Below are 57671 nucleotides of genomic sequence, written 5' to 3'. Positions count from 1 at the left end.
CTGCCGTGCAGACGCTGAGGGGTGAAGGAGGATTTGATCCCATTGCGGCTACCCGTGATGTGCTTGGCGTGGATACATTGACCATCGATTCCCAGGAAACTGAGAACGGCAACGGTGTTGCGGTAGGGATTGGGAAATATGTGACGGAAAAGGTCTATGTCGAACTGGAAAGGACGCCTGAACCCAGTCAACCGTGGAAAGGCTCTATCGAGATAGAGCTGACACCTAAACTCAATCTGGAGACCACGACCGGCGGCAAGTCCGGATTTAGCGGGGTCGAGCTGTTATGGAAGCACGATTACTGAGCTGTCCGACATACCGGCCAACTGACCATACAGCCGGCGACTGCATAGTCAGAATGCCGAATTAGCCAGGCGCTGCGATTTATCAGCGCTTCGGTTGATCAGTCATTTGGGGTGATGTTTGTGTTTTTCGTTCTCTTTTTTCAATACCACGTACACACCGCCGAAGAATGCGATGGTCATACCAACTACGAGTAATCCTGCAATAATGGTTTCGTCAACGTACATAATCGCCTCACTGTTTTATCCGTTGGAGTCGTCATCCAGAAAATTAGTGAGATGATTATTGATTAGCATGCAAAGTGAGTTGTTGACCTGTATCAAGAGAGCAATCTGTTGTCAGGTTGATTAAAAATCATCCTGCTCACGGCGCTTTTGGGCAGCCGTCTGAGCTTCTGCGGAGGCGGTTTCGATACCGAGAATTCCTGCTTTAAACTCCTGGCTGACGGGGTATTCGCCAATCCAGATGGAAAGTATCGCATCAAAAAGGGCCTTGCTTGGGATAAGCCCTCGATCGTTACCTGCGAGCACGACGTGTGTTCCGCGTCCCGGAATATATTCCACCACTGCAACATCGCCTTTGCTGAGCCGCTGGTCGAACATATCTACCATTTGCTCAATGGCAGACTCCATGGATAGAGCTTCTTCAGGCGTTACATTTAATTGCATGCCCTCATAAAAGGCATCGGCAATTTTGCGGCCTCTGACATTGCGCAGCATCTGAAATTCCATCCGGCGATAGCCATCGTTACTCAGTAATTGGTGGGGATTCTCTGATGTGGATTCGACGTAAAGTGAGCCAACGTAAACATCCACGAACAGAAGGAACTTTCTTTTGGCTGCACCATTGAGGAATAACGCGGGACGGCTTCCGTCGGCGGGAAGTAATTCCGGAACATCCACCCCGTCGACAACGATAGAAAAAGCGGGTGGTGAGAAATAGATGAGACAAAAAGCCAGTAAGGCCGGGATGGAGTGTTTCATAGCTTTACCCTGGTGAAAGGTTTCCACCGCGACTCCATCGTTTGTTTGTCCTCGTTTACACTTCTGTGCTCACCCCATCCTGGAAGGTGATCTCCCTTTTGTAGCACAGACTGTAAGCAATTGTTGATTATTGTTGTGGAATCGCAATTTATTGTTATTCGAGTAGATGGGCGGATTTTTGCACAATAGATGTTCAATTTGAGAGATCTTTATCACAAATTGCGTTGGAGTATGAGAAATGGCATAGGATAAATGGGTTATTGGTGGGGAAGGTGTAGTGTCGCGAGTGATTGAAGAGTCCGGTTTAATGTAAATAAATATTTCACCAGGAACCGTGAAAGGCGGCGGGGAAATCTTTAAAATGGCACTCCCCAACGATGGCTGATTTTCCTCATATCTGCCCAACCTGCCGATACCAGGATAAACCAGTGCACTGTTGACCATTCATCGATGACCCGGATTTTCAATGAATATAGACTTAGCTCAGCTTCAAGCTTCAGAAATTTATCATCTGATGACACAAACCGTGATACCTCGTCCCATTGCCTGGATATTGAGCGAAAACAGTCATGTGAAAGGTACCGCCGAAGGTCAATACAACCTGGCACCGTTTTCATTTTTCAATGCACTGACCAGCGCGCCACCGACCTTGGTCGTTTCAATCGGAAAAAAGCCGGACGGAGAACTGAAGGACACCCGTTCCAACCTGGTAACAGGAAAACCATGTGTTGTGCATATTGCTGACGCGACACAGGTACAGATGGTGTCGGATTCTTCACGTACCCTGGAGTACGGTAAGTCGGAGCTGGACTCGCTGGCCTTGAATCTGGTTGAGTTCGAGCAGTTTGAGCTGCCCAGAATCAAAGAGTGTCACATTGCCTTTGGCTGCAGGGTGTCTGAAGTGGTTGAGTTGGGGCCGGTGCCACAGGCATTAATCCTTTTGCAAATCGAGAAGCTTTACCTGGGAGATGAAGTTACTCTGACTGATGCCAAGGGGCGTTTGAAAGTGGATGCAAAGAAGGTCAATCCACTGGCCCGGCTTGGTGCAAATGAATATGCCTCCATCGGCGAAGTGATCACATTGGACAGGCCCAAATGAGCGGATTGGAAAATACCAGTCAGGTATTGTTAAGACAGATTGAACGGTTACTGGGTTCGGTATTGCTGGTTTGCCCCCCGATAGATCATTGTCATGCGGAAATCGAGCGCACTGGGCGGGAAACGACCAGTATTTGCTGGGATTTTCAAGCCTTCGAAGCGCAGCATTCGGCGTTATCCGGTGCTGCCCGGGATCGTTGCCAGTTCGGCGTATTGCAAGCGGAAACAGATTCGGCAGAGTTTCAGCACGCGGTCCTGTTTATGCCCAAAAGCAAAGAGGTGATCGAGCTGTATTTGTCATTGCTGGGCAACGTCCTGGCCCGGGCTGAAAAAGTCTGGTTGGTGGGGGAAAAACGGGAAGGCATTGAAAGCGCAGCCAAGAAGCTGAAAAAGGAGGGCTTTGGTTGCATCAAGCTCGACTCTGCCCGGCATTGCCAGTTATGGGAAATTTCGCTTTCTGACAATTTTCTCGGAAAGTCTGACAATAGTCTCGGAAAGTCTGACAATAATCTCGGAAAGATGATAGAGCGGTCTCTGGATAGCTACTGGCAGCCATTTACTCTGGATATTCCAGGTTGGGAGCCGCTGGAATTGCATAGTCTGCCAGGGGTGTTCAGCGCAGGACGGCTCGATGACGGTACCCGATTGTTATTGGAATGCCTGCAAAAACCTGAGTTTCAAAATGATGTTGTCATAGGCCGTACAATTGCAAAGGTTAAAGGTAATCGTATTCTCGATTTCGGATGCGGTTGTGGTGTTGTTGGATTGAGCATGAAGAGAAAATGGCCGGAAGCCCAGGTGGAAATGGTCGATGTGAATGCCCTGGCACTGGAAAGCACGAGGCGCTCAGCGGCCAATATGGGGCTGGACGTATCTGTCTATGCTTCGGATGGACTCTCTCAGGTGGCATCGGGATTGGCTGCAATTGTCACTAATCCGCCATTTCACCAGGGAGTTAAACAGGATACCCGAACGACCCGGCAATTCCTGCAGGATTGCCGGACCAGGTTGATACCTGGAGGCACCCTGACCCTGGTGGCGAATCGGTTTTTGCCCTATGCAGACTGGATTGAAGACTCCTTGGGCAATGTCTCCGTTATCGCGGAGGACACTCGTTATAAGGTTTACCATGCCAAACGCCAATAAGCCTTCTCAGGTCAGTCCTGAATCCAATGTTTCTGTCTCAAGTGGTGAGCGTCAGCTTAAGCGCTTTGAACGAAACCTGAAAGTGCTTGAGCCTGGTTCAGCGGTTGATCTGATCGCCGCTGAAACCGGCCTGTCAAAGCAGAAAGTCAAAGATACCATGCAGAAAGGTGCGGTCTGGCTGAAAAGGGGAAGTAAACCGCGCAAGAGGTTGCGTCGGGCCAAAACGGATCTCCAGATCAACGACCAACTGGATATCTATTATGATCCCCACCTGTTGGCCATCAGTCCCGGAAAGGCTTCCCTGGTGGAAGACTTCGGTGACTATTCAGTCTGGTATAAACCTCCCGGCATGTTAAGCCAGGGTACCCAATGGGGTGATCACTGCGCGTTGCTCAGGGTGGTGGAACAGGCCTTTGCCGGAAGGAAAGTGTTTCTGCTGCACCGCCTTGATAAGGAAGCATGTGGATTGATCATCGTCGGGCATTCACCCAAAGCTGCGGCCCGCATGGGAGAGCTGTTACAAAGCCGGGCGATCAGCAAGCACTACCGGGCATTATTGTCCCATGCTCCAGAAAGCGCTGAGGGGACTCTGACGGCTCGCATCGATGGCCAGGACGCGGAAACCCGATATCGGGTTCTGGGTTCGGGTGCAGAATCTGCTTCGGTGAAAGTCGATATCGATTTGATCACAGGACGCAAGCATCAGATCCGAAGGCATTTCAGCGGTATAGGTTGTGCGCTTGTGGGTGACCGGGAATACGGCGGCCCGTCGTCTCCAGACGGTCTGTGTCTGGCCGCTGTCAGGTTGGCGTTTCAATGCCCTTTGAAAAACCGGCAACGGGATATAACGCTCCCTGAGTCATTGATGCCTGACTGGTTACGAGGTTGGAAGTAGACCAGTGGTGAATACTTCTTCTAAATCTGAGGCGAAATCTACTTCTGAATCTAAGGTCGATGCTTCTTCTGTCTCTGCTGGGAGTGCTTCTTCTGTACCCGCGGTAATCGTACTTGGCGCGACAGCGACCGGCAAAACCCGACTAGGGGTAGAGTTGGCCAGACATTTTGGCGGCGAAGTGATTTCTGTCGATTCTCGACAGGTGTACCGAAAGCTGGACATTGGCAGTGGAAAGGATCTTGCCGAATACGGCGATATTCCCTATCACCTGATTGACGTGGCGGACCCAACTACTGAGTTCAGTCTGTTTGATTTCCTGAGTATGGTTCAGGGAACGTTGGCAGACTTGGCGTCCCGTCAAGTGTTGCCGATATTTGCCGGTGGCACCGGGCTTTTCCTTGATGCCCTGATCAGAGGGTACGAGCTGCAAGTGGCTCCCAGAAATGATGTTTTACGGGCTTCTCTGGCGTCGTTGTCGCAAGAGGCATTGAATGAAAAACTTGGAACCCTGAAGCCTCTGCACAATACGACGGATACCCTTGAGCGGGAGCGTACCATCCGGGCAATAGAGATCGCTGAAGCTGAGCTCGCAGGCGGTACGGAATCCCTCCAGATTCATCTTGATCCGGTTATTGTCGGTCTCCGGTGTGAGCCGGACGTGCTTCGACAACGGATAGAGCAACGGCTCAATGCGCGTCTTGAAGAAGGGATGCTTGAGGAAGTCAAAGGGTTGATCGCTGAGGGAGTGTCACACCGACAGTTATATAATTTCGGACTGGAATATCGCTACTTATCCAGCTTTCTGCTTGGGGAACTGAATTATAACGATATGAAGCAGAAGCTCGCTTCAGCGATTTATCAATTTGCCAGGCAACAGAACAAATGGTTTCGTCGTATGGAGCGTCGAGGTAGCAGGATTCACTGGTTCGAAGCCGGCAACGTCAACAGTGAAGCGGTGGCAGAGCTGGTAGCCCGGCAGTTGAAACTGTCGGGCGCACCTGAGGGGCAGGACCAGTGATAACGCTGGTCAGCCCGGCCATTTCCCGGCAGCCAATATGACGATCAGGCCGCCCAGTATCAGGTTGGTGGCCACTGCGATCCTGATCTGGTTCAGCCCTACAGCCGCTTCTTTCCATAGTTGTTCCAAAGAACGGGTCTTCAGAATTCGGAACGGGAAGAAGAATACCAGAGCAAATATCACGGTCATGATGAGACCCAGCCCCATCATCATATGGACATAGAGGGGCGGCGTCTGTCCCAGCATTTGCATCATACTAAGGCCTGTGATCCAGAGTATAATGACAGCGATCCAGACCCAGCGAAAGAAGTGGGTCAGGACGTCGGCCCACAGAGGTAGACGTTGTGGCGGTTGTAACAGTTGACCGGCGCTGGGGCGTAGCGAAAAATAGGCGAAGAACATACCGCCCAGCCATACCATGGCAGCGGTGATATGCAGAATGATGAGTAGTCTATACACAATATATCCTTTTGTTTTACCGGGATAAGCACCTGCGGCCTGAGCGTTTGTTATTTCTAGGGGCTGAGAATTGTAATTAGGATGTCGAAAAACATTGTGAAAAGCCAGAAACTAACTTCACATGGACAAAATTTCAATGAGTTGAAATCGCGGTTTCAATCAAACATCTACGGTACACCGAAAGGTAAACTGAGGCTTGATTTGATCCAGGAAGATTTCGACACCTATTTTTATCCTGTCATTCCCCAAGGGACCCTGGAAGTCCTTGATGTGGGATGCGGAGACGCCATATTCAGTATGCGGCTGGCGGCAAAGGGACACCGGCTGACAATGGCGGACATTTCCAGCGATATGCTGGAGGCAGCACGTCAACGTGCTGAGTCAAACGGCGTGCTCACCGACAGCTTGACCTTCATTCAGGGGCCGTTGCAGGAAGTGGTGCCAGATCTGGCTTCTTCCTATGATCTGGTGATTGCTCATGCGGTGCTGGAATGGGTGGATGAGCCTTCCAAAGCGCTTGAGCTGATCGCATCCAAAGTCGCTCCGGGCGGATGGCTGTCATTGGCTTTTTATAATGAAAACGGCCTTACTTATCGAAATCTCTTGCAGGGAAATTTCAAAAAACTGAAGAAAGGGGATTGGGATCAGCGCAAAGGCGGCCTGACTCCCCAGAATCCCATTCCGCCTGAAATGGTTTACGAGACGCTGTCAGATGCGGGAATGAACCAGATATGCAGGCGCGGCATTCGGACCTTTTATGATTTCATGCAGCGGCATGTCAGGGAAGGGCGTAGCTACGAAGATGTGTTGGAGATGGAACGTCAGTTCTCCACCAAAGAGCCTTTCTTATCGATTGCCCGTTACATCCATGTTCTCTATCAGCGCCCACTGTAGTCTTGGCACACAATCTAACCGGTTTGAGGCACAACCTGGCAGGCTGGACACGCAGCCTGCCAAATCGATATAGGGTCAGGATGGCTTGTTGGCGATAATAATCGCCCGGCAAGGCGCAGGATAGCCTTCTACTGTCCTGGTGATGTCACTGGGAGCGAGAAAATCTTTCAGGGATTGAAACGTCATCCAGTCCGTCTGCCGTTGCTCTTCCAGCGAAGTGACTGTTTCGTCCACGATCCGCACATTGACGAAGCCGCAGCGTTCGATCCAGCGTTTGGTAGCTTCGGCGCTGCCAATGCTCCAGACATTGCGCATTTGAGCATAGCGATCGCTTGGCGTGAGGACAGTGTTCTCGTCACCGGGAATGACCAGGGTCTCCAGTATCAGCTCTCCGCCGGGCTTCAGTGTGGCTTTGAGTTCGTCGATATGATCGAAGGTTGAACGCCGGTGGTAGAGAACGCCCATGGAAAAGACCGTATCAAAGGCCTGCATATTCTGAGGCAGGTCTTCAGAGCGCAATGGAAGGTAAAACACCGGGGCGGTGGGTTGATACTTCTTCACTGCATGGAACTGGAACAGGAATTTGGGGGATGGGTCTATACCCAGGACAAACGAGGCGTCGTCGCCCAGCATTCGCCAGCAGTGATAACCGCTACCACATCCTACATCGAGTACAAATCGGCCCTTGAGGGGGCTGATGTGGGGAGCCAGTCGCTGCCATTTCCAGTCTGAGCGCCATTCGGTATCAATAAATTCACCAAAAAAGTTGAACGGGCCTTTTCTCCATGGGTGCAATCCGCGCAGACCAGCCACCATGGTTTCCCTTTGCTCTGGTGTCAGGTCAGAGTCAGAGCCGATCATCAGTGTATCCGATGTATTGTCGAGCCTGGAGGGCGTCACATCCGGAAGTTGGCTGAAGGCTTTTTCCCAGGCGGGCATATCACCGTGATCACGTTGATGAAACCTGATGTCCAGGGATTGGCGAAAAGCATCCTCGTACTTATCCAGGCGGTTGTGGGAAATATGGTCAAAGAAAGGGTCGAAAAAATTCATTGGTTGAAGCTTCTGATATCGCTGAATATTGAGGGTTTACCTGATCGCCAGAAAGGATACAAAGTTAAAGCATTGGTACCACACCAGAGCCCGGCTGTATCCGGCCTCTTTTAACCGGCTGAGATGAGCATCAATGGTTTCCGGGACCAGTACGTTCTCGATGGCTGCGCGTTTTTGGGCAATCTCCAGGTCGCTATAGCCACGGGAACGCTTGAAGTCATGGTGAAGATCCGTCATCAGATCCTGGTCTTCCTGATTGTCGAAAACAATTTTCTCCGACAGAACCAAAGCTCCTCCGGAACGGGTGCCTTTGGCGATGCGTTTGAGCAACGGGAGTCGGTCTGCGATGGGGATAAACTGTAAGGTGAAATTCAGGACGACCATCGATGCATTGTCGATTGGCGTCTCCTCTAATCCCTGGCAGATCAGTTCTGTTGGTACCGGACTCGGTACCCTGGCAAGATTGACCCGGCACCGTTCGATCATCGCTTCGGAATTGTCTATGCCGATCATTTTGTAATCGGCTGCAGCACCGGCAACCACCTCATCCAGTTTGCATCGCATGGCCAGAGTGGAAGCACCGAGGGAGCAACCCAGATCGTAGAGTGCTGAGCCCGGTTGGGCAAAACGCTGGGTAATGACCCCTAACATTTCCAGGGTCATAGCGTAGCCCGGCACGGACCGGTTGATCATGTCCGTAAAAACATGGGCCACCCGCTCGTCAAACACGAAGCTCTTCACCTGTTCCAGGGGATTGGCATATATCTGGTCTTGATGATCGGTCATCAGTCTGTTGCTCCTCGTCCAGCCGCGCATTGTACCCTTATGTCCTTTCAATAAGTAGCCACTTTCATCGGTTTATAGGTCGTGTTTTTCCGCATAATTTCCACGGCGGCTGGCGATTAACAGCTACGGCAGTTGGCGATTGATAACCACGACTGTAGTCGATTAATAGTCACGACTATTTTCGATTATTTAGTCATGACTGTCGTCGATTAAAAGCCATCACTTTGTTGACTAAGCGCCGCAATGCCGGCCGATGAACAAGTCATGGATTTAATAGGTAGGTGCCACTGCGGACTTTTGCTAGACTTGGTGTCCTTACAGAATAATAGCCCATTCAAGTGACCGCCGGTGACGGTGCCGAGGACTGGCATGCGCCGGGTTGCCCCACAAGGGCAGTGGCACTTGAAATGGGATATCCAATCAAAATTTTGGCAAAAGAGAATATCAGATGTCATACCATCGCATAGCGGACCTTCTGTCCAACAAAGTGGCCACCGGAACCAAGGTGGTGGTGAAAGGCTGGGTAAGATCCCGGCGTGATTCCAAGGCGGGCATGTCTTTCCTGCACGTACATGACGGGTCTTGTTTTGATCCGATTCAGGCGGTCATTGAAAATGACGTCCCCGGCTACAATGACAACGTCTTGCACCTGACAACAGGGTGTTCGGTGGTGCTCGAAGGCGAATTGGTGGAATCGCCGGCAGAAGGGCAGGCTTGTGAAATTAAAGCGACTTCCGTGGAAGTCGTGGGGTGGGTCGATGACCCTGAAACCTATCCTATCGCGAAAAAACGGCATACGCTGGAATTTCTAAGAGGCGTTGCTCACCTGCGTCCACGTACCAACGCCATCGGTGCGGTTACCCGGGTGAGAACCACTTTGTCCCATGCGGTACACGACTATTTTTACAAGCAGGGATTCCAGTGGATCAACACGCCGATTCTGACCGCCAGTGACTGTGAAGGGGCGGGTGAGCTGTTCCGCGTCAGTACGCTGGATTTTGCCAATCTGCCCAAGGGACCTGGGGGAGAAGTGGATTTCCAGGAGGATTTCTTCGGCAAGGAAACCTTTCTGACCGTATCCGGCCAGTTGAACGTTGAGTCCTACTGTCTCGCCATGTCCAAGGTATACACTTTTGGTCCGACATTCAGGGCGGAAAACTCCAACACCAGCCGCCACCTGGCTGAATTCTGGATGATCGAGCCGGAAATCGCCTTTGCGGACCTGAACGATGATGCGGATTTAGCGGAAGATTTTCTGAAATACCTGTTCAAAGTGGTATTGGATGAGCGGGCAGATGATATGGCTTTCTTTGCTCAGCGTATTAACCCTGAAGTGGTCAGTCGCCTGGAGCATATCGTCAACAAAGACTTCGTACGCATGGACTACGGTGAAGCGATCAAGATTCTGCAGGCATCAGGCCAGACTTTCGAATACCCGGTTACCTGGGGACTGGATCTGCAGTCGGAACACGAGCGCTACCTGGCAGAGAAACATGTGGGTTCGCCGGTGATCATCATGAACTATCCGAAGGATATCAAGGCGTTTTATATGCGTCTGAATCCGGATGAGACCACCGTGGCAGCAATGGATGTGCTGGCGCCGGGTATCGGCGAAATCATTGGAGGAAGCCAGCGCGAAGAGCGCCTGGACGTTCTTGATTACCGCCTGGAACAAATGGGTCATAAGGAAGAGCTGTGGTGGTACCGTGATCTGCGTCGCTACGGCACCGTTCCTCACGCAGGCTTTGGCTTGGGATTTGAGCGTCTTATTGCCTATGTCACGGGTATGGAAAACGTACGCGATGTGATTCCGTTCCCAAGAACGCCTAAGAGCGCACCTTTCTAAGCGCTATTGTCCTCAGGTTGAATTGGTCATGAGACTCTATTGGTCCCGGACTGAATTCATCCTGACACCGAGCGAACAGTGGTCGCACTGTTCGCTCTCCCTCCCTTGCTGGCCGATTCGGCTTCAAATCTGTCGGCAATCAAGTTCCCGTCATTTGTCTTGTTTGCTTGTCCATCGACCTGATGGTGCGGTCGGTAAGCTATCGTTGACCCTGCTGATATTCTGATACATCCTGTTCATTCCATCGTTAGACATACCGGCTGCGTGAATGAACATAAGATTTGAACGTGCAACGCCTGAAGATGCAGAGATTATCGCCACTATGGTGGTCCAACTGACTCGGGAAATCTGTGAGCGCACGGGCGAAAGACACTTTGATATTGATGTATCCGATACCAGAAATCGATGTGAGGAACTGCTCAAAGCCGGCCTTTATCTGGCGATTATTGGATATTGCGATCATCAGGCGGTCGCTCTCGCCACTGTATCAGAAACTTATGCCCTGTATGCCAAAGGTAAAATTGGGGTGGTGCAGGAGTTCTTTGTCGAAGCCGGGTACCGTTCCTCCGGCGTCGGGCAGCAATTATTGGAGCAGGTGTCGGTACTCGGAGAGCAGCGGGGGTGGGCATGTATTGAACTATGCACTCCACCCTTACCTGAGTTTGAGCGAACCCTGGCGTTTTATCAGAACAATGGTCTGACTCCGGTCGGTGGCCGGAAAATGCGGCGGAACTTTTACTGATCCTGATGCATCAAACCGTATCTGGCCTAAGCTCGCGAATGACACAATGAAGGCTCTCAATCTGAGGAAGCAATATGGAAAAGATCAGCGGAAGCTGCTTATGCGGAAAGATTACTTTTGAATTGGATAGAGACTTTAAGCAGTTTCACTTGTGTCACTGCACTCAGTGTCAGAAAACGTCGGGGAGTGCGCATGTCTCCAACCTGTTTACCCGTCCGGATAACATCTTCTGGTTGAGCGGAGAGGAATTGATCAGACGCTTCGATGTGCCGGGGCGTTCAATTACTAATGCCTATTGTGATCATTGTGGGTGTGCGGTGCCTTATGTCTCGAACAGCGGAAAGGCGTTGGTCGTTCCGGCGGGCTCGCTGGATGGCGATCCGGGAATGACACCTCAGGATCACATTTTTTGGGCTGAGCGGGCAGCATGGTATGAAGCCGGGATGGACGTTCCGCACTTTGATGGATTTCCTGAATAGACTACGTTCAATGTTCTCTCGGTGTATTCTCTCCAGCCGTTCTTGTAGAGACCTACCTCGGCGGCACAGTATGACGGTGGTCAGTCAAGGATGGTGCATCTAAGGATGTTGACTACGTTGGTAGATCCAGGGTGGCAGAATTAACGTGGAATGTATGACGATGGACAATCGTTTCCTGGCACGCCTGGTAGTGGCTTTTACCTTTTTCTACCATGGCCTGATTCCCAAAATCCTATTTTTAAGTCCTGTGGAAGTGGAGATGATTCAGGCCCATGGGCTCGGCATCGATGCAGTGACAGTGGCCGTTACCGGAGGGGTGTTGGAGATTTTCCTGGCATTGCTCATCCTCATATTCAGGCAGCATCTTTGGCCAATATGGGTGGCGATGATCATGTTGCTATTGCTACTGGTGGATGTTGCGATCTTTACTCCACATCTTTTAGTCGGCGCATTTAATCCGGTCACGACAAACGCCGCCATGATAGGTTTATGTATGGTCGTTTTGGGCAAGGCAAATAGAGAAAAGCAAAATCGAGGGAGTAAGGAAAGTAGGGAATCAAGATAGTAGGGAAGAAGAAAAGTAGTGAAGACCGAAGCTAATGATACTTATCCAACAGAGAGTCGTAAGTATGGTCTTCTTTCATCTGATCCAGCGCCTGCTTGATTTCTTTCATTCGTGCACGAAGCCCGGATTTTCTCGACAGTGCAATGTAGGAGGTTTCTCCAGGTACCGTGTAGGGAGAGGCGGTAAAACTCAGCCCCAGCTCTTTCTGCAAGGCGACAGCCAGCAGCTCTGGGATAACCACGGTGTCAACTCTGTTATACGCCAGCATTCTTAACAGGGTGGCGTAGTTGTTTCCCTCCACTTTCTGCAATTGCTCATCTTTGTCAAAACGTAAGAAGTACGCACTGCCTCTCAAGGTTCCAATGATTTTGCCATAGAGATCTTCATAGCTATGAATCTGCTCTTTAGGATCGTTCACTAAAAACAGCTTTCTTTCCGGGGGAAAGGCAGGTATCGAGTAGTCCATGAATACTTCCCGTTCCGGCCGGCGCATCGGACCCAGCATGATGTCCGCCTGGCCGTACCGCATCATATGAAGCGCTCTGGGAAAGGGGACCTCTTCATAGATGACTTGCCATTGAAGCCGCTCGGCGAGTGCATTAAAGATATCGATATAGAGACCACTGACCCTGGTGCCGTCAATGATCCGATAGGGAGGGGCATTATTGACCGCGACAGTGACATGAATGGACGAAGAATCATCATTTTCGTTCTCAGCCGGAGCGCAGAATGAAACTGAGAGGAAAAATAAGATCCAGAAAGTAGTTTTGATAACCCGGAATAGATCATGGCAAAAGCCGCCAGGATTTGCGGAAGAGCCTATGGCGTGACGTCTCGATGCCTTTAAAAGCCTGTGAATGATAGGAGTAAACAAAGAATCACCATCCTTAGCTGGCCGAAAAGATAAGGCTACCCTTTAAAAAGATAATAGATCGGTGCAACGACTTTTGCACTTGGAATATAGAAAGATTATTTCCCGGTCTGTCCGTAGAGAATTTCGGTAACAGATGAGGGTTTTGCCGGGGTCAGTCCCTGACGCAGGAGAATATCCTGAAGCTCTCCACGCAGATACATTGACGCCAAAGCCTCATTGAAGCGATTGACTAGTTGCTTGGGCGTGGAGCTTTTAACAAATCCGATATAGTACAATAGCTTACGGTCACTATAAGCATAACGGACATTGGTCAGTGCCAGCTGGCTGCTGGTGTATATACCCACACTTTTATTTGAATAGACTGCCTGAATACGGTTGGCGTTGAGCTTCCGAAACCCATCGAGATCGTCTGCGGCCATCTCCAGCGTCAGACTGCCGAGAGACTGGGCTATCTGCGACAACGCACGGGATGTATTGGATGGACCATACACCCCAACCCGGAAATTGGCGAAATCTTCAAGGCGTTGATAGTTCTTTTGATCGCTGAGGGGAACAAAAAAGCCGTATTCTGTCGCGACAATGGGGCCCGAGAAATATAACCAACTTTCCCTTTCCGGGTTTCTGCCCACCACAAACAGTCCGTTAACGGCGCCGTCCTGGGCAAGCTGGAGTGTCCGTCTCCAGGGGAAAAGCTGGATGCGGCAATTGATGGCCTGTTCGTCACAGGCCTTGTTGACAATATCCACCACCGGTCCCCGCACTCCAGCGGGGGAATCCATATGAAATGGGCCGAAGTCCTGTGTGGTAAAAGTGAGCTGATCCATTCCCTGCGTGGCGCTGCTGATCAGAAAAATCGAAATCGTAAGTGCAAGGAATTTCATAATAGGACTCCACATCCCGATATGGGATGAACTAAAGCTATGAAGAAGCTGTCATTAGCCGACCGATTCGGACCAGGTTATTGGGTATCAGCTTCCATGGGGGAGTCGATCTGGTATTTCGCCAGTATTTTTTGTGCCTCGCCGGATCTATAGAGGGTTTTCAAGGTTTTATTAAAGTCATTGATGATTCGGCGGCTGGTGTGATGTTTGACGAACCCGATGTAATAGTTGAGGGTCTTATGACGCCAGGCATAGCGCACATTGGAAATCTTAAGCTGCTTCAGGATCTCCAATCCCACATCACGATTGGAATAGACGGCTTCAACTTTTCCGTCACTGAGCATCTGGAACGAAATCAGGTCGTCAGGTGCCATGCTGATTTTAAGAGATGGCACCGCTTTTTGAATTTTCTCCAGGGACTTGGAAGTATTGGATGGCCCGAACACCCCAACGATGTGGTCTGCGAAGCTGGTCAGTGTTGTATAGGCTTTAGTGTTGCTTTCCTGCACGAAAAAACCGTACTGAGTGTTGATGATGGGAAGCGAATAATGAAGCCACTCACTTCTCTTTTCGTTCCAGCCGATAACAAATAGTCCGTCGACTTTTTTGTCCTTAGCCTCCTGTTGGGCTTGTCCCCAGTTCATTAGATTGATGGAGCAATCGAATCCTGCCGACTGACATATCAGTTCAACGAGCTCTGCTCCAGGACCGGCCACTATGTCATCCTGCTGATAAGTAAATGGCCGGAAATCCTGAGTGTTGAAAGTCAGGCTGGCAGCATTGGTGATGGGGTAGAAAATTGATAGTGCGAAAAACAGGCCTAGCGATGAAGTTTTCATGATTATCTCCGGGTAATGTTATTTTTTAGGTTTCCCGTGAGACGCCAAAGGTGAGTTACAACCTTGATCGACTCAGCGGAAGCACTGCAACCCTTAGACCAAAGTCGAAATGTTGATAAAAAATATATAAAAAACAAATGGATAAAATTAATTTGAGAGAGAGGGAAATAGAGGAAATGTGTGGAATTTCACCCATCGAGGTATGGCAGGTGAGCGGATTTCCACACAGTCCCAGTCCCTTTTCCTGAGGCTGGATTGACGTGATTGATCTGGTAAAATCCGGCTGACAGTCCCTAAAAATAGGCCCGATGATGAGAATTGGTGTGCTGGCCCGGAAAGCAAAGTGTGATGTGGAAACCGTTCGCTATTATGAGCGTATTGGTTTGCTGGACGAACCCGCCCGGCTCGAATCGGGTTATCGGGACTACCGGCAGAATCATCTGGATACCCTGCATTTTATTCGTCACTGCCGGGCGCTGGAATTGCCGTTGAAAGACATTGAAATGCTATTGCATTACCAGAGCCATCCGGATTTGAAATGCGATGAGGTTAATCAGAGCATTGATCATCATATAGAAAGCATTGAGCACAAGATCGCATCATTAATGTCTCTCAAAAACCGGTTGAAAACGCTCCGAAGTCGTTGTGACAGTGAAAGGGAGGCCGGTCAGTGCTGTATTTTGCAGGATCTCGATCACCCTGTGGTGGAAGGCGATTGTGGCTGTCATGGGGAGGGGGAGCCCCGGAAAGAGACGTCCCCTGATTGATCAGTTATTTCTTGGATCTGGCTCAGGTATGGCAGGCCTTGTCTGAACAGCCATGAGCTTCACCGTGCTTTGCTTCACGCAGAATTCCGACGGCTGAATGGATTACGACGATGGCGATAATGCCGCCAATGGCCCAGTCCGGCCAGGCCTGATCGAATTGGTTCACCAGCCCTGCCGCCACGATGACTCCGATATTGGCCAGCATATCATTGCGGGAACAGATCCAGGCGGCCCGGATATTGATATCTCCCTGTCGCTGGCTGTAGAGCATGACAAAGCAGAACACATTCACCGCCAGTGCCGCCAGTGCCACCGACAACATGATACTTTCGTTCGGAGAGCTTCCTGTCCAGATACGCCGGACGATTTCTATCAATACCCCGATTCCCAATGTCAGCTGAAACAAGCCGTTCAGCCGCGCCGCGGTAATCTTGACGGATGCGGCTCTTCCTACAGCATAGAGACTGATTGCGTAGACCGCAGCATCTGCCAGCATATCAAGGGAGTCTGCCAACAACCCGGTGGATTGGGCCAGAAGGCCTGCCACCAGTTCTACGACGAACATTCCCCCGTTGAGTATTAATACTAGCCAGAGCAGTCGGCGCTGCCTGTCCTGTTTTGCGTCCATCTCGCAGCAACCTGCCATGATTTCGTTCCTCTATGTTGGATGGTTCATGGAAGGAATTAAAAACCCTGTAGTGACTACAGGGTCAAGGGGCTAATTAAAAAATGGATGTGAAGAGCATCCCTGCTACTAATTCCTGGCTTTCCTAGTGTCTTTGGTGCCTGGCAATAGCACGCAGGAGACGATATGCCCCGATCATTACTGTCGGCTCATCCGGATGAATGCCATCTCCGCGGTGGTCAAAATATTTCCAGGTTTTTACCAGCACTGCGTCGGGAAGTTCATTGCGGATTCTTGAGGCATACAACTGACCGAAGGCATCAAACTGTTCGTTCGTCATGGCCCAAATCAATCCGGACACTTGGGCAAATAGTGGCAGGTCGAGATCTCTGGCTTTGGGATACATGGAATACACAGGTGTCATTCCAAGGTCGAGAACTTCCTGTCCGACGGCAATCAGGCGGTCAACGGCTTCATTCATTTCGGCGAAGGAGCAGGGGCCTGTCAGCGTCTGCTTAATACCGAATGAATCGGAGTGCAGGCAATCATTACCGATGCTGATAATGACGTAGTCCGCGTTATAGCCGGTAGGTCCGTTACTGTCGAATGTGGCGACACGACGTAAGCCTCTTTGCAGTTGTGTCGAGTAGCTGTCCCAGGTGGACTCACCACATACGGGGTTACAGCTTATCCGGCTGAACGTGGTGGCGCCGGCCTGGCCTTCATTGCGGACTTTGGCCCCGAGGCGGGTCAGTGCCGTGCCAAGGTCAATATAGTCACCGGAACCTACCGAGAGACCTTGAAGCGGTCCCTGCAGATCCTGATGCAGCGGAGTATTGGCATTGGCATAAGATCCGCCGATTAGGATGAGCGGTTTGTCGGGTAAGAAGGAATGATCGTATGCAAAAGCATTGCTGACGAAGATGGATGCGATTAGTACAACGATGGATTGGATAAAGATGGTCTTCCGATTCACTTAGTGTTCTCCCTGTTGATGGTATAAGTGACTGCAACCAAAAGATTTCAGTTCAGTTAGATATGCCGGTGAGAAGAAGCCGACGGGCTGTTTAGAATTTTCCGGTTCACAACTTCGTTACTCACCTGCCTGCCGGTTAAAATGCAGACAGATTAGTAATAGTACACATGTCGGCTATCTGGCATAGGTAGTAACCCTTATTTCTTGTAAAATAATGATAAAATGTTCTGTCACGCTATCGCTGTATTGAACTGGCGGCGAAATTGGACTAGCAGAAAATGACTCTCATAGAGAAATTAAGCAAATATAGGAATTACACAAGTAAGGGAGTTACACAAATAATGCAGTTACATAAATAAAGGAATTACATAAATAGAGGAGTTACATAAATAAAGGAGCTACACGGCTATTGCACTGCAGTGGAAACCGCAGTCACGAAGGGAAATATCAGTGGCAGGTTGCCCGGCTATCTGAAATAGTGGTTCTGTAAAGCAGACAACATGACTTTCAGTTCGTTGGAAATTTCTTTGACCTTGACCGAGTCAACACATTGAATCAGAGCGTACTCGAGGCAGGACTGTACCAGCTCAGAAATGAGTCTGCACACCAGTAAGCGGCGTTCAGGTGGAAGACGGCGCCGGGGATCAACGTGGTTAGCCAGAATCTCTGCGACTCTGGCATTGGAATTATCCACGATGTCCCGAAGTTCAGGGATAGCTTTGATGGCCTGAAACAGGGGCATCAGCCCTGGGGCCTGTCGATAGGCATCAAACACCATATCCACCAGTGTCATCCAATCGATATTGGATCTTGAGGCCTGCTCAATGGCTTGGCCGAGTTCCTCATCGATGGCGTTGATGGACTGTTCCGCCAGCGTTTTTAACACCTGATTCTTGTTCGGAAAGTAGTGATACAGCGTGCCAATGGGTAATTCGCAGTTGGCCGCAATATCGCTCATGGTGATCGCGTCGGCTCCGTGCTCAACCAGCAGAGCTGCGGTCGTGCTGAGAATTAGATCTATTTTGGCCTGGGACCGGCTTTGTTTGGGCACAACTCGCACGCTGGATTCTTTCTCCTGCTGTAAGGTAGTTCAATGAGACTACTGAATCTGTCGTTGTTGGACAAGCTATCTAACGAATTGTTATAGCAAGGATTCCTTCTCTGTGATCCGGTCCTAAAAACGATCTCTGCTAAACCTGAGTATCACTCGAAATAAAACTGACTTTGTGATTGTGGTCACAATAAGTGCTTAAAAAGTCGCCTAATCTTTTAACGTCGTTCAGCAAATAAATGGATCTGCTGTCCATGGAAAGGTTGACCGGCATCATCAGCTGTAAATAAACAAAAACAACAACGTGAGGCTGTTATGAGACTGATACGACTCAAAGACGCGACCTTCGGGCCGCTGCTATGGATACTCTTGCTGGCTGTAACGGGCTGGCAGCAGGCGTCGGCCGCGCCTGGTGATGTAGTAAACCTGGAGCCGGGACCGGACCTTCCTTATCGCCTGCAAGAGGCATTTATCACGGTAAAACCCGGGACCACCATCAACCTGCCAGCCGGTAGCTACCATTTTGATGACGAACTGGTACTGAATACCTCGCATGTCACTTTAAAAGGGCAGGGGATGGATAAAACCATTCTCAGCTTCAAGAATCAGCCCAGTGGTGCTCAGGGGGTTCTGGTAGTGGCTGATGCTTTCACCGCGGAAGATCTGGCAATAGAAGATACTGCCGGTGATGGTTTGAGGATAGAAGGTGCCGACGGTATTGTTATACGCCGGGTCAGGGTGGAGTGGACCAACGGACCTGATGAAACCAATGGAGCCTATGGTTTGTATCCGGTGCTTAGCCAGAATGTGCTGGTGGAAGACAGCATTGTTCGTGGCGCTTCTGATGCCGGCATTTATGTCGGGCAGTCCGCTGATGTCGTGGTTCGTCGGAATCTGGCGGAATACAACGTTGCCGGGATTGAAATCGAAAACACCCAGCGTGCGGATGTTTATGAAAATACTGCCACGCATAACACCGGCGGTATCCTGGTATTTGATCTTCCCGGCCTGTCCCAGGCAGGATCTCATTCCCGGGTATTCAATAACACGGTCGTCGACAACAACACCTCTAACTTTGCGCCGGCGGGGAACATTGTAGGGAATGTGCCATCAGGTACCGGGGTGATGGTGATGGCGACCGATGATGTTGAGATTTATAACAACAAAGTTATCGGAAATAAGACTGTTGGAGCGACCGTGGTAAGCTATGTTGCTATCGCGCTGTTGAATGATCTTCCGTTGCCACCCGGCTACGATCCATTCCCGGAACGGGTGACGATCAGGGACAATAAGATCAGCCGTCCAAGATTTCCCTATTATGACGGCACTGACTTCAACACCCTCAATAATATTCTCCATCTCACCAGCTTCAAGCCGGTTTCCGATATCAGTGTCGACGGCATCACCGCTGCCGGGCCGGAGTTTGCGTCTCTGTGCATCACCAACAATAAGACGAAACTGGGTTTTCCTTCTCTGTTCGGCAATCTGCAGTTGATGAATACGGATACCTGGTTGTATAAATTTTTTGGTCTTCCCGGGGGACCGGTACTGACGGATCTGGGGCCCTATCAATGTCAGAATGTCTCTTTACCTCCGGTTGAGTTGGGCGACTTTCCACCGGTCCCGGATGACGATGGTGATGAATACACTCCGGAAGAAGTTGAAGCACTGTGTGGTGCGGATACGGATGGCGTTAACTTTGATGCCCACGTGGTGAACTGCCCTGAACTACAAAGTTACCACCTGTTCGCCAATCAAGCAGATCCCACCCGAGACGCTAATAATGGCTTCCATTATGATCTGACCAGCCCGCTGTTCAGCGATTATGCCAATAAGTATCGTTTTATATTCCTCCCGGAAGGCACTCCTGCTGAGTACCAGGGTGCCGGACTGCTTGGCTTCCCGGTCGGCACCATCATTGCGAAGACATTTGCCATGCCTTTGGTAGCAGAACAGCCTGGAAGCCCGGAGACTGTTGTTGAAACCCGGTTGCTGATTCGCAGAGAAGCCGGTTGGGTCGGACTACCATATATCTGGGACAGACAAACCGGTGTGGCGCATCTTGCTCTTGGTGGTGGGAGTGAAACTTTCGAAATTACCACGCCGGAGGGTGAAGTGATGACTTCCAGCTACCGGGTGCCCAATGCCAATCAGTGTAAGAGCTGTCATGCCAACGGCGGCCTTCTGTTGCCTATCGGTCCCAAAGCTAGGCTGATGAATAAAGTCTATGCTTTCGCCGATGAGATGGGGTTACCCGATGGCGGTAATCAGCTGGATCTGATGGCACAGCTGCAGATGTTGCACAGTGCTCCTGATTCAGCAGAAATCCCCCGGACACCCACCTGGAACGACCCTGGTGACGGAACGCTGCAGGCCAGGGCGAAAGCGTACCTGGACATCAACTGTGCACATTGCCACAGCGCCGGCGGCAGAGCTTATGCCACCGGACTGTTGCTTAATGAAGAGCAGCCGGTGAACAGTACCTATGGCGTATGTAAGAGTCCTGTTGCAGCCGGGCGGGGTTCTGGTGGTTATTCCTTTGATATTGCGCCGGGGAATCCGGACGAATCCATCCTGGTATATCGCATGGAATCCAATGATCCGGCTATCCGTATGCCGGAGCTTGGGCGCAGCATTCACCATCAAGGGGGAATCGATGTAGTCAGGGAATGGATCAGTACTTTGACGGAGGTATGTCAGCCACCCGGCGTGCAGTTGCAGTAGGCGATGTAAATTCAATGACTCAACCATATAGAGCACCCGATCATGTTGAGAATCATGATAGGTAAATAGAAAAAAGGGCCGGTGATGATGCCGGCCCTTTTCTTGATGACTCGTTATGACGAGAGAAGTGCAATTCTATCTACCTGCAGAGCCTGTCCTAGAAGAGACCAAAAGCTTTGGCGACGGCTACGACAGCGGTTACCAATGCAGCCCCACCCAGCACAATGCCACCGCTGTTGGAACTTGATGACTTGGTAGGCGCAAGATTCTGTTCTTCCAGATCACTGATTTTGGTGACCAACTCGATATTGCTCTGTTCAACAGCTTCGAGTTTGGCAGCCATATCCGTAAATTCCTGCTGCTTCTCTTCTGTTTGCTCACGCAGGGCCTTGGCGATTTGCTGGACGAGCTCCTGCCCCTGTTTGCTGATCTGAACCCGCAACATTTCCTCGACGGTACCTTCAATCATCGTTTCCAGCTTCGGATTGCTGATGATATCGCCAATATCGGCTTTGGCTGCCGCGGATTGGGCAACATTCTGAATATCAGCCCGTGCCTTGTTGATTTGTTCCTTAAAGTCTGCGAGCCGGTCTTCCAGATTGACATCAACTGCCGCAGTCGCAGTGTGGGTGGCAATATCGGAAATATCTGCCCGGATCCGTTCTATCAGGTTGTCCAGATCGGGTTCGCCAGGGATAGGCTTGGCTTTAAGCTCTGCTTCCTTGATGGACTCACTTAACTGATCATCCAAGTCTTTACGGGATTCACTGACGGCCTCGTCAATGGTGACAGACAGCCGTTTCTCCAGGTTTCTGATTTCTTCCTCAAGCAGCGGCGTAATGGCCTCTTCCACTTCCTGAACCACTTTTGACGTGATTTCCCGGCTGTCCGGCTTTTCCTGAGAGTTTTCCAACGCAGTTTTGAAATCAGCCAGGGCAGAGGCAATACGTTCTTGGATGATGCCTTCCATACCGCCCTCTATGTCTGAGCGCAGGGAATCTGCCTGTGGGAGTTCGTTGCGAATGCCGCTTAGCTGCTGGCCAAGCGAATCCAGTTGCGACTGGAAAGATTCAAACTGTTCTGTGGCAGGCTCGGAAGCACTGTCTTTAACCGACTCCTTAAGCGCAATCATGGCATCCTGAAGTCCGGCAATGCTGGATTCTGATGAACTCAGGCGGGACTCAAAGGCATCGAAAGAGGGCAGATCTGTCTTTTTGTGCTCCAAGGCTACCAGACGATCAATGACCTCCTTGAGATCGATGGAAGGATGCGCGGGCTCATGGCCGGCCGATTGCTGGGCAGGTTGAGGTGCCGCAGGTTCTTCGTGGGCCGTATTATTTATATTAGCCGCGTTTACACTAGCAGCAGGCTCATGTATCCGATGGCTGACGAGATTTTCGCCGGATTGGGCTGCGGCCAGCACGATGGATAACTGGTCAGGTTGCGGTGGTTTCGACAGGGTGCCTGAAGCTCCTATGCCTCTGGCCTGTTCATCGTAGTTATCAACCCCTTCCTTACCTGTACACATGATCACAGGGATGTGGGCAGTGCTGGGGTTGGCCTTGATTTTTTTAGTGGCCTCAAATCCATCCAATTCTGGCATCAGATGATCCATGAATATGATATCCGGCATGGTACTCTCCAGCATTTCAATAGCCTGGACACCGGACTCAGCCAGTTCTACCTGCAAATTATGTTTTTGCAGCAGTCTTTGCAGGGTAATGCGGGCGAGTTTTGAATCATCCACCACCAATGCAGTTTGAAGCGACATTCAGCAACCTTCTATGTTATCGACCTAATTCCACAAATAAATCTAGCACAATCTGGAAACTTGCCTGCTTGAAAACTGTTTCCGGGCAGTTATTTTTTGTGATCAAAGTCACCTGATGTATACGATTCTTCGTAAACAGGAGTGTTTGTTCTGTTGGATGCCCCGGAAATTGCTGGTGGTTTAACCAAATGGTCTTTTTTTGGTCACAAAAACGTCATTCGGTAAACCTAGCATCGCGTACTAACCCCTGAGGAGAAGCGGGATGCAAACATCCTACCGAGCAGTATTCATATCCGATGTCCACCTCGGAACCCCAGCCTGCCAAGCTCACCACCTGTTGGACTTCCTGGAAAAAGTTGACACTCCGAAGCTGTATCTGGTGGGGGATATCGTCGATTTGCAGGAAATGAGGCGGAAAGCCCATTTTCCGGAAGTTCACCGACAGATCATCAGTACTGTTATGCGTAAGGCCAGGGAAGGAACAGAGGTCATCTATATCCCCGGAAACCACGACGCCTTTTTCCGCCAGATGTCAGGGCAGGTTTTTGCAGGTATTAAGATCAAACTCAATACCACTCATAAGACCTGTGATGGCAGGACTTTTCATGTCAGTCATGGGGATGAATTCGATCAAATGGTGAAGCTCAGCCCGCTGCTTCTAGCCATTGGAGACCGTGCCCATAGTCTGATGCTGAAACTTAACGGCTGGGTCAATGGTCTGCGCCGCATGGTAGGACTGCCGTACTGGTCATTTGCGGGATACCTGAAAAGCCATCTGGGCAAGGCCCAGCAGTTTATCGAACGATTCGAGCTAGCAGCGCTGAAGGCCGCCAGCGGGCGCACGGTGGACGGCTTTATCTGTGGGCATATTCACTTTGCTTCATTTCGCCTGAAAAACGGCAAGCTTTATTGTAACGATGGCGATTGGGTAGAGCACTGTACCGCTCTGGTGGAGAATCATCAGGGAGAGCTAAATATTATCCATTGGTCCGAACAGCCCCGCTGGATTGCTTCTGAGCCGAAGGAGTCTCTGGCCTGGGAAGGCGAGCCTGTGGCATCGGAATAACGTTGGGGCTGTGGCGTAAGAATCATCGTGAATTTGTCACGTCGGACTGACATGGGGCGGATTTGAAACACCTGAATAAGTCGAGCTTGTATGTGACCTTTTATAGGATTTGAACCTTCTGCGCTGGACTGTTGTCAAACAGGCAGCGTATAGATAGATTGACCGGGGTTTCCCTATAAGGTGCTGTTATGAGCTTGCTTAATGACTGGATGCAATTCAAAAAAGTGATACCTACTCCTGAAAAAGCGCTTCCCGGGCGTGAAGAGCCCCTGGAAGTGAATCCTGAGCACTATGTGTCAGGTAAGAGCTTTGTTGGCCCCTTTCCCGAGCACACTGAGATTGCCGTATTTGCTCTGGGGTGTTTCTGGGGAGCTGAGCGCCTGTTCTGGCAGCAACCCGGAGTCTATGTGACGGCGGTAGGCTATACGGGGGGATATACACCCAATCCCACCTATGAAGAAGTCTGTTCAGGTCTTACCGGTCACGCAGAAGCTGTGCTGGTGGTATACGACCCTGCCAGAGTGGATTATCAGACCCTGCTGAAGCTTTTCTGGGAAAATCACAATCCCACACAGGGAATGAGACAGGGGAACGATGTCGGTACCCAATACCGATCAGTGATCTACACCAATAATGCAGATCAGAAAGAGGCAGCAGAAGCCTCGCTCAAACAATTCCAGGAAGCGTTGGATTCCAGGCAGGTGGGGCAGATCACCACCGATATCTCCCCGCTGGGAACTTTTTATTATGCCGAGACATATCACCAGCAGTATCTTGCGAAAAATCCTAATGGATACTGTGGGTTGGCCGGTGTCGGCGTGTGCTTGCAGAGCTGATTCTATTTGCATAAAAAATTGAGCAAAGAACCGGTGCATTAAGCACTGATGCCTTAAAAAATAAATCTTAAGATAAAAAAAAGCCCCTGGGGAAAGGGGCCTAAGTCCACTCTAGCTCCAAGAGTAGCGAGGGTTAAGGGGCAATTTACATCTTACGGCTTACTTTGGTTGAGTTTCCTCATTACTTGCTTCCGGCGTTTTTTCCGAAAGCCGTTTCAGGCCTGATTCCAGTGTATCGATCATGGCCAGAAGCCTGGGTTTGATTTCCCGCGAATAAGTCTTTTCTGCCTGCATCCTGGCATACGCCGACATCATATGCAGGTTCCAGTTGGCGCGTTCTCTCAAGTCATAGGTTGATGTATCGAGATTCAGTGTCAGCTGCCTGAGCGTAGGGTTTTTCTGGCGTAGCCTGGTAAGAATCGCGGTGAGGCTTTTATCTTCATTATTCAGGTCTGCCCCCATGCTGTTGAGCAGCTTTTTCCCTTCGCATTCCAGCCGTGCCCAGCTGCTTGATAACTGTGCCTGCAGCCTTCCTTTGGCTTCATTCAGTTGCTCGAGCTGAGAATTTACCTTGCTTTGAGTCATGGTTGTTCCAGTCACTTTGGTCAAGCTTTCGTTAACAGGGTTAAGCTGATACTAGAAATAATTTTTAGAATATTCATCCTAATTTGAGTGGTGGATGATCGCCTTCGTGCTGCCATCTAAAACTTCTTTTTAATGGAAATTCGTAGACAGCAGGGTAGGGCCGACTATGCTTCATATATAGACGATGTATTTATTCCCTAGGTTCTCAGGGGAGGTCAGGGCGACCAGTTTATTTGGCGTAGTGAACGTCAGTGGATCAAGGTGAAGCGATGTTGCTTGACCCATTAAAAAGTAGACTCATGGTTGTTATGCCCAACAATGAAAACTTTGTCTCTCTGGTTTAAGTTCGGCGCATCACTGGCCTTCAGTATCATTTCAATGGCGATATTGCTGGCAGTGGTTGTCCTGACCAAGCTGCTGCCCGCGGTCGAAGATCTTGAGGGGCAGCGGGCAAGAATAGAAGTGGACCGGATTACCGGGGCAATCTTCTATGAACTTGAAACACTGAATCAGATTAATCTGGACTGGTCTGCCTGGGATGACAGTTATCAGTTCGTTCTCAACCGTGATCCCTCCTTTATCAATTCCAATCTCAATGACGAATCTCTGGCCAATCTTGGATTGCATGCGGTGATTTACTATCGTCCTGACGGTGAGATTGTGTGGGGGAAAACCTGGGATTTCGATGCCGGATTGGATATGCATATCGAGGAACTTCCCCTGGATAAGGCCCCGGTACCCGGGTTCATACTGTCTCTGGCGTTGAGTTCAGGGACAGACAAAGACGCGGGCTATACGGGGCTGCTGCAGACCCAATACGGATTGATGTTGATCACGCTGAAGCCCGTATTGCATTCTGACTTGAGCGGACCGCCTGCGGGAGGGCTATTGCTGGGACGACTGATTACCGGTTCAGTGTTGATGAAGTTGCAGCAGGCGGCAGGAGTTCCATTTGACCTGTATATGCTGGGGAATCCCGAACAACGGATGATGCACCAGAGTGTGGTGGCAAAAATCACCAATGAATTTCCCATATATGTCAAAAAGGCTTCTGCAACCAAACTTCTTTGTTATGCACTGTTGCCGGACCTCTACAGTGATCTTGCCATTCTGCTGGAAGTGAATATTTCCCGTGAGTTTTTCCGGCTGGTCTCCAACGCATTTACCGAATTCAGCTTTTATATGGGGGCGGCCATTGTCCTTGTCATGCTGGTGTTTGCGTTTCTCATATATAGCTTCGTTATTGCGCCATTGGCGGATTTGAAGAACTACGTCCTGTGGGTGAAAAATCTGCCGGATGATGAGGCACTGAGGGCTCCGCGCCTGAATCAGGATGAAATTGGCATTATCGGTGACATGTTTTACCGGCTGGTGGGGCAAATGCGTGATCAAAGTGCCCAATTAAGGGATTTATCCCTGACAGATCCTCTGACGGGGCTGGCAAACCGCCGGGCATTTGACCAATACATGACAGAACAATGGAAATTCTGTGTCAGCAGAAGCTGTCCTTTGTCCATTATCGTCTGTGACGTGGACTCATTTAAGAAATATAACGATAACTACGGGCATGCGATGGGGGACTCTGTGCTGAAAGAGGTCGCTTGTGCGTTATCCAAATCGGCCAATAAGCGTTACGACCTGACTGCCCGTTACGGTGGTGAGGAATTTATCATTGTTCTCCCCAGCACGACCTATGAGCAGGGGATGGCGGTTGCGGAGCGAATGTGTGAATCGGTGCGCGACCTGCAGATACCACATCATTACGCTTCCCATTCGAAATGGGTCACGATCAGTTGTGGAGTGACAGGGGGAATTCCTGGAGAGGAGGATAGTCCTGATGACTGGATTGCCTGGGCGGACCAGGCCATGTATATGGCGAAAAACCGCGGGCGTGATCAGGCTGCCAGAGTCCGCCCATCCAACGGAATGGCTCCGGCGGACGCCTGAGGACTGCGCTGCGATTCTGACAGGACACCAAAAGATCTAGGCTGTATAAATTACGTACTATTACGAATTCATCCTGAAGCGCCTGGAGATAAAATCACTGTCCCGATTTTTTAGTTGTATAAGCAGGATATAAAAGTCGTCATGGTTAAAAGATTTGCTTCTTACGGTGCTATGGATGCTTACCTGGCTGCTTGTTCAGCGGTACTGGTTAAGTGCTGGCCCGATGCCAACGGTGAGTGGGTAGCGGAATTCAAGGCCTGATACGCACTGAAAGGCACCAATTAAAAGAAAAGCCAGCTCAATTGAGCTGGCTTTTCTTTTATTAATAACCGCTAGTTTGATAACCTTTGTGACAAATCTAATGTGATGTTTTAACGCATTGTCGCCAGGGGTAGCCATCCATCTTCATGTGGAGAACCAAACATAGCGGTTTTACGATTCGTTTTTGCTTGCTGATCATGCTGGCGGGACTGCTCCCGCCCTTGATTACAGAGGCCCGGTCTGAACAGGGTTCCCCGAATTCTGAATCCTCCAATACACTGATGTTGTACAACTGGCCCGACTATATGCCAGTTGAGCTGACCTACAAGTTCCACGAGCAGACAGGAATCAGAATCGATTTTCACTATTTCACTTCCGATGAAGGTAAGCAGGCCCTGCTGGCCCAAACCGGCGGAAAAGGGCTGGATTTGATTATCGGCTCTGGTGCCAGTATGCGGGATTACATTGCTCCGCAATGGATTGCCCACCTGAAAGAGACAGATCTCCCCAACCATTCCCGCATTTCGCCCAGGTGGCTAAAGTTTGTTCCTGAGTTGGAAGACTATGCTGTTCCATTGCTGTGGGGGACGATAGGTATCGCCTACAGGCCCGATTTGCTGGACAAGGAGCCCAGGTCCTGGAATGACTTTTTTCACCCCAATCCGGATCTTTGGCAGCACATCATGATGATCAACGATTCTGTTGATGTCTTTGGTATGGCGCAGAAATCCCTTGGTTTGTCATTGAATCCGACATCCTTGCAGGATCTTGATGCGGCCTATCGTGTATTAATAGGGCAAAAAAGCTTTGTCTTGAGCTATGCTTATCCAAGACTGGATGAATCTTCGGAACTACTGCACGGACGAATTGCCATGGCTATGGTGTATAGCGGGGATGCGCTTACGTTGCAGAATATCGATAAGCGGATTAAATATGTTCACCCGGAAGAAGGAACCAACCTCTGGGTGGATTATATTGCTGTGGCCAAGGCTTCCCGACAGCCCGACAAAGCCCTTCAGTTTATTAATTTCCTATTAGAGCCTGAAAATGCTGCTTTGATGGCGGAGTCATTGAACTATGCCTCGACGGTTCGAGGTGTTGAGCAATATCAAAGCAGAGAACATCGGGAAAATCAGATCATTTATCCTCCCGCAGATGTAATGGAAAAAGCGGAGTCCTACATTCCGGTCAGTCCGGACCTGGTGCGGCATCGCAATCAGTTGTTTCTTGAGTTGACTAAGTAATATGTTTGGACCTTTGGCATCAAAAATTAATCTCAGGCTGAAAATTTTTTTGGTGGTATTGCCGCTGATTACCCTGCCTTTGATTGCCGTAGGGACCATGTCCTATTTGTATATGCGTGAGAACAGCCTGCGCATACTGGAAAACCAGATGGAACTGGCTTTGCGAAGTCTTAGCTCCGAACTTTCCAGGGAATTGGCAACGGCCCGCGCAAACCTGGATCTGTTTGCCACCAACGAGGTGATTGCGCGTTATCTTGCGCTTCCCGAATCCACCAGATACCGGGTAATGCAACCGGCAGTTCTGGGGATTCTGAGTGATTACCGCCGGGCCTTTCCCCAATATACGGAAATCGGCATTTACCTGCCGGATGGGAGAGCCGATACCCTGGTGGTGGACGAATTCGCCAGTCCGAGCAATAAAGAGGATTTTCATAAGCGGTTGATCTCTGAAAGTCCGAAATTCATGGACAAGCTCTACTTTGACAGCAGCTCTGGCGGTTATATTGACTATGTTATTGCCCAGAGAATCCTGGCACCTGAGCAGGATACGCCGGGTACCGGCACCGGAGTTTCCCGGTATAAGGGATATCTGGTGCTGGTGTTACGTATTCCCAATATCAACAACCGGCTGGCAGCGACACTGGATTTGCCGGAAGGCCTGGTGGCACTGACCAGCTCTACCGGTGATCCGTATTTTTCCACCCTGGTGTTGGATGACAAGATGCGGTCCCTGGTCAGTCAGGTGGTGAATTCCGGGATTGGCCGACTGCGCAGTATCAATATTGGCCAGGATTACTATCTTGGAGGCTTTTACCGGGTGACGGATCAGCTTCTGGCCACCGGCATTATTACCCAGGAGGTTATCAGTCGGGTGGTCAACCCGATCGTCTGGGGGATCGGTTGGAGCGTCGTCGGGGTTATTGTGGTAGCCTTCCTGCTGATTTATTCCAGCTTGAACGGCATGTTAGTAACGCCATTGATGCGGCTAAAGAACCAACTGCTGGATTTTCGTGCCGGTAGAGAAATGATATTGACCGACGACCGGCAGGACGAATTCGGGGAGCTTCATTCGCTGGTGAATGATCTGGCCGAATCCCAGCGTCTGGTGCGTAGCAAAATCAAGGAGATGACCTATTTTGACCCGTTGACCGGTCTTCCCAATCGGCAGGCATTTACTCTGATTCTTGATAAAGCCGTCAGCCTCGCGGGTCGACAGGATCAGGTATTCGGGGTGCTGTATATCGATCTGAACGGGTTTAAGGATATCAATCTGCAGTATGGAAACTCTGTCGGGGACGAGCTGGTCAAAGAGGCCTCTAAACGCATATTGTCCTGCCTTCGCCTGTCGGATGAGGTTTCCAGGCAGGTCTTGTCTGAAGATGGTGTCACAGATCAGGTTCTGGTTCGCACCGGCGGAGATGAATTCAGTGTTTTGTTACGTGATATCAAGAAAGCCCATCAGGCGTCGGTTGTGGCCTCCCGCATCATCGAGCAGTTTCAAAGAGCCTTCGATGTCAAAGGTATCTCAATATCCATCAATATCAGTATCGGTATTTCAATATATCCGCTGGACGGTCAGTCTCCCGATCTGCTGATGAAGAGTGCAGATCTGGCAATGTACGATGCCAAGCAGTTACCGGGGAATCGTTATCGTTTCTTTACCCATGCATTGAATGCGTCATCTGAAAAACGTCTGGTGATAGAAAAAGAGCTTAAACGGGCTATCCAGAATGATCAGTTCATGGTGTATATGCAGCCGAAGGTCTCTCTAGGAAACGGCATGGCGTCTGAGTTTGAAGCCATGTTGCGATGGAATCATCCTGAGCACGGGATCATGACCCAGGAACAGTTCTTCAGCGTGGCGGAGGAGATCGGCCAGCGGGTCAAGCTGGATGAATTGGCGGTGGATCTTATGGGGCAGGCCTGCAAAAAACTCAACGGCCGGTATGCTGAGCCGGTAAGAGTTTCATTTAACTTTTCGTTGAAACAATTGTGTTCCGGCAATCTGATTCAACAGATTGATAATTGCATGGACAGATATGAGCTCAACGGCCAGTTGCTGGAAGTTGAAATCAGCGAAAGTGCGATACGGGAGTATCCGGAGGAATCAAGTCTCCTGGAGCTCTTCAAGGAGTTTCAGAGTAGGGGAATAAAAGTCACTTTGGATGATTTCGGCAGGGATGATATTTCCCTGACCATGATAAGAAAATATCCCTTTGACCGGATCAAGGTCGCTTCCTCAATGGTAAGGGAGATTGAATATGACTCCCGTAATGAAAGAATCGCCGAATCAACGATGAAACTTGCCCACAGTCTAGGTATTGAAGTGGTGGTCATGGGCATCGAAAAAAGTACAAGTATGCTGATGATGAAGCGTTTCGGCGCAGACTATGCGCAGGGAGGGTATCTACAGTCGCCGGTATCGCCTGAGCAGCTACGTACAGACTTCCGCGCTGATATTTTCAATACCGCAGCACCTATTATGACGACTGATTTGTAGCCTATCGTCACTCCCGTTCTCGGGTTTGCGGTGTCTTCTAAACTCTTACAGTCTATTGCCACTAACACTGGCCTGTCTGAACCAGTGTAAAAAACGCCCTCTCCCCGATATAATGCGTCCTCATTTAACTTTCGTCCCGCAACAGGATTTTCATTAATGACGGTAAGAACCCGAATTGCACCATCTCCGACGGGTGATCCCCATGTCGGTACTGCCTATATTGCACTCTTCAACCTGTGCTTTGCCCGCCAGCATGGCGGTCAGTTTATCCTTCGTATAGAGGATACTGATCAGGCGCGTAGTACTCAGCAATCAGAGGACGATATCCTCAAGGCGCTCAGATGGATGGGACTCGAATGGGACGAAGGGCCGGATGTAGGCGGTCCACACGGCCCTTACAGGCAGAGTGAACGTAAAGACAGCTATAAGGGCTATGCCGAGCAACTGGTTGAAAAAGGCCATGCTTTCTATTGTTTCAGGACACCTGAAGAGCTGGAAGCCATTCGGGAAGAAAGGAAGGCTCAGGGCCTGAACCCCGGTATCAAAGGGGATCTCGAACTGTCGGCAGATGAAGTTCAGCGTCGTCTGGCGGAAGGTCAACCCCATGTTATCCGTATGAAGGTACCTGATGAAGGTGTATGCGTGGTTGAGGATATGCTGCGCGGCACGATTGAAATCGATTGGGCGCAGGTGGATTGCCAGATACTGCTCAAATCTGACGGGATGCCGACCTATCACCTGGCCAACGTGGTTGATGATCATTTGATGGGGATTACTCACGTCATCCGGGGTGAGGAATGGATCAACTCGGCTCCCAAGCACAAGCTCCTGTACGAGTACTTTGGGTGGGATATGCCGACACTGTGCCACATGCCGTTGTTGCGTAACCCGGACAAGAGCAAGCTGAGCAAGCGTAAGAATCCTACCAGCATTAATTTCTACGAGCGGTTTGGTGTATTGCCGGAAGCGCTGATGAACTATCTCGGACGTATGGGATGGTCCATGCCAGACGAGCGTGAGAAGTTCACGCTGGCGGAAATGATTGAGCACTTCGATATCAATCGGGTTTCCCTTGGGGGACCAATATTCGATCTGGTTAAACTGCGCTGGTTGAATGCCCTATGGATCAGAGAGACTCTCGATGATGAATCCTTTATCGAAAGGGTAGAGGATTGGGGATACGGGTTGGCCAAGCTGGCACCTCTGGTTCCGCAGATCCGGAGTAGGGTTGAGGTGCTGTCCGATGTGGCACCGATGACAACGTTTATTCGCAGCGGCTACCTTGGGTTAAATGAAGGCCATTTCAGTAGTGGCAAACTGGATCTGGATAGCCAGAAGAAAGTGCTTCAGTTAATTCTCTGGACCTATGAGCAGGAGCGTGAGTGGCATAAAGACAATCTGTTTGCTCACGCCAAGAAGCTCTCCAAGTACCTGGGCTTCAAAATGGGTGACTTTATGTTCCCGATTTTTGTTGCTATTGCAGGCACTCCAAACTCCTGGTCGATCATGGAATCTCTGGAGTTTATCGGACCGGATATGTCACGTGCCCGTCTGCGTGATGCGATCGAAGTTTTGGGCGGCGTTTCCAAGAAAGGTCTGAAAAAACTGGAGAAGGAATTCGCCGATTTTCAGGCGGTTTCAGAGGAAGGATAAAAAAATTATAAATTAAGGCGATTTGTTCTTGACTCGGACACCCGTACTCTCTAACATACGCCTCCGTTGTTTGGGGCCATAGCTCAGCTGGGAGAGCGCAACGCTGGCAGCGTTGAGGTCGACGGTTCGATCCCGTCTGGCTCCACCACTTCCTTCTCGGGAGTGAAAAAAGTTCTTAGTCCCCTTCGTCTAGAGGCCTAGGACACCGCCCTTTCACGGCGGTAACAGGGGTTCGAATCCCCTAGGGGACGCCAAATAAATAAGCCCTGCACGAAAGTGCGGGGCTTTTTTATTTGTCTTTATGATTCAGATGAATCCAAACCTGAATGCTGTCATCGGTCTTCTTCTATACCTGCACCTGCATATTTGTAACAACTGCATTATTTACAGTTAATGATGCCCCCAAATATTTAACGTGGTTCTGATTCCATTTATTCGCAGTGTCTACAAAACTAGTGGCGATTCAAAGAGTTTAAATACAAGCCACTTAAGCGCAAAATAGAAAGGCTGTCCAAGCGCCTCTACAAAGCTATTTGTGTTTCCAAGGTCTGCGCTCTGGACAAATTGGACACGACCGAATTCGTCAAATAGAAATAGAGGAGTAATGCATGACGTCTTACTTTCAATTCCAGTCTACCGGGGACTTGAACAACAGCAGGCTTTGTCTGATCGAAGACGCCCCCAAGGATATGGGAAAGTATAGCTTCACCCTTACCACAGGTATGCAGGCAACCCCCCACTTTCCCCAGGATGCAAAAGTGTATCTGCGCGAGGAAAATCCGGGCACGAAGCTTGAAGATATCGTGGGCAACACCAGAGGGTGTTTCATCGCATCTTCGAAGGTGGAAGCCATTGTGCGCGAGTTTGCGCCCGAGGGTGTTGAGTTTTTGCCGTTTACCCTGATCAACCACAAGAACAAGGTGCATTCCCAGGATTTGTGTTTCATCAATCCATTGCGGATCATCGATTGCCTGGATTATGAGGCCGCGGAGGTGGAGCTGGATGACGATGGCGCCATCGAATATTTTGAGGAGTTGATTCTTAGCCACACGAAGTTAGAGCATGCGCCTCATATATTTCGTATCGCCGGCTCCAAAACGGATATCGTCTTCAGTGAAGCGCTTACCAATGCCTTGAGGGATGCAGAGACAACCAATCTGCTCCTTGATGAGTTGGAGATCGTTTAGTCCATGTCTACCCACCTGTTGCCCGTTTTCTTCGACAATGCCGCCTATGATGTGGGCCGTTTGGTTCCCGCCGTCATGGCACCCGGTGCTGAGCTTACGGAGGTGCTGGCCCTCAATACTCACTACCGCATCAGAGGGATTAGTGATCTGTTTATGAGGGCGCGTCCCGAAGTGTGTTTGGACTGCTTCCATCGAGGCGGTCGCGCTTACAAGCAATGGCTGATGAAGGCGAACGAAGGCAAGAAGGCAACGGGGTTGGGTGTTCCTTTTTTTGACGCCGTGATCAGTGGTGATGAGGACGGGGCACGTCAGATTGCCAGCTTTTCGCGACAAACCCACAACCCAAACCTGGAGTACGAGGAGGATTTCCTCTATTTGCACTACCTGATGGAAGTTTTTTACCGAAACAACGAGGAGCACGGGGAGGCCATCTTAACCGCTTACGAGGATACCCTTGCCCAGGACGACTTTCGTTTCGACATCTGTCGCGCCTTGCAAGCGGGGGATTCGGAGCTGTTCGAGGAGGCCCTGGCCCTGCTTTGGGAGGATCACGAAGCCCTCTATCTGAAACTGGCCAACGCCGACACCGTGGGAATGGAGCGGGTGAAAACTGAAGGTCGCTTATGTGTGGAGGCGCTAGCCCTTGTGATCCTGGCCCGGAGACGGGGGCTGGCGGTGCAGGACGACTACCCGTTTGTTCCCTCCATTTTGTGCGAGCCGGTTTCGCTTGCCTACTCCGACCATAGCTGGAAAACACCGGAGATCCCAACTACATGACCGTCTCGCCCAAAGAGGCGAAGGGGGCAGGAGATCTTTCTAATTCTTTGAAATTGGTGGTGTAAGGCCTAACCCCATTTTCGTTTGTGTAAGTGAGATAAACATGAATTCACTTGAAATAGGTCTAAACCTAGATAGCGAAATAAGCGAAACGGATAGTAATACTCTAGCTTGCGAGATTATTCAGTCTAACCAATCTGAAACCGAAGAAACTATTACCAACATTGCCTTCGCGCTATACAACATTGCTCAATATCGCACATCTGGAGTTGGCTACTCTGAAATGGCAAGCGATTTAATAAGCGATTGGATTGAGAGAGTTTTCGACGAAGATAAAAAATCTTCAGAAAAACTAGCCGATATAGTTTTCGAACTAACATCAAAGAAATCTGATGAATTAGTAAAACGTCTGTATCAAAAAACGAATGACAAATATTTAAAGGCAACGCTACTTGAAGCGCTGTCATATAAAGGCACCTAATAAGCTTAGGTTTAGGATGGACTGACGCGGCTCAAACTAAAGGCGTTGAGGTTATAGATAACCCCCCGCCGACCGCCTAATGATAATCCCTTGATCTTGATTCAAGCCGAACAAGCTGATGGGTCAAATCAAACAGCTTGTAAGCAATGACGTGAACCACCTCTCCACCGGCATCCTTGTCGATTTTCCCGTAAACCTTGAGCAGACGGGCTTTTACCAGTTCCTTCATTTGGTTGAGGGCTGTCTGTAGCCAGACCACGACATTGATAGAGCCGGTCTCATCTTCCAGTGTGACAAAGGTCACCCCGGCGGATGTTCCGGGCCGTTGGCGGTTGACGACGACTCCGGCCACGTAAACTTCTTTTTCGATATCGAGTTGGTAGAGATCTTCTGCTGACACACAATCTTCCAGAATGGATTGATCTCTTAAATACGCCATCGGATGATCCCCCAGAATGACGCCGGTGCTGCTGTGGTCTTCGATGATGCTGTCCAGCCGGGCGGGTGCGGTGAGGGGATGGCTGGGTGGTTCCAGCTCCATGAACAGCTGGTTGTAAAAATGATGCGCCGAAGCCTCCCAGCGTTGTTGGTAACGATGTTTGCCCAGTGTTTCGAATGCGTTGGCAGATGCCAGGGCTTCCAGGTCATCACGGCTTATGCCGGGCAGGCCCATGACTTCTGTCATCGCCTTGAAACCATGTGGAGGTCGGGATTGGCAAATCCTATCCGCAGCTTTCTGGCTGAGGCCTTTGACAGATCGAAAACCCAGACGTAATGGTCCTTCCCCGGCAGATTTCTCAGGAGGCTGTAAATGGTGGTCCCAGAGACTATGGTTGATATCCACTGGAAGCACGGTAACCCCATGTCGTTGTGCATCCTGTATCAGTTGCCATGGGCGATAGAAACCCATGGGCTGGCTGTTCAGGAGTCCGCAGAGAAAGGCGGCAGGATGATAAAACTTCAGCCAGGCGGATATATAAGCCAACAGGGCAAAACTGGCTGCATGGGATTCGGGAAAGCCATATTCCCCGAAACCTTCTATCTGTCGGCAGAGTCGTTCTACGTACTCTTTATTAATCCCTTTGTTCAGTAGCCGCTCAGTTAATTTGTTACGAAGGCGGTTCATATGTCCCTGCTTTTTCCAACTGGCCATTGAGCGGCGCAGATCTTCTGCTTCGTCTGCGTTAAAGTCAGCTCCCACCATCGCAATGGCAATCACCTGTTCCTGGAAAATGGGGACGCCGAAGGTGCGTTCCAGGATCGGTTCCAGTTCTGCCAGAGGCACATCCGGTTTTTCCTCCTGATTTTTGCGTCTGAGATAGGGATGCACCATGTCACCATGGATGGGGCCGGGGCGCACGATAGCGACCTGAACGACCAGATCATAATACTTTTCGGGTTTGAGGCGGGGCAGCATATTCATCTGGGCTCGCGATTCCACCTGAAACAAACCCACGGTATCGGCTTTCTGCAACATGCCATAAACCTTTTGGTCTCCATCCTTGGGAATATCCGCCATGGTGAACGGATGCCCCTTCTGAGCTTCGATATATTTCAGGGTTTTCCGAATGGCCGTGAGCATTCCGAGAGCCAGGACATCGACTTTCATCAAGTACAGCGATTCCAGATCCTCTTTATCCCACTGAATGACGGTACGATTCTCCATGGCAGCATTCTCTACAGGAACCAGTTCAATCAAGGGCCCCTGGGAGATGACAAAGCCTCCGACGTGCTGAGACAAATGTCGGGGAAACCCGAGTAGCCGAGGCAACAAAGCCCGCATACAACTCAGCGTATGGTTGTTCTGGGAAATCTGCGGAGTAATCACTTCATCCATCCAGTCTTTGCCCCGATAACGCCAGCCGTAATTGGCGATGACGTTTTCCAGTTGCATCAGATCCACACCGAGGGCCTTTCCCAAATCCCGGATAGCGCTTTTGGCTCGGTATGTGATGACAGTTGCTGCAATGGCGCAGCGGTCGCGCCCATAGCGTTCGTATATGTATTGAATCACTTCTTCGCGGCGGGCATTTTCAAAGTCCACGTCAATGTCCGGTGGTTCGTTACGCCGCTTGGAGATAAAGCGTTCAAAGAGCAGGCTGGCCTTGGTGGGGTCTACCTCGGTGATACCCAGGCAGTAACAAACCACAGAGTTGGCGGCTGATCCGCGCCCCTGGCACAGGATGTCCTGGCTGCGCGCGTATCTGACGATGTCGTAGATGGTCAGGAAATAGTACTCATAGTTCAGCTCATCGATGATACGCAGTTCTTTTTCGATCAGAGCGATGACACTGTCCGGGATTCCCTCTGGGTAGCGCCTGTGAGCCCCTTCATAGGTCGACTCGCGAAGGTAGGTTTTGGCGGTATACCCCGGAGGGACGGATTCTTCAGGATACTGGTAGCAGAGCTCGCTCAGCTTGAATGCGCAGAGGCTGATAATCTTTAAAGACTCGGAGAGATATTCCTGTTTGTAGATCGCTGTGAGCTTCTGTAATGAACGAAGATGGTGCTCGGCGTTGGGCTTGAGTTGGGACCTAATGTCATGAACAGGTGTATTGAGACGGATGGCGGTCAGTGCATCATGCAGCATTTTTCTATCGGGATGATGCATCTGGGTATAGTTGCTGGCGACAATCGGCAACAGGAGCTGTTGTGACAGCCGTTCTACCTGCTGTAGCTGTACAAGGTCCTGTTCCACCAGATGAAGCTCCAGCAGCAGCCAGATTCGTTTTGAGAAGTGCCGGAGCAGGGTCGCCAGCCCGTCTGGGTCTTGGCCGCTGAAAGGGGATTGCGAGTGTAACTGGGACTGAGAGTGGAGCTGGGACTGAAAGTGAAGCTGGGACTGAAAGTGAAGCTGTGAGTGAGAAAGCGGGTAAAACTGCGGCCGCCAAAGTAAAACGCAATGATGGAGGTTCAGTAAGTCTTCAGGAGTGAAAACATAGTGGCCTTTTTCTGCGCGTCTGCGACAGAGGGTGATCAGGCGACAGAGTTCGCCGTATCCCTGTCGATTCTGGCAAAGAACGACGAAACAGTCCCCGGCGTGATGAAATTCGCTGCCGATGATCAGTTTGAAGTCCTCTTCCTCCTTCGGCTTTTTTGTTTCGTTCCATGCTTTGACCTCATTCCATGCCTTTACCACTCCGGCAACCGAGCATTCATCGGTAATGGCAAGGCCTTTGTAGCCTTCCGATATGGCCTGTTGCACCAGCTCTTCGGGATGAGAAGCCCCGCGCAGGAAACTGAAATTACTGATGCAGTGAAGTTCGGCAAAGCTCATGGCTACTCTCGTAATAATGGCTGCTCTCGTGATTGGTGTCAGGCAAAGATGCCGTGTAGGAACCACTGCTGTGGCGGCGCCCTGTACAGCCAGTGCAATACTGAGGTTTCACCGGAGATCGGTGCTGATATGCCGGGTACGGACGTCGTTGCAATGTAGTAATCCCGGGAGACGGCGATGTTATCCCACCAGCCGGAATTCATGCGCAGAGGACCCCGGACGAGGCGGTATTGACGGATATCGACTTCTCGCGGTTGTTTCAGCAGCCAGACCGGCACCTGAGTGCCCAGGTTTTCCGGAGGAGGGGCCGGAGATAACGGCTGGGAGTTGCACAAGGTCTGTTTCTCCGGCCGATAATCATCCGTCAGTCCGATGAAATGAATTCGGTCGGCGCCAATACGTGCTGCGAGCCGGTTGAGAAGGTAAGCTTTTTTATCCTCATGGGCGCCACCGCTATCCTGAAAGAGCGATAGAGAGCAGGGTGGAATATCTTCAAACTCCGATGCCTTAAGCTCAAAGCCTGTCACGGGAGCGGGCAGGGTGACCCGCTCTATTTGCATGCTCAGCATGTAAACCCAGGCATCCACCCGGTTATCCGCTGTGGCCAGATGAATCGGCATGGTGGTGTCGGGATGGCTTCGATGAATGAGTTTCACTGTCAGGCTCTGACTCACAAGACAGCGGTTCTGCAAAAAGCGGCAAAATCTTTTGACGGCCGAGGCCAGCGGAAACAGTAGAGGGGTGAGAGACTCGAACTCCTGCTCCATGTCGGTTTTCAGGCGGAAGTTTTCGGGTATCTCAAAGGGTTCCGGTTTCCATTCCGCATGACCGAGTGCCTGACTCAGATACATGGCCAGCTCTTTGTCCACCCGATAAGAAAGATCACCTGTGGGCAACTCAGCGACATCATGAACGGATCTTAGCCCCAGTTTCTGCAGACGCATTTGTATGGCTTCAGGAAGTTCCAGGCACTCTACAGGCATCCTTTTCAGCACCTCCAGGAAACGTGATGTATCAGCGCAGAGTTCAATGCCGCTTCTGGTCAGCATGCGGGCTGCTTTGGGAGTCGGTGCGGCAGCGATATGAAAGTGGTATCCCAGTTCCTGGAATAATTCCTCAATGCCGGCCCTGAGCTGAGGTAATCCGCCAAAAAAACGGCGCATGGAAGCCACTTCAAGATAGAGTCCGTCGGGAAAGTCCAGCCCTACCCAGCCTGAGAATCGGTAGGCAAACCTGGCAGCGCGTTTCAACGCCTGGTTTTCCTTATGAGGGAGTATGGTGAAGATATCCATTTCCGGAATTAGGCAGAATGCCGTATTCACCATCATTCCCGGCTCCACTCCCTGACGACGGGCAGCATCATTGGCGTCGATGACGCAGCTGTTTTGCTCCCTGGTCAGGATTACCGGGCGTTGCTGCTCAAATGGCGGATGCCAGGTTTCTCCATACAGATGGGGGAAGTGCATATAGAACCAGTGCATGTTTCTCTCTCTTTTCTCTCACTGCCTAACCGGCTTTCATCGCAGAGGGTAACGAAGACTGCTTCTGATAACGGTATCCGGGACAGGAACGGACTCTGAGTCTGAATGGCTCGCTGGGCCAGCCCCGTTTGCGTTTCAGGATACTGACATTGATCCATTCCTGATCCAGTGCCTGCACGTGTATGCGCAGGGCGCAGGGTGTGGCAGCAGCTCCCTGCTCACGAAAGAGAAAACAGGGGGTATGGTGTTGTGCTGCAACGATCTGCAGACGACGGACATGTTCTGGTTTGATTTGTCCCGGCCAGGACAGGACGGCGCTGGCGGCCCCGCTTTTGATCGCTTCCTCGGTGCTCCACAAAGTATCACGGGCTGATCGGTCAGAGGGGTGGATCAGCAGCAGACGTTGGACGTTGATGCCTGCTGCAGCCAGTGCCGGTCCGTGCAGGCGATGAGGCGGCGCAACCCAGGTCAGCCATTTGTCATCTTCGCTGAGTCGTTGTAAAGCAGGCAGCAGAATGCTGATTTCACCCGCACCCTGGCGATCGTAAAGTATTTCGGTCACGCCATTCGCTGGCCACCCGGCATCAGCCAGCCGTTCATTCAACACGGAAAAGCCGGTATCAATCCCCTGGGGCATGTACTTGCCCGTATTCAGGGATTGTTGTTGGTACAGGGCGCTGGCACGCCAGATTGCAGGGTTATCCAGTACGTTGTTTGCCATGTGATGTCAGCCTCGGGTTGAATTTATACTGTATATATAAACAGTATTTTTGTCAAAGGCATGTCACGTATTAGTGAGGTACTTGGTCAAGGGATTAAGGAGAGGAATCAAAGAGGGGAGAGTGAAAGAGAGATGGTTCAAGATAGAGGAGAAGGGCATTAAGGGGGTTAAAGAGGATTGAAGATAATAGAGGGAAAGAGGGCTGAAGATAGAGTAAAAGGGCAAGACAAGTGCCTCGCCCTTCGGACAGGAAAAATACCTGAAGGTATTTTTCCTGTAGATATCAGGGATACCTGCCTCAACTGGCGGGAGTTACCTCCTGATTTTCAAGCGACTGCTGACCGAGATTGACCTCTGGTGCGCCCTCAACCTTGGCGCTGTAGAAGCCTTCACGGTTCAAATCCAGCAGGGCTGTTACCCGGAATGACGGGACTTTGAAAATCTCGGGCCGGTCAGAGCGGGTCAGGATGTAATAGTCTCCCTCCTGAGGCTGGGTAAGAGTCAGCTCCAGGGTTTTATTGCCTTCGCTGTCAGCATCCTTCAGCGCCAGAATAAAGTGCGCCTTGGGCTCCTCAAGCCGGTATTCGGGCTTGGGCTCAGTTCCCAGCACTTCCAGGAAGTTCAGGTTGGCCAATGCGTCGAGCACTTTTCTGATGGCCTCTTCATTGCTGGTTTCATTTGCTTGCAGGCCGCTCAGCTGCCAGTTGTCGCTACCTTTTGCCAGCTCGATATCCTTAAACTTGATATCGGTAATGTTGTCTTCGGGAACGGCTGTCAAACCAGTGTCCACCCAGCTATTGCCTTCGGTGGGTACCTCGTGGGTGGCAAACTTGACCGCGAAAACGTTGTCCTGGGAATCCACCCGGGCGTGAACTTTGCGGTAGCCGGGAGAAGTTCCCAGGTACAGGCTAGTGATTGTTGATCCGTCCTGCAAAAGTTCCACTTTGCGCTGGAACTTGTCGTCGGTAACTTCGAAACGTTTCGCTGCTGTCGCCGTAGTGGCAACAGGCCAACCGGATTTCAGTTCTTTCAGGCTGGAGATCAACTGATCGATTTTTCCCGGAGCTGCAGGCAGGTTGTAATAGCTAGAAACCACCCAGTCACCCTGTTGTTTCTTCAGGACAACTTTAGCGGAGTCCTCACCATATACTTGTACTTCATCCACGGCTTCCAGGTCTTCGGCCAGAAGGGGCTGTTCGCCGTTGGCAAAGGACGGCTCGTTGCCGGGCCAGTGGGTGGCGGTGATCAAAGCCAGCTGTAGCACGAAAGCGGCAGATAGCAGTTTGGTCCATTTAGTGTTCATCGATTAAGCCCTCCCCAATTCCAGCATGTCGGCGTAATGTTTCTGCTGACGTTTGAACCACAACCGGAACAGGCCATACAGGGCTGCCAGACCAATAAGCATCAAACCATAGTTAAGGTATTCCCAGAACTGCTGGCGCTCGCTGGACATGGGGAACAGCGTGTTGGCGAAATGGCTGCGGGAGCGAATGCTCAACAGACCACGATCTTCCACGGACCAATCGACAGCGTTCTGCACCAACTGTAAGGAGTTGAGATAAGGAGCCCGGTCCGTTGAGCTGATCAGATTGACGGTCTGGTCAGTCAGGAACTCATTGGAAGAGAACAGAATGATCCGTGCGGATTCCGGAGACTTGTCGATCACGCCGGCAAACTTTGGTTTGTCGTCTGCTTTTTTGGCATCGTTTTTCATACCTTCTGTATTATTCGCACCTTTCGCATCCTGGGTCTTATCCTGCTCTTTCAGCAGTGGAGACTCCTTGTCCTTAAACCAGGATTCGAAACGACCTTCCAGTGCCACACCGACGAGATAGGAATCTCTTTCGCCTTCCGCCTGCCAGGGGCTGACCCTGCCATCAGAAGATATTCGGGGCGTGACATCCAGTGAATCGGACAACCAGGTATCGCCAGTCGTATGCAACAGCTCGGTGACCTCAACATTGCCCAGCTTCTCCTTATCCAGCTCGATGGGAGAGGCCCAGCTCATGGTGACCTGTGGCAGACCTGAAGTGATCGCCGTTGTCTGGTTCATCCCCTGATCGCGGATATCCGCAAAGTAAGGATAGTCCAGCAACCGTATTTCACGGAAACTCATGCCGCCGACGTTGCGGTTTACGGGGATCGGGAAGCGGGCATTCTGTGGATCCATTGTCATGGATTTATCCATGGTGATGCCGTTGTGTTTCAGCCATTCGGTAAGGCCCGAATCGTAATTCTGGGCAGTCAGGGAATTCTGGCTGAAATTGGTGCTGAACGGTGAGGTGGAAAGCAGCACGGTACCGCCTTTCATCAGGAACTGGTCCACGGCGAACAGCTGCTTATCGTTCAGGGATTCCGGAGCCGCCAGGACCAGAATATCGGCATCCTCGGGCACCTGGCCATTCTTGAGATCTGCATCCTTAACTGTCATGGTCTCCATCAACTTCTTGCGTAATGTGTTGAAGCGATGAGAGTTCTGCGGACCATACTGTTGCATGTATGGATTGGCAGGTTGCTCCGGTGCCACCAGGGCGACTGTCTTGGTAAATCCGGTAGAGAAGCGCTTGAGGCCAGTTTCAATGTTGCGCTCAAGGCCTTCCTGGTCAAGAGAATCGGGCAGCGCCACCTGTACATACTGTCGACCATCGTTCATCAACATATAGAAGTAAAAGCGGTCGTTGGACAGCAGACTGGTGGCCATGGGCTGCATGCCATATTCCTTCTGAACCTTTTTCGCCAGGCTGCCGTCGCCGGCATCCGGATCCTGAACGCTGTAGCTGAATTTGCCATTGGAGGTTTGCTTGATATGCTCCAGGGCTTGATTCAGTTTGCTGGAAAGATCCTGCAGTTGCCCGGGTAGCTTGTCCTGAGCAGAAATGAAGCCATTGAACTGGATCGGGGTGTTGATCGTGGCAAAGAGTTCTCCCTGGCTCTGGAAAGCATGCAACACCTTCTTGATGGCTTTGGTGATGTCATATTCAGGATTGCGCAGGAGTACATCCAGATCTGCTTCGTTGTGGTCCTTCACTTCAATCAGATCCCTGAACCCGAGTACTTCAAACTGATCACCGTAGCTGATCAGTACATTGAAGTAGGAATTCACCAGCGACGCCTGATACTTGTCCGAAACCTGGAATGGTGTCGGACGGATGCTGTATTTGTTGTTGGCTTCGTCTTCCAGCTCAGGGTTGGTCTGCGGATCGACGAACTCAACCCGGACTTTGCCGTTGCCTGCCACTTCGTATTCCTTCAGGAGATCCCGTAATTGAGGCACCAAAGGAGCCAGCAGCGGATGAGTCTTGGCGGAGAAATAACCTCGGATCAGCAGAGGTTCCTGTAACTGAGCCAGATAGGTTCGGGTCGCATCATTGATGGAATAGATGTTGCCGTCGGTGAGATCCGCACGAAGTGTTTTTACCTCACTCAACCACAGGTTGGCCGCCACAAGGTTCACAATCAGCAAGCCAGACAGGGCATACCAGGCCTGATGATGGGGGCGAACGCCTTCCTTGTGGGTCCAACGCTGTTTCTCCAGAGCCAACACGTTCAATGACAGGAAAACACCCACAATGCTGAGATAGTAATAGAGATCCCGGATATCGATAATGCCTCGGGTAATGGATTCAAAGCGTGATCCCGTGCCCAGCTGTTTCAGAATCTCCCCCGTGGAATAACCAAACAGATCGACAAGGGTATTGGATCCCAGCAGATATAACAGAATGCACACCAGGGCGGTGACCATCAGACTGACGATCTGGGATTCATTTTTGGCGCTGACATACAACCCGATAGATAGGTAGGCGGCTCCCAGGCACAGTGTTGCCACATAGGCACCAAAGACGGGGCCCCAATCCAGGTGACCGAGTAGAGACACCGTTATCGGGATGGGCAGTGTTAACACCAGCGCGACAACTAACAGGCTGAAACAGGCGAGAAATTTACCCATCACCAGTTGTAACGGCGTGACCGGCAAGGTCATCAGGAACTCGATGGTTCCCATGCGCTTCTCCTCGCTCCACATACGCATGGTGAGGGCGGCCACCAAAAAGATCAGTAACAGGGGCATCCACTCGAACAGCGGGCGTACATCCGCAATATTGCGGGCGAAAAAGGCCTCAACCCAAAAGAAAACAAACAGGTTGACGGCCAGAAAAGAGGCCAGGAAAACAAAGGCCACAGGAGAGCCAAAAAACTGGGCGATTTCTTTTTTGGCGATGCGCAAGACAGTCCGATCAGGCAGCATGGGGCATCTCCGTTACTTGGTTAATTTCCTTGAATACAGTCTCGAGATCCCGTACTTCGGGGTACAGGGCATGCAGTGGGACATTCGCAGCGATCAGCTTACGAGCAACCTCTGACACCAGGGATTCGTCGAGTTGTTCCTCGGAAGTGGTCAGGGCATAGGTCGATGCCATATCCATTGAGCTGATCGGTTGCACTTTCTGGACCACTGCCATGTCAGCCAGGGCTGATTCGATTTGTGATTGGCCGGCACTGGAGCGAAGCAGCAGGCGTTGAGATTTCTGCAGGTCTGCCAGGCTGGAATCCAGAGCCAGTTTACCGTGACGGATCATCAACACCCGATCACACATGGCGTTGACTTCCTGCATGATGTGGGTCGACAAAATCACTGTGGAATGCTGACGCAAAGAGGTGATCAGGCTTCTCATGTGTTGGATCTGGGATGGATCGAGGCCATTGGTGGGCTCATCAAGGATCAGGATCTTCGGCATATTGATCATGGCCTGGGCAACGCCCACCCGCTGGCGGTAACCCCGCGATAGCGTACTGATGGGGTTGAGCGCCTTTTCTTTCAGATCGGTTCGTTGTATGGCATCAATTACCGCCGCCTGGCGCTTGGCGGCAGGGACGCCCCTCAATTGCGCAGCGTAATCCAGGTAATCGATAACGGACATTTCCGGGTAGGTCGGAGGATTTTCCGGTAAATATCCCATGTGGGCACGGAGTTCCAGGGAGTGTTTCTGGACATCTTTCCCGTCAATGTTGATGAGGCCTGCGGAAGGCTCTAGATAGCCCATCAGCATTTTCATGATAGTGGTCTTGCCGGCCCCGTTATGGCCCAGCAAACCGACGATTTGACCGCTTTCGATGCTAAAACTGACATTATCAACTGCGGTAAAATCGCCATAGTGACGGCTTAAATTATCGACATTGATCATTGAATCAAGTCTCCCTTATGTCATTTGTGAAGAATAAGGTTTTTGTAGGTTTTATGATGAGCCCGGGAACAGAGGGGTTGAGATTGGGCTCAGAGCTTGCGGCCTAAAACTATATTCAAAAATTACCGCAATGGAGCATCCTTAAGTAAATTTAACCGGCTATTCAGCCTCCGGTAATATTTTCGAACATGCCTGCATCTGAGGCGAAAATGGGACAAACCGACATAGGAGTTGGCCAATAAAGCTCTTTCATCGCTCAGGCTTTCCAGTCATTATGAGCCCACTTTAAACCATAAAAATGAACAGGCAATTGCCTCCAATGCTGCTGCAATCGTGACCATTGGAATGCCTGAAAGCAATTTATAAAAGTACTTAAATATCATTTATAAAAAACATAACGTGCACATGGGAAGGAAACTGCAATGGGAGACAAGAAATACGATGTCATTCTGTTCGGCGCGACCAGTTTTGTCGGCCAGATTCTCGCCAGATACCTGACAGATCAATTTGGCGTCAATGGTGAATTGAAATGGGCTGCTGCAGGCCGCTCAGGTTCGAAGTTGGACGCTGTGAAAGATTCTCTGGGGCCTGTCGCCCGTGAACTGCCTTTGCTCATTGCTGATGCCTCAGACGATCGGGCGCTTGCGGACTTGTGTCAGCAGACCCGGGTGATTGTCTCCACTGTAGGACCTTATGCGCTATACGGCGAACCCATGGTGAAGGCATGTGTCGCATCGGGTACAGACTACTGTGATCTGACCGGAGAAGTGCAGTGGATCAAACGCATGGTCTCCAAATATGAAAAACAGGCCGAAGCTTCCGGTGCCAGGATTGTTCACTGCTGCGGGTTTGATTCCATTCCTTCCGACCTCGGAGTGTACTTTTTGCAGCAACAGGCAAAGGAGAAATTCGGGGAGTCCTGCGAACATGTGAAGATGCGGGTAAAGAAAATCCGTGGAGAATTTTCCGGCGGGACTGTGGCCAGTTTGATGAACGTGGTGAAAGAAGTTAAGGAAAATCCGGAGCTGCGCAAGGAACTGGCAAATCCTTACTCCATCTGTCCGGAAGGGCATGGCTTTAAAGCTCGTCAGGACAATATATCCAGTGCCAAGTACGATCCAGATTTTCAATCCTGGATGGCACCCTTCGTGATGGCAGCAATCAACACCCGTGTTGTTCATCGTTCCAATGCCCTGACCGGCAATTCATACGGCGATTCGTTTCGCTATGATGAAGCGGTCTTGACCGGCAAGGGACTGAAAGGCGGAGCGGGGGCATTCAGCATGATGGGAGTCATGGCGGGGTTCATGCTGGCCACCACCATCAAACCCACCCGTTGGGTGCTGGAGCGCTATGTGGTACCCAAACCCGGGGAGGGGCCAAGTCCGGAATCCCAGAAAAACGGCTTCTATGACATCCGTTTTTACGGTGAGACCGCCAGCGGTGAGTCGATTCGTTGTAAGGTCACCGGCGACGAAGACCCCGGTTATGGATCAACAGCCAAAATGCTGGGACAAGCGGCAGTTTGTCTGGCCAAAGACATTGATAAAGTCGACAAGAAAGGCGGATTCTGGACACCGTCAACAGCCATGGGGGATAAACTGATTGAGCGGTTAACGGCTCATTCCGGTTTGGCGTTTGAGGTGTTGGAGTCCTAGTGAGAATCGCTGAAACTCTTATTTTTTAACTCTTAATTGTTTTTAACGACAGATAACTTCCGGATTATTCTGGTGGCACTGGTTTAGTGCAGGTAAGAGTGCCAGAGTGATGTTTCAGACTAAAAAAGCCGGTCTGATGACCGGCTCCGGTTAGGCGGGGCGCTTGCTTGTTCCCGGAATATTTTCTCCGTCGCTCTCCGAGTCTGTATCCATGGACCCGTTAATCACTGGCTTATCAGCCGCACGGATATTATTGGAGTTTAAACTCTCGATGGTGCTGTCAACATTGTTATCGCCCACAGCACCTGTCGAAATCCCTTGTATGCCGGAAAATAAAATTCCAGGACGCTCGCTGGATCGATGCAATTTAAAGTCTCCTTTTCCTCCAAAGGAGGAGTCTGGCTGGTTTATTGCGGTCTGTTCAACATGGTCACACACAGCGCAAGGCCTTTTTACTCCGGCAACCGGCACCAGCGTTGGTCTGACGGTGTCTGATGATTTACCTTCGCCAGAGGAACTTTTGACGATATGATCGTAAAGAGACTGCTCAGCATGCATGCAGGCGCTGCGTTTTGCTGGGTCTTTTCTAATCCCAGGGAGGTTTGACTTTTCACTTTTGGGATGAATTTGGCTATCAACAATTTCTACGTATTTTTCGATGCCTTTTTCATCACCCTTTCTCAGTTCTTGTGCTGCATTTCTTATAACGTCCAGGATAGAGTCAACTTGCTCCTTTAATGTCTGCAACTCCTGATCATTGACATTGGCCCCTAGTGCACCGCTCTGAAGACTCTGAGTTTGTTCAATTGCCTGATTCTTGAAACTGCTAAACTCCTCCTCGTTGAGTAGCTTTCCCAAAATTTTTTCGCCGTGACGTATTAATCTTTCCTGTTCACGTAATTTATTATTATTTATAGGAGGTCGATCTGATAGAGATTCATTGGCATTAGATGGCGAAGGTTCTTTAGCGTTTTTTACTTGTTCTCTAGTGTTTGCTACTAGTTGTTCTAGATTTTGAAAACTACTCTTCAGCGCCGTTAATAATCCATCGGTATTTTTATTGCTGCTGATCAATAGCTTGCCATTGTGGACCGTTGCCTGAACTTCTATAAACCCTGAGTCTTTGTTGCCTAAGAGGGCCACTGATGAAATCCATCTTAAGGCCTGATTTGTCTTGTTTAATCCTTGGTATTTTTTAGTTCCTGCGTCAACTTTGCCTCCTCTCAGGTCGTTGGCTTTCTCTGCACCTTTTTTGTCAACTTTGACTAGACGCACGCTATTGTGATTAATGCGTTTAGGAACCAGAGGCAGTGTAGAAGTGCCTTCAATGGAACCGCTTCCTACTCTATTTTGTTGGCTAACGGCCATTCCCTGAATTCTGGCTTGGCCAGACGCTGATGTTTCTGCTATAGGGTCAGAATTTATAGTTGTTACAATATTAGGTCTTACTCCGTCTACCATGGTTTCTCAGCCTCTTATCATCTGAAGTTCATTGGAAGAAAATGGCGTTTCTCGATGATCGTGTATTGATGGCGTCGGGGAGGCCTCCTGCAGGTAGTCTTTGATGACTGTCTTCAAGTGAAGAATGGTTTCGATGAAGTTCTTGAGGATGTTGGAAAACAACTGTGCGGTTAATCCCTCGACATCGCGAACAAAACTCAATACCAATGTGTTCTCGTCGGGGTTGACGTTAATGGCTGCCCCTTTGGTTCTGAGTCCTGGAAAGCTGTATTCCAGTAATCTGACGAGTATCGAATTAATCGCATCGTCTATCGGCGCCAGCTCTCCCAGTAAGACCAGTTGATTCTGATCATCGGTTAGGAACAGGGTGATGAGGTTGTCTTCGATATACTGAAATCCGCAAACGTTCTCATCGTTAAGCTGGAATTCGGGAAGACCGTTCAATTGAGAAAACTCTTTCAACAGAGTGTTAATGCGTTGTTTGGGCTCCATAGGTTACTCCTGGTTGTGACGCATAAACTTGGTGGCTGATTGCCACGGCTTTGTTGATAAGTAACGGTCGAAATAGGAAAGTTCTGTCGCACCATTGTTCCAGGCGAAGCGTGATTCCTCGCTTTTAGCGATGCCTACACTCGCTCGATGTGAATTTTGGTGATAAATTGGTTTGATTAATTCCGCACATCAAACCTCTAAGAACAATATGATGAAGTACTGCATAAGCGTATTTGTGCTGTTGTTTTGCAGCATCGTACGAGGGGAAGTCATGAGCTGGTGTGCCTATTACCAGTGGCATCCCTGGATATATCCTTCGGGTAATGAATACTCCGGTTTGCTCATTGACCAGCTCAACTTATTCCAGAAGCTGTATCCCGAAATAGAGGTCAAACCTATCATCGTGGATAACTGGAAACGGTGTCAGGTGGAAGTGGCCAGAGGGGATATCAGCATCGTATTGGGTGCTAATCGAACCGAAGACAGAGAACGCAGCCTGACCTTTTTGGATCGCCTCAGCTTTATCAACCGCACCACAGTCGCCGCCTATGTAGCCGAAACAGCCCAATTAAGGCTGTATCCTCATCGGACGAACTACGTCAATATCGAATGGTCATGATCCGCGGGAATACCTTCGGACCAAAGCTGGACCCATTTATCAATAGTCTGGAATCTGACACTCAAAAACAGGAAGTCAGCTCCATGAACCAGCTCTTCCAACTGGTTGGTATTGGCCGGTTTGATTACTTCTTCTCCATCCGCGAAGCCTTGCCGGAATTACTTCTCAAACACGAAGAGGAATTTCCCGAATACGGCGCACTTAAATTTCGAGAGGTTTACTCCGTAAAACGGGAAACCCCGGTCTTCATCGCCTTTGGCAAAGATACTGAAAACTATTCACGGTTTGCAGAGAAATGGGCACATACACTGGAAGAGTTTTATCGACAGCAAACGCTGGACGAGGCTTTGAAGAAGTATGTGGGGAGCGAAGGTAACTTGTAACAATTCTGCTCCAGATCTGATTTCATTTAGTCCAAATAACCGATAGCACCCCTTTCTATCCACCTTTATGATTTTGTCTTAAATGGATTACTCGGCAAGGATATAAAGGGAGCTACATGCTGACTCCAGAAGAAATCTACATTACTGACTATACAGAACTATTTCTGGACCTCTACCGCTTCGGAAATTCAACAAGCCCTCGCTTTGATAATATCAGACCCCACAAAGATGCCATGATAATAGATAGAAATGGCATCAAGTACATTCTGGCGGATGGCAATGGAGTAAGTGCATTTTCATCAATCCCATCAGGGAAAAAGAATACCTGGAAGCTTCGGAAAGGTACTATATTGCCAGCAGGAGTAAAGCTTGTTATGGATAAGCGCCTAAACCATGAGAACCACTATATGCTTGCCCCATCCCATACAATGAAATTAAGCGAATTTCATGCCCTCATGGATAAACTGCGAGAATGTGCTGTAAAGATTAATTAAGGAGTAACCATGAAAACCCTGGAATTTGAATTGCCATATACCGATGTGACTCTGATCCTTGATTCGTTACGTCACTATATAAACTACATTGACGGTCTCGATGAATCTACTATCGATGAAGATACTCTAGCTGATTTGCTTAATGACAATGAGAACCTGAAAGCCCTGGAAAAAGACATTTCCGCTCGCTTTACCAAAAAGTTTGGAAGCTATTAGTTTTTGCGTCTCTCTGTAGCCATGCAGTGACTGGATCTATCGTGCATAGTTCTGCATAGGGATGACAGCTTGGATTTATATCGATGACAGATAAAAAGAAAACAGAGCCCGGAAGCCCTGAGCAGTTGGAAGAATTGCGTCGGTACCTCGATGGCTCCGAAACTGTCAAAGCGCTATTTGATTTCGATAACCTGCCTGAATTCGAGGAATCAGGGCCTTTGACTGGCAGCGCAGATTTATTAGAGAAATCTGATGCAGAACTCTTTCCCAGTAAACTGGAAACTACATAAAATCGTCTGTAGTCGAGCAATCTGTTAGCAACATAATGGGAGTCTGTATTGAACTTTTACATTAATGGAGAAGAACCTGCTATCAAGGGAAAGGTGTGTCGGGGGTTTTACTTAATCCAACACCAAGAGGGCGAATCCATTACTGATCAAGCAAACGTTGCTTTTTTCAAGTTCGATGGTCATTGGATAAAACTTCACTTTGATGATGAGATTATTTTTTGGAGAGGCTCGGAGAGCCCGAGCGAACCCGTAAATGATCGCCTCTCTACCTGTTTGGTTCTATTGAATTTATGTGAATTTAAAGGCGTCATTGGACACAGGCTTAACGATATAGAATATGGCAGTGAGGAAGAGCATGTTTGGGCAAAGTTAGAGTTCTCTAGTGGCCAAACATTGCTTTTTAAGCATCATGCTCATGATGACTACACAACAGTCAACTGCTAACAAGCGCAATCATACGGATCAAATTTCCGCTAAGATGCTTGTCTGGGACTACTGACGGTTAACAGTCTTTGAAAATTGATTGGGCGAGAAAGAATACACAGCCGAACCAACTGTATGGCACTTAAGGGTAAGCATGTATCAATGCCCAAATTGCGGTGAAGCATCTATAAGCGGGTGGCAGAAACTTCGAGCGACTCGTTTGTCTCCTGCTAAATGCAACGGTTGTGGTGGCAGATGCTATATCTCTGCTAAAAGTGCGTGGAGCGTTTACATCTATTTGTTGATTCCCGTGGTCATTGCATGGGGGCTGTTGCTCATATTCAAGTCTATTTGGCCATTCTTCATTTTAATTCCAGCTCTTATATGGGCAATAAAAGTCTGCATACTCAATGCTAAATTATTTCCCTTATAGGTTTGGTCGGCACCCTATGTAAGGTGGAGGAAATTGACTAGGCTTAAGCCAATTGGATTGATGTGAGCACAATTACTTGATTTAAATGGTGCCCCCGACACGATTCGAACGTGTGACCTTCCCCTTAGGAGGGGGACGCTCTATCCAGCTGAGCTACGGGGGCGCTGGAGGGTGGTATGGAATGAACCACCTGACAGGTTGAGGTCGGGATTATAGCGAAAGCTTTTGCACAATATAACCCTTTGTTTCCTGTAGATTGTCATAGATTCTTTGATTCTGGTTGAACAGTGTGCAAAGGTGGTTGAAGCTTGATCACTTTGGCGAATTAGCCATCAATGAGCGTTTTGTAAGGAGTTTTGTAAGGAAAAGAAGGGAACTTTCCGGTTACTCTATTGTCCACAGCCTTTAAGACTTGAATGCTTTAACAACGATAGGACTGTTCATGTTAGATTCCCGCCCGCTGCTTATGGTTTCGGATTTCCCGGAAATTCACCGGGGTGTAATGGATACGCTGCAGGTGAACCTGGGGTATAAGTGCAATCTCAGCTGTACCCACTGTCATGTGGCAGCCGGTCCGAACCGGAAGGAGCAGATGTCCCTTGATGTGGTGGAAGATATTCTTCAGTTTATGCGTCTGAAATCCATTGGGATGCTGGATCTTACCGGAGGCGCACCGGAGATGAATCCACATTTTCGGCATCTGGTTATCGAAGCGCGCAAGCTTGGGGTCAAGGTCATTGATCGCTGTAATCTGACCATCCTCCTGGAGGAAGGTTATGAAGATATGGCGGAATTCCTGGCGGATCAGCGGGTTGAGATTGTGGCCTCGATGCCTTGCTATGCCGAACAGAACGTGGATAAACAGAGAGGGAAAGGGGTTTACCATGAAAGCATTGAAGCCCTGAAGATATTGAATAGCCTTGGATATGGCCAGGATGACAGCGATCTCACACTGAATCTGGTGTATAACCCGGGCGGACCATTCTTACCCCCGCCTCAGGAAGGGTTGGAGAAGGACTACAAACGTGAACTGTGGGAGCACCACGGCATAGTCTTTAACCAGCTGTTTGCCCTGACCAATATGCCTATCAGCCGGTTCGGCAGTTTTCTGATGTCTAAAGGACAGTTCAATGATTATATGAGCCTGTTGAAGGGATCATACTCGGAGCACAACCTGGATTCTGTCATGTGTAAGTCCCTGATCAGTGTTGACTGGCAAGGCTATGTCTATGACTGTGACTTTAATCAGATGCTGCATATTCCCCTCATTGCATCCGACAAACCCAAAGTTCATCTGAACGAATTGTTTGAAGTAGACCTGAAAGGACAACCCATTGCCGTTGCGGATCATTGCTATGGCTGTACCGCGGGGCAGGGCAGCAGTTGTGGAGGGGCGCTTGACTGAGCCGAACATATCCATCGTTATTCCCGTGTTGAATGAAGAGGCGTCAATCGCCTCTTTTTTGCGTTTATTGCAACCCTCCAGAGCAAACGGTGCGGAAGTTATTCTGGTCGACGGTGGTAGCACTGATGGTACTCGGAAAGCGGCTGAAGCATTTTGCGACAAGGTGATCGATAGTGAGAAAGGGCGCGCCCGGCAGATGAATGCCGGTGCAGCGGTAGCCAGGGGAAACCTGTTGCTGTTCCTTCATGCGGACACTCAATTGCCGGAGAGCTTTCTTGATTTATTGAGCAAATTCCAGCAATCACCGAAACAGTGGGGACGCTTCAATGTATCGTTAAGCGGAAGCAAGTTAATGTTTTCCGTCATCAGCTTTATGATCAACTGGCGCTCCAGAATCAGTGGTATCGCCACCGGAGATCAGGCTATCTTTGTAAAGCGGAGTGCTTTCGATCAAGTGGGCGGTTTCTCTGATATCCCCTTGATGGAGGATGTGGATCTCTGTAAAAAACTTCTGAAGTTTTCGAGGCCCTTTTGCATTAGCGAGCCTGTGATCACTTCCAGTCGCCGTTGGGAGGTTCATGGAACCTGGCGTACGATATTTCTCATGTGGAAACTGCGTTGGAAGTTTGCGCTTGGGGTGCCACCAGAGGTACTGGTAAAGGAATATTACGGATGAATCATTCTATGACTGAAAAGACGGAAACACTGGATGGTCATGTGGCCTTTATCCAATTTGCCAAGCGACCGATTCCTGGTCTGGTTAAAACCCGTCTGATTCCTGAATTAGGGGAAGAGGTTGCTACTCAGGTGCACGAAACGCTGTTGAAAAGAACGCTGCATACCCTGGTGGACTCTGGGCTGGGTGCAGTTCAGCTATGGTGGGATAAAGCCTGGGATGATAAGGCTTATCTCGCGCAATTAGGTGTCGATGGAGTGTTTTCGACATTCAGCCAGGAAGGTGATGATCTTGGTGAGAGAATGTACCAGGCATTGTCTACTCAGCTAAAAACGTTCAGGAAAGTGATTCTGCTGGGTAGTGATTGCCCGGTGCTTTCAGCGTCCTATCTGGCTCAGGCAATCCTGGCGCTCGATTCCGCAGATCTGGTTTTGGGGCCGTCCGATGATGGCGGTTACGTTCTGATAGGGGCGAAAAGCCTCACCTATGCAACCTTAAAGGATACACTCTGGGGTACTCCCTCGGTGATGGCAACGACTCTCCAACAGGCACAATGGGAAGGTTTGAGGACTCAATTATTGCCTGAATTATGGGACGTCGATTTACCTGAAGATTATCGTCGATGGAAAATGATGGAGTGAAGATTACCCCTTAATATCTTGGTAGATACCCTTATATTCTCCTCCTATTCTCCTCTCTGGTTTGAAATACGTGACATAGGATCTACTTTTATCTCTGTGCTTAACAAAACAAGCACGCAATTCTTGGAAATGGAGATAAAGGATGAATTACACGCAAACGAAAACTTTAAAATCCCTGGTGGTATTCCTTGGTGTCAGTTTTGTTGGAAGCTCCTATGGTTTTGAGAATAACTCAATTGCCATAGATAGCAGTTGGACACTAATTGATGCCAGTTCTTATACCGATCCTGTATTAATCACAGGTATCGCAACCCGAAATGATCCCGAGCCGGGTGTCGTGTCCGTTATGAAAGATACTAACGGTGACTTTAATGTCCGTTTCAGGGAATGGAATTATCTGGATGGAAATCATGGCATGGAAAGCATGGCTTATCTGTTGCTGGAGAAAGGGCATACCCAGCTTGCTGATGGAACCGTGATTGAGACGGGGACCTTCAGTCTGAATCAAAACAAATCCAATGTCTTTTTTGATCAGGCATTTGACCATGCGCCTTTGGTTTTTTTATCCCCACAGTCTGAGAACGATTCGGAAGCATATTCTTTAAGAGTTGAGGGCATCACCCGATACAGCTTCAGTGCGACGCTTGAAGAACAGGAGCTCAATGGTTCAGGTAGTCACAACTCCGAAGAAATCGCCTATCTGGCCATATACAATGCCGATAACGATGGTGCCTTTGATAATGGGGCGACATTTGAGACGCTGCAGGCTCTTATTAATGATCAGCCGGCCGATATCTCAGGTAATTACATTTTTCTGGAAGAGGAACAATCCAAAGATGCGGAGATTGTTCACGTTGATGAGGTTGTCTCAGTCCTTCAAATCAGTCAGGGATTAATTGGCCAGACCACCACGGTTTATGGTGGGAACACTGAAACTATTGCCCTACGTAACCCACCCGAAGTCTACCAAGCCTCGTGTAAAGCTATTTTGGATAATGATGCTTCCGCGAGTAGCGGTTACTACACGATTGATCCGGATGGCTTTGCTGGAGCGGACCCATTCTCCACCTACTGTGATATGGATTTTGATGGTGGCGGCTGGACCCTGGTAGCGGTACAGAGAAGCACTGAGCGGCTTGAAGCGACTGAAATCAATAACTTCTCCAGTGATCAGTATCTAAGTGACAGCCAATGGCAAAGTGTCAGAGCTATCAGCTCGGAGCTATATGTCTATGTGGTTAATAGCGGCCACTGGGCTATTGCTCCCTTTGCCAACATCACCGGAAGCGTCTGCCGTCCTTTGACAGATTCACTATCGGCAACACGGGTCTTCCAGGTGGAAAGCAGTGGCTGTAATGCAACCAATGGTGACTATACAATGGTTGGACAGTCTAATAGCTATACCGGCAACACCACAGTCTGGAATTATAAGGCCGGCGTGTTTTCATCCACTTCCGGGTTTTCCGGGCATGGGAATGCCAACGGGCAGGGGTTGGATATCTATGTGAGGTAACCTTCGTCATTCACTGAAATATAAGATTCCGGTCGCGTAATCCATGGTTCATGTGGTGCGCGGCCGGCTTATTTTCCCATTCGATAACATGACTCCTGTCGTAAGTGTACCGAACCTCCGAAATCTCCTATACCATTGAAAATCTGGCAGTTAGCGCCGAATTCTGATTCATAGTCTATAGTAAGATTATCTTTAAACCGAAAAGCGAAAGCTGACTTTGGCACATTAATTGATGAGCTTTCCCTGAATGAGTTTATGAGTCAAAAAATTGACTCCTATAAAGGTGTGATATGAAAACATTTTCTCCGGCCTACCTAAAGCTGCTAGAAGAACAGCATCAGAATAAACCGGATTTTGGTGTTTCCTCACTGGAATACGCTCCCATGGTGGCGGAGCTAATCAATGCCAACAATATTTCAACGGTTCTGGACTATGGCGCTGGAGAAGGGCGTCTGCAACAAGCGGTGCAACCGTACCTGAATCATGATGTGACCATGCAGATGTATGATCCTGCTGTACCGACGTTTTCGGAGCGGCCTCAGGCCCAGCAGATGGTGTGTTGCATCAATGTTCTGCAATGTGTCGAGCCTGAGTATATTGATTCGGTGTTGGACGATCTGAAGAACCTGACCGGCGAAATGGCCTATTTCACCATCCCGACCGGACCTGCGGATATGGATCTGTCAGATGGTCGCAATGCAGCACTGACTCAGCAACCGCCCGAATGGTGGTTACCCAGGCTGATGGAACGTTTCAAACTCTGGTATTTCTCCAGGGTACCTGGAGGGTTCGTCGTTGTTCTTGAAGCGATGGACCGAAAACCTGCCGGCTCGTCTGTTCAATAGGTGGTATATGTTTGATAACACTTCGATACTGATCACAGGGGGGACCGGTTCATTCGGGCGCAAGTTTACACAGACCCTGTTGGACCGTTTTTCGCCACGCCGAATCATCATCTATTCCCGGGACGAATTGAAACAGTATGAAATGTCGCAG

General features: G+C 49.9%; 55 protein-coding genes and 3 tRNA genes (2 of these 58 only partly in view). 36 read left to right on the top strand and 22 right to left on the bottom strand.

Translation table 11 applies throughout. The features are described 5' to 3' along the window. A protein-coding gene (locus BTA51_RS08450; protein ID WP_094707001.1) for a translocation/assembly module TamB domain-containing protein crosses the window boundary here: on the top strand, positions 1 to 305 show its end. Its footprint begins 3598 nt before the window's first position; the window shows 305 of its 3903 coding nt (coding positions 3599-3903); its start codon lies beyond the left edge, outside the window; it ends in the stop codon at positions 303 to 305. A gap of 102 nt (positions 306 to 407) precedes the next feature. On the opposite strand, the gene ccoM is transcribed toward BTA51_RS08450, so the two are convergent. Next, the gene (gene ccoM, locus BTA51_RS30770; RefSeq protein ID WP_256385712.1) at positions 408 to 530 is read right to left on the bottom strand and encodes a cytochrome c oxidase subunit CcoM; all 123 of its coding nucleotides are present in this window, start codon (positions 528 to 530) and stop codon (positions 408 to 410) included. 120 nt (positions 531 to 650) lie between these two features. Beyond that, complete coding sequence (locus tag BTA51_RS08445; protein WP_094707261.1) at positions 651 to 1286, bottom strand: chalcone isomerase family protein; 636 nt, start codon at positions 1284 to 1286, stop codon at positions 651 to 653. Positions 1287 to 1752: 466 nt separating this feature from the next. Here BTA51_RS08445 and BTA51_RS08440 point away from each other — a divergent pair, with 466 nt between their 5' ends. The 4 genes from BTA51_RS08440 to miaA are packed head-to-tail and all read left to right on the top strand — an operon-like array spanning position 1753 to position 5443. Next, positions 1753 to 2385 (top strand): flavin reductase family protein, encoded by a 633-nt coding sequence (locus tag BTA51_RS08440; protein ID WP_094707000.1) that lies wholly within the window; start codon positions 1753 to 1755, stop codon positions 2383 to 2385. After that, positions 2382 to 3530: a class I SAM-dependent methyltransferase gene (locus BTA51_RS08435; RefSeq protein ID WP_094706999.1), complete on the top strand. Its 1149-nt coding sequence runs from the start codon at positions 2382 to 2384 to the stop codon at positions 3528 to 3530. The genes BTA51_RS08440 and BTA51_RS08435 overlap by 4 nt, the downstream gene beginning before the upstream one ends. Beyond that, the gene (locus tag BTA51_RS08430) at positions 3514 to 4425 is read left to right on the top strand and encodes an RluA family pseudouridine synthase (protein WP_168188106.1); all 912 of its coding nucleotides are present in this window, start codon (positions 3514 to 3516) and stop codon (positions 4423 to 4425) included. Before BTA51_RS08435 ends, BTA51_RS08430 begins: the two co-directional genes overlap by 17 nt. Before the next feature lie 7 nt (positions 4426 to 4432). Next, entirely contained in the window at positions 4433 to 5443 is a 1011-nt protein-coding gene (gene miaA, locus BTA51_RS08425; protein WP_094707260.1) for a tRNA (adenosine(37)-N6)-dimethylallyltransferase MiaA, read from the top strand. 9 nt (positions 5444 to 5452) lie between these two features. On the opposite strand, the gene BTA51_RS08420 is transcribed toward miaA, so the two are convergent. After that, the gene (locus tag BTA51_RS08420) at positions 5453 to 5902 is read right to left on the bottom strand and encodes a CopD family protein (RefSeq protein ID WP_094706997.1); all 450 of its coding nucleotides are present in this window, start codon (positions 5900 to 5902) and stop codon (positions 5453 to 5455) included. A 201-nt stretch (positions 5903 to 6103) separates the two neighbouring features. Here BTA51_RS08420 and BTA51_RS08415 point away from each other — a divergent pair, with 201 nt between their 5' ends. Next, complete coding sequence (locus tag BTA51_RS08415; protein ID WP_246840976.1) at positions 6104 to 6796, top strand: methyltransferase domain-containing protein; 693 nt, start codon at positions 6104 to 6106, stop codon at positions 6794 to 6796. A gap of 75 nt (positions 6797 to 6871) precedes the next feature. Here the strand turns inward: BTA51_RS08415 and cmoB are convergent, their stop codons facing one another. Continuing rightward, positions 6872 to 7849, bottom strand: coding sequence for a tRNA 5-methoxyuridine(34)/uridine 5-oxyacetic acid(34) synthase CmoB (gene cmoB / locus BTA51_RS08410; RefSeq protein ID WP_094706995.1), 978 nt, complete (start codon positions 7847 to 7849; stop codon positions 6872 to 6874). Positions 7850 to 7885: 36 nt separating this feature from the next. After that, positions 7886 to 8635, bottom strand: coding sequence for a carboxy-S-adenosyl-L-methionine synthase CmoA (gene cmoA / locus BTA51_RS08405; RefSeq protein WP_094706994.1), 750 nt, complete (start codon positions 8633 to 8635; stop codon positions 7886 to 7888). A 448-nt stretch (positions 8636 to 9083) separates the two neighbouring features. Here cmoA and asnS point away from each other — a divergent pair, with 448 nt between their 5' ends. From asnS to BTA51_RS08385, 4 genes are all read left to right on the top strand, one after another. Then, positions 9084 to 10481: an asparagine--tRNA ligase gene (asnS, locus tag BTA51_RS08400; RefSeq protein ID WP_094706993.1), complete on the top strand. Its 1398-nt coding sequence runs from the start codon at positions 9084 to 9086 to the stop codon at positions 10479 to 10481. Between the two features lie 268 nt (positions 10482 to 10749). Next, positions 10750 to 11223 (top strand): GNAT family N-acetyltransferase, encoded by a 474-nt coding sequence (locus BTA51_RS08395; RefSeq protein WP_094706992.1) that lies wholly within the window; start codon positions 10750 to 10752, stop codon positions 11221 to 11223. Positions 11224 to 11297: 74 nt separating this feature from the next. Then, a complete protein-coding gene (locus tag BTA51_RS08390; protein ID WP_094706991.1) occupies positions 11298 to 11702 on the top strand; it encodes a GFA family protein in 405 nt (134 codons plus the stop codon). 160 nt (positions 11703 to 11862) lie between these two features. Beyond that, positions 11863 to 12267, top strand: a complete 405-nt coding sequence (locus BTA51_RS08385) for a DoxX-like family protein (protein ID WP_094706990.1) — start codon at positions 11863 to 11865, stop codon at positions 12265 to 12267. 31 nt (positions 12268 to 12298) lie between these two features. Here BTA51_RS08385 and BTA51_RS08380 read toward each other — a convergent pair whose 3' ends face one another. The 3 genes from BTA51_RS08380 to BTA51_RS08370 all read right to left on the bottom strand — a co-directional run bounded on the left by BTA51_RS08380 (position 12299) and on the right by BTA51_RS08370 (position 14861). Then, positions 12299 to 13141, bottom strand: coding sequence for an ABC transporter substrate-binding protein (locus BTA51_RS08380; protein ID WP_094706989.1), 843 nt, complete (start codon positions 13139 to 13141; stop codon positions 12299 to 12301). A 95-nt stretch (positions 13142 to 13236) separates the two neighbouring features. Beyond that, a complete protein-coding gene (locus BTA51_RS08375) occupies positions 13237 to 14022 on the bottom strand; it encodes an ABC transporter substrate-binding protein (protein WP_094706988.1) in 786 nt (261 codons plus the stop codon). A 77-nt stretch (positions 14023 to 14099) separates the two neighbouring features. Further along, positions 14100 to 14861 (bottom strand): ABC transporter substrate-binding protein, encoded by a 762-nt coding sequence (locus tag BTA51_RS08370; RefSeq protein WP_094706987.1) that lies wholly within the window; start codon positions 14859 to 14861, stop codon positions 14100 to 14102. A gap of 308 nt (positions 14862 to 15169) precedes the next feature. Between BTA51_RS08370 and BTA51_RS08365 the strand changes: the two genes are divergently transcribed. Further along, complete coding sequence (locus tag BTA51_RS08365) at positions 15170 to 15628, top strand: MerR family transcriptional regulator (protein WP_246840975.1); 459 nt, start codon at positions 15170 to 15172, stop codon at positions 15626 to 15628. 22 nt (positions 15629 to 15650) lie between these two features. On the opposite strand, the gene BTA51_RS08360 is transcribed toward BTA51_RS08365, so the two are convergent. The 3 genes from BTA51_RS08360 to BTA51_RS08350 form a co-directional block, all read right to left on the bottom strand. Next, positions 15651 to 16256, bottom strand: coding sequence for a cation diffusion facilitator family transporter (locus tag BTA51_RS08360; RefSeq protein WP_246840974.1), 606 nt, complete (start codon positions 16254 to 16256; stop codon positions 15651 to 15653). A 142-nt stretch (positions 16257 to 16398) separates the two neighbouring features. Beyond that, positions 16399 to 17229 (bottom strand): SGNH/GDSL hydrolase family protein, encoded by an 831-nt coding sequence (locus tag BTA51_RS08355; protein ID WP_246840973.1) that lies wholly within the window; start codon positions 17227 to 17229, stop codon positions 16399 to 16401. Between the two features lie 466 nt (positions 17230 to 17695). Next, positions 17696 to 18289, bottom strand: coding sequence for a TetR/AcrR family transcriptional regulator (locus BTA51_RS08350; protein WP_094706985.1), 594 nt, complete (start codon positions 18287 to 18289; stop codon positions 17696 to 17698). A 306-nt stretch (positions 18290 to 18595) separates the two neighbouring features. On the opposite strand from BTA51_RS08350, the gene BTA51_RS08345 reads away from it, so the two are divergent. Then, entirely contained in the window at positions 18596 to 21004 is a 2409-nt protein-coding gene (locus tag BTA51_RS08345) for a parallel beta-helix domain-containing protein (RefSeq protein WP_094706984.1), read from the top strand. 157 nt (positions 21005 to 21161) lie between these two features. On the opposite strand, the gene BTA51_RS08340 is transcribed toward BTA51_RS08345, so the two are convergent. Beyond that, positions 21162 to 22775: a response regulator gene (locus BTA51_RS08340; RefSeq protein WP_094706983.1), complete on the bottom strand. Its 1614-nt coding sequence runs from the start codon at positions 22773 to 22775 to the stop codon at positions 21162 to 21164. A 262-nt stretch (positions 22776 to 23037) separates the two neighbouring features. On the opposite strand from BTA51_RS08340, the gene BTA51_RS08335 reads away from it, so the two are divergent. Both BTA51_RS08335 and msrA read left to right on the top strand, forming a co-directional pair. Further along, positions 23038 to 23841, top strand: a complete 804-nt coding sequence (locus tag BTA51_RS08335) for a UDP-2,3-diacylglucosamine diphosphatase (RefSeq protein WP_094706982.1) — start codon at positions 23038 to 23040, stop codon at positions 23839 to 23841. A 188-nt stretch (positions 23842 to 24029) separates the two neighbouring features. Next, positions 24030 to 24677 carry a peptide-methionine (S)-S-oxide reductase MsrA gene (msrA, locus tag BTA51_RS08330; RefSeq protein ID WP_094706981.1) on the top strand — a complete coding sequence of 216 codons (648 nt, stop codon included), beginning with the start codon at positions 24030 to 24032 and terminating at the stop codon, positions 24675 to 24677. A 159-nt stretch (positions 24678 to 24836) separates the two neighbouring features. On the opposite strand, the gene BTA51_RS08325 is transcribed toward msrA, so the two are convergent. After that, the gene (locus tag BTA51_RS08325; RefSeq protein ID WP_094706980.1) at positions 24837 to 25262 is read right to left on the bottom strand and encodes a hypothetical protein; all 426 of its coding nucleotides are present in this window, start codon (positions 25260 to 25262) and stop codon (positions 24837 to 24839) included. 318 nt (positions 25263 to 25580) lie between these two features. On the opposite strand from BTA51_RS08325, the gene BTA51_RS08320 reads away from it, so the two are divergent. The 9 genes from BTA51_RS08320 to BTA51_RS08280 all read left to right on the top strand — a co-directional run bounded on the left by BTA51_RS08320 (position 25581) and on the right by BTA51_RS08280 (position 35312). Further along, positions 25581 to 27209, top strand: a complete 1629-nt coding sequence (locus BTA51_RS08320) for a diguanylate cyclase domain-containing protein (protein WP_094706979.1) — start codon at positions 25581 to 25583, stop codon at positions 27207 to 27209. Positions 27210 to 27616: 407 nt separating this feature from the next. After that, a complete protein-coding gene (locus tag BTA51_RS08315; protein WP_246840972.1) occupies positions 27617 to 28714 on the top strand; it encodes a spermidine/putrescine ABC transporter substrate-binding protein in 1098 nt (365 codons plus the stop codon). A gap of 1 nt (position 28715) precedes the next feature. After that, entirely contained in the window at positions 28716 to 31214 is a 2499-nt protein-coding gene (locus tag BTA51_RS08310; RefSeq protein ID WP_094706978.1) for an EAL domain-containing protein, read from the top strand. A 156-nt stretch (positions 31215 to 31370) separates the two neighbouring features. Next, positions 31371 to 32867, top strand: a complete 1497-nt coding sequence (gltX, locus tag BTA51_RS08305; protein WP_094706977.1) for a glutamate--tRNA ligase — start codon at positions 31371 to 31373, stop codon at positions 32865 to 32867. Between the two features lie 72 nt (positions 32868 to 32939). Continuing rightward, positions 32940 to 33015, top strand: a tRNA-Ala gene (locus tag BTA51_RS08300). Between the two features lie 30 nt (positions 33016 to 33045). Continuing rightward, a tRNA-Glu gene (locus BTA51_RS08295) sits at positions 33046 to 33121 on the top strand. A gap of 354 nt (positions 33122 to 33475) precedes the next feature. Then, on the top strand, positions 33476 to 34054 hold the full coding sequence (locus tag BTA51_RS08290) for an imm11 family protein (protein WP_094706976.1): 579 nt from the start codon (positions 33476 to 33478) through the stop codon (positions 34052 to 34054). 3 nt (positions 34055 to 34057) lie between these two features. Beyond that, entirely contained in the window at positions 34058 to 34831 is a 774-nt protein-coding gene (locus BTA51_RS08285) for an Imm49 family immunity protein (RefSeq protein ID WP_094706975.1), read from the top strand. Positions 34832 to 34934: 103 nt separating this feature from the next. Next, entirely contained in the window at positions 34935 to 35312 is a 378-nt protein-coding gene (locus tag BTA51_RS08280) for a hypothetical protein (RefSeq protein ID WP_094706974.1), read from the top strand. Positions 35313 to 35388: 76 nt separating this feature from the next. Here the strand turns inward: BTA51_RS08280 and BTA51_RS08275 are convergent, their stop codons facing one another. The 6 genes from BTA51_RS08275 to BTA51_RS08250 all read right to left on the bottom strand — a co-directional run bounded on the left by BTA51_RS08275 (position 35389) and on the right by BTA51_RS08250 (position 45971). Continuing rightward, positions 35389 to 38589: an error-prone DNA polymerase gene (locus tag BTA51_RS08275; protein WP_094706973.1), complete on the bottom strand. Its 3201-nt coding sequence runs from the start codon at positions 38587 to 38589 to the stop codon at positions 35389 to 35391. Between the two features lie 38 nt (positions 38590 to 38627). Beyond that, positions 38628 to 40070: a DNA polymerase Y family protein gene (locus BTA51_RS08270; RefSeq protein WP_094706972.1), complete on the bottom strand. Its 1443-nt coding sequence runs from the start codon at positions 40068 to 40070 to the stop codon at positions 38628 to 38630. A 25-nt stretch (positions 40071 to 40095) separates the two neighbouring features. Beyond that, complete coding sequence (imuA, locus tag BTA51_RS08265) at positions 40096 to 40791, bottom strand: translesion DNA synthesis-associated protein ImuA (protein ID WP_094706971.1); 696 nt, start codon at positions 40789 to 40791, stop codon at positions 40096 to 40098. Between the two features lie 298 nt (positions 40792 to 41089). After that, positions 41090 to 42094, bottom strand: coding sequence for a DUF4340 domain-containing protein (locus tag BTA51_RS08260; protein ID WP_094706970.1), 1005 nt, complete (start codon positions 42092 to 42094; stop codon positions 41090 to 41092). A gap of 3 nt (positions 42095 to 42097) precedes the next feature. After that, complete coding sequence (locus BTA51_RS08255) at positions 42098 to 45034, bottom strand: Gldg family protein (protein WP_094706969.1); 2937 nt, start codon at positions 45032 to 45034, stop codon at positions 42098 to 42100. Then, complete coding sequence (locus BTA51_RS08250; protein WP_094706968.1) at positions 45024 to 45971, bottom strand: ABC transporter ATP-binding protein; 948 nt, start codon at positions 45969 to 45971, stop codon at positions 45024 to 45026. Before BTA51_RS08250 ends, BTA51_RS08255 begins: the two co-directional genes overlap by 11 nt. 422 nt (positions 45972 to 46393) lie before the next feature. Here BTA51_RS08250 and BTA51_RS08245 point away from each other — a divergent pair, with 422 nt between their 5' ends. Next, positions 46394 to 47629: a trans-acting enoyl reductase family protein gene (locus BTA51_RS08245; protein WP_094706967.1), complete on the top strand. Its 1236-nt coding sequence runs from the start codon at positions 46394 to 46396 to the stop codon at positions 47627 to 47629. Between the two features lie 150 nt (positions 47630 to 47779). Here BTA51_RS08245 and BTA51_RS08240 read toward each other — a convergent pair whose 3' ends face one another. Continuing rightward, positions 47780 to 49090 carry a hypothetical protein gene (locus BTA51_RS08240; RefSeq protein ID WP_094706966.1) on the bottom strand — a complete coding sequence of 437 codons (1311 nt, stop codon included), beginning with the start codon at positions 49088 to 49090 and terminating at the stop codon, positions 47780 to 47782. A 6-nt stretch (positions 49091 to 49096) separates the two neighbouring features. Then, positions 49097 to 49582 (bottom strand): CesT family type III secretion system chaperone, encoded by a 486-nt coding sequence (locus tag BTA51_RS08235; RefSeq protein WP_094706965.1) that lies wholly within the window; start codon positions 49580 to 49582, stop codon positions 49097 to 49099. A gap of 208 nt (positions 49583 to 49790) precedes the next feature. Between BTA51_RS08235 and BTA51_RS08230 the strand changes: the two genes are divergently transcribed. The 6 genes from BTA51_RS08230 to BTA51_RS08205 all read left to right on the top strand — a co-directional run bounded on the left by BTA51_RS08230 (position 49791) and on the right by BTA51_RS08205 (position 52028). After that, entirely contained in the window at positions 49791 to 50201 is a 411-nt protein-coding gene (locus tag BTA51_RS08230; protein WP_141215563.1) for a hypothetical protein, read from the top strand. 83 nt (positions 50202 to 50284) lie between these two features. Further along, positions 50285 to 50584: a hypothetical protein gene (locus BTA51_RS08225; protein ID WP_141215562.1), complete on the top strand. Its 300-nt coding sequence runs from the start codon at positions 50285 to 50287 to the stop codon at positions 50582 to 50584. 116 nt (positions 50585 to 50700) lie between these two features. Continuing rightward, positions 50701 to 51078, top strand: a complete 378-nt coding sequence (locus tag BTA51_RS08220) for a hypothetical protein (protein ID WP_094706962.1) — start codon at positions 50701 to 50703, stop codon at positions 51076 to 51078. Positions 51079 to 51087: 9 nt separating this feature from the next. Then, positions 51088 to 51294 carry a hypothetical protein gene (locus tag BTA51_RS08215; RefSeq protein ID WP_094706961.1) on the top strand — a complete coding sequence of 69 codons (207 nt, stop codon included), beginning with the start codon at positions 51088 to 51090 and terminating at the stop codon, positions 51292 to 51294. 83 nt (positions 51295 to 51377) lie between these two features. After that, a complete protein-coding gene (locus BTA51_RS08210; RefSeq protein ID WP_094706960.1) occupies positions 51378 to 51584 on the top strand; it encodes a hypothetical protein in 207 nt (68 codons plus the stop codon). 48 nt (positions 51585 to 51632) lie between these two features. Then, positions 51633 to 52028 (top strand): hypothetical protein, encoded by a 396-nt coding sequence (locus BTA51_RS08205; protein ID WP_094706959.1) that lies wholly within the window; start codon positions 51633 to 51635, stop codon positions 52026 to 52028. Positions 52029 to 52526: 498 nt separating this feature from the next. On the opposite strand, the gene BTA51_RS08200 is transcribed toward BTA51_RS08205, so the two are convergent. Next, positions 52527 to 52603 (bottom strand) — tRNA-Arg (locus tag BTA51_RS08200). 279 nt (positions 52604 to 52882) lie between these two features. On the opposite strand from BTA51_RS08200, the gene arsS reads away from it, so the two are divergent. The 6 genes from arsS to pseB all read left to right on the top strand — a co-directional run. Next, positions 52883 to 53845, top strand: coding sequence for an arsenosugar biosynthesis radical SAM (seleno)protein ArsS (gene arsS, locus BTA51_RS08195; RefSeq protein ID WP_094706958.1), 963 nt, complete (start codon positions 52883 to 52885; stop codon positions 53843 to 53845). Then, entirely contained in the window at positions 53838 to 54521 is a 684-nt protein-coding gene (locus BTA51_RS08190; RefSeq protein WP_246840971.1) for a TIGR04283 family arsenosugar biosynthesis glycosyltransferase, read from the top strand. The genes arsS and BTA51_RS08190 overlap by 8 nt, the downstream gene beginning before the upstream one ends. 8 nt (positions 54522 to 54529) lie before the next feature. Then, positions 54530 to 55162, top strand: coding sequence for a TIGR04282 family arsenosugar biosynthesis glycosyltransferase (locus tag BTA51_RS08185; protein ID WP_246840970.1), 633 nt, complete (start codon positions 54530 to 54532; stop codon positions 55160 to 55162). Positions 55163 to 55304: 142 nt separating this feature from the next. Then, positions 55305 to 56675: a fibrinogen-like YCDxxxxGGGW domain-containing protein gene (locus BTA51_RS08180; protein WP_094706955.1), complete on the top strand. Its 1371-nt coding sequence runs from the start codon at positions 55305 to 55307 to the stop codon at positions 56673 to 56675. A 290-nt stretch (positions 56676 to 56965) separates the two neighbouring features. Beyond that, positions 56966 to 57520, top strand: coding sequence for a hypothetical protein (locus BTA51_RS08175; RefSeq protein WP_094706954.1), 555 nt, complete (start codon positions 56966 to 56968; stop codon positions 57518 to 57520). A 7-nt stretch (positions 57521 to 57527) separates the two neighbouring features. After that, positions 57528 to 57671, top strand: partial view of a UDP-N-acetylglucosamine 4,6-dehydratase (inverting) gene (pseB, locus tag BTA51_RS08170; protein ID WP_094706953.1) — the beginning only. Its footprint extends 855 nt past the window's final position; the window shows 144 of its 999 coding nt (coding positions 1-144); the start codon lies at positions 57528 to 57530; its stop codon lies beyond the right edge, outside the window.

The organism is Hahella sp. CCB-MM4 (genome assembly GCF_002260525.1).
Classification (GTDB): domain Bacteria; phylum Pseudomonadota; class Gammaproteobacteria; order Pseudomonadales; family Oleiphilaceae; genus Hahella.
This window is presented reverse-complemented; position numbering and strand designations above follow the sequence as displayed.

What these genes read in the sequence shown, in the direction of transcription:
- ccoM (WP_256385712.1), bottom strand. Translation starts at nt 530, where the DNA reads ATGTACGTTGACGAAACCATTATTGCAGGATTACTCGTAGTTGGTATG.
- BTA51_RS08445 (WP_094707261.1), bottom strand. Translation starts at nt 1,286, where the DNA reads ATGAAACACTCCATCCCGGCCTTACTGGCTTTTTGTCTCATCTATTTC.
- BTA51_RS08440 (WP_094707000.1), top strand. Translation starts at nt 1,753, where the DNA reads ATGAATATAGACTTAGCTCAGCTTCAAGCTTCAGAAATTTATCATCTG.
- BTA51_RS08435 (WP_094706999.1), top strand. Translation starts at nt 2,382, where the DNA reads ATGAGCGGATTGGAAAATACCAGTCAGGTATTGTTAAGACAGATTGAA.
- BTA51_RS08430 (WP_168188106.1), top strand. Translation starts at nt 3,514, where the DNA reads ATGCCAAACGCCAATAAGCCTTCTCAGGTCAGTCCTGAATCCAATGTT.
- cmoB (WP_094706995.1), bottom strand. Translation starts at nt 7,849, where the DNA reads ATGAATTTTTTCGACCCTTTCTTTGACCATATTTCCCACAACCGCCTG.
- cmoA (WP_094706994.1), bottom strand. Translation starts at nt 8,635, where the DNA reads ATGACCGATCATCAAGACCAGATATATGCCAATCCCCTGGAACAGGTG.
- asnS (WP_094706993.1), top strand. Translation starts at nt 9,084, where the DNA reads ATGTCATACCATCGCATAGCGGACCTTCTGTCCAACAAAGTGGCCACC.
- BTA51_RS08395 (WP_094706992.1), top strand. Translation starts at nt 10,750, where the DNA reads ATGAACATAAGATTTGAACGTGCAACGCCTGAAGATGCAGAGATTATC.
- BTA51_RS08390 (WP_094706991.1), top strand. Translation starts at nt 11,298, where the DNA reads ATGGAAAAGATCAGCGGAAGCTGCTTATGCGGAAAGATTACTTTTGAA.
- BTA51_RS08385 (WP_094706990.1), top strand. Translation starts at nt 11,863, where the DNA reads ATGGACAATCGTTTCCTGGCACGCCTGGTAGTGGCTTTTACCTTTTTC.
- BTA51_RS08375 (WP_094706988.1), bottom strand. Translation starts at nt 14,022, where the DNA reads ATGAAATTCCTTGCACTTACGATTTCGATTTTTCTGATCAGCAGCGCC.
- BTA51_RS08370 (WP_094706987.1), bottom strand. Translation starts at nt 14,861, where the DNA reads ATGAAAACTTCATCGCTAGGCCTGTTTTTCGCACTATCAATTTTCTAC.
- BTA51_RS08365 (WP_246840975.1), top strand. Translation starts at nt 15,170, where the DNA reads ATGATGAGAATTGGTGTGCTGGCCCGGAAAGCAAAGTGTGATGTGGAA.
- BTA51_RS08360 (WP_246840974.1), bottom strand. Translation starts at nt 16,256, where the DNA reads ATGGACGCAAAACAGGACAGGCAGCGCCGACTGCTCTGGCTAGTATTA.
- BTA51_RS08345 (WP_094706984.1), top strand. Translation starts at nt 18,596, where the DNA reads ATGAGACTGATACGACTCAAAGACGCGACCTTCGGGCCGCTGCTATGG.
- BTA51_RS08340 (WP_094706983.1), bottom strand. Translation starts at nt 22,775, where the DNA reads ATGTCGCTTCAAACTGCATTGGTGGTGGATGATTCAAAACTCGCCCGC.
- BTA51_RS08335 (WP_094706982.1), top strand. Translation starts at nt 23,038, where the DNA reads ATGCAAACATCCTACCGAGCAGTATTCATATCCGATGTCCACCTCGGA.
- msrA (WP_094706981.1), top strand. Translation starts at nt 24,030, where the DNA reads ATGAGCTTGCTTAATGACTGGATGCAATTCAAAAAAGTGATACCTACT.
- BTA51_RS08325 (WP_094706980.1), bottom strand. Translation starts at nt 25,262, where the DNA reads ATGACTCAAAGCAAGGTAAATTCTCAGCTCGAGCAACTGAATGAAGCC.
- BTA51_RS08320 (WP_094706979.1), top strand. Translation starts at nt 25,581, where the DNA reads ATGAAAACTTTGTCTCTCTGGTTTAAGTTCGGCGCATCACTGGCCTTC.
- BTA51_RS08315 (WP_246840972.1), top strand. Translation starts at nt 27,617, where the DNA reads ATGTGGAGAACCAAACATAGCGGTTTTACGATTCGTTTTTGCTTGCTG.
- BTA51_RS08310 (WP_094706978.1), top strand. Translation starts at nt 28,716, where the DNA reads ATGTTTGGACCTTTGGCATCAAAAATTAATCTCAGGCTGAAAATTTTT.
- gltX (WP_094706977.1), top strand. Translation starts at nt 31,371, where the DNA reads ATGACGGTAAGAACCCGAATTGCACCATCTCCGACGGGTGATCCCCAT.
- BTA51_RS08290 (WP_094706976.1), top strand. Translation starts at nt 33,476, where the DNA reads ATGACGTCTTACTTTCAATTCCAGTCTACCGGGGACTTGAACAACAGC.
- BTA51_RS08285 (WP_094706975.1), top strand. Translation starts at nt 34,058, where the DNA reads ATGTCTACCCACCTGTTGCCCGTTTTCTTCGACAATGCCGCCTATGAT.
- BTA51_RS08280 (WP_094706974.1), top strand. Translation starts at nt 34,935, where the DNA reads ATGAATTCACTTGAAATAGGTCTAAACCTAGATAGCGAAATAAGCGAA.
- BTA51_RS08275 (WP_094706973.1), bottom strand. Translation starts at nt 38,589, where the DNA reads ATGAGCTTTGCCGAACTTCACTGCATCAGTAATTTCAGTTTCCTGCGC.
- BTA51_RS08270 (WP_094706972.1), bottom strand. Translation starts at nt 40,070, where the DNA reads ATGCACTGGTTCTATATGCACTTCCCCCATCTGTATGGAGAAACCTGG.
- imuA (WP_094706971.1), bottom strand. Translation starts at nt 40,791, where the DNA reads ATGGCAAACAACGTACTGGATAACCCTGCAATCTGGCGTGCCAGCGCC.
- BTA51_RS08260 (WP_094706970.1), bottom strand. Translation starts at nt 42,094, where the DNA reads ATGAACACTAAATGGACCAAACTGCTATCTGCCGCTTTCGTGCTACAG.
- BTA51_RS08255 (WP_094706969.1), bottom strand. Translation starts at nt 45,034, where the DNA reads ATGCTGCCTGATCGGACTGTCTTGCGCATCGCCAAAAAAGAAATCGCC.
- BTA51_RS08250 (WP_094706968.1), bottom strand. Translation starts at nt 45,971, where the DNA reads ATGATCAATGTCGATAATTTAAGCCGTCACTATGGCGATTTTACCGCA.
- BTA51_RS08245 (WP_094706967.1), top strand. Translation starts at nt 46,394, where the DNA reads ATGGGAGACAAGAAATACGATGTCATTCTGTTCGGCGCGACCAGTTTT.
- BTA51_RS08240 (WP_094706966.1), bottom strand. Translation starts at nt 49,090, where the DNA reads ATGGTAGACGGAGTAAGACCTAATATTGTAACAACTATAAATTCTGAC.
- BTA51_RS08235 (WP_094706965.1), bottom strand. Translation starts at nt 49,582, where the DNA reads ATGGAGCCCAAACAACGCATTAACACTCTGTTGAAAGAGTTTTCTCAA.
- BTA51_RS08230 (WP_141215563.1), top strand. Translation starts at nt 49,791, where the DNA reads ATGATGAAGTACTGCATAAGCGTATTTGTGCTGTTGTTTTGCAGCATC.
- BTA51_RS08225 (WP_141215562.1), top strand. Translation starts at nt 50,285, where the DNA reads ATGAACCAGCTCTTCCAACTGGTTGGTATTGGCCGGTTTGATTACTTC.
- BTA51_RS08220 (WP_094706962.1), top strand. Translation starts at nt 50,701, where the DNA reads ATGCTGACTCCAGAAGAAATCTACATTACTGACTATACAGAACTATTT.
- BTA51_RS08215 (WP_094706961.1), top strand. Translation starts at nt 51,088, where the DNA reads ATGAAAACCCTGGAATTTGAATTGCCATATACCGATGTGACTCTGATC.
- BTA51_RS08210 (WP_094706960.1), top strand. Translation starts at nt 51,378, where the DNA reads ATGACAGATAAAAAGAAAACAGAGCCCGGAAGCCCTGAGCAGTTGGAA.
- arsS (WP_094706958.1), top strand. Translation starts at nt 52,883, where the DNA reads ATGTTAGATTCCCGCCCGCTGCTTATGGTTTCGGATTTCCCGGAAATT.
- BTA51_RS08185 (WP_246840970.1), top strand. Translation starts at nt 54,530, where the DNA reads ATGACTGAAAAGACGGAAACACTGGATGGTCATGTGGCCTTTATCCAA.
- BTA51_RS08180 (WP_094706955.1), top strand. Translation starts at nt 55,305, where the DNA reads ATGAATTACACGCAAACGAAAACTTTAAAATCCCTGGTGGTATTCCTT.
- BTA51_RS08175 (WP_094706954.1), top strand. Translation starts at nt 56,966, where the DNA reads ATGAAAACATTTTCTCCGGCCTACCTAAAGCTGCTAGAAGAACAGCAT.